The following is a 57,671-nucleotide window of genomic DNA, read 5'->3' as shown; positions in this document are numbered from 1 at the left end:
GACCTTCTCTTGATCAATTAACTTTACAAGCCTGTCAAAGTGCCCGTCGCTGACTATTTTCGTATAGTTCCGCTTCCATTTTGAGTCTTCTCCGACAAACTTTTTAATGTTTTGAATTAAAAGCTTTAAAAACTTTCTACGCCTAGATTCATGAATAAGAATATAATCAGGGGCAACGCACGTTTGCCCAGCGTTCATAAATTTCCCCCACACGATTCGCTTAGCGGCAAGCTTCAGATTAGCATCCTCTGCAATAATTGTCGGATTCTTTCCGCCCAATTCGAGCGTTAAAGGGGTTAAATGCTTGGACGCCTGCGCCATTACCTCACGCCCAATGCTCTTGCTTCCCGTGAAGAAAATGTAGTCGACCTTCTCATTTAAGAGAGCTTTCGAAACCTCTGCGTTCCCTTCTACAACTGCAATATATTCCTCGGGGAAAGTAGATGCAATAATATCTCTTATGACCATGCTCGTATTAGGTGTTAGTTCAGAAGGTTTAATAATAGCTGTATTCCCAGCAGCAATAGCACCGATGAGTGGTGCCATCGTCAACTGGAATGGATAATTCCATGGGCTGATTATAAGCGTAACCCCATACGGCTCTTTATACACAAAACTTTTGCTTCCTAAATGTGTTAATGGAGACTTCTGTTTTTGAGGTGAAGCCCAGTAGTCCATATTTTTTTGCATATCTTTTAATTCGGAAAAAAAGAAGCCAATTTCCGTCAAATATGCTTCAAATTCTCCTTTATTTAAATCCTTTTTTAAGGCATCTTTAATTTCTTGCTCTCGTTTTTGAACAGCGGCTTTTAATAAGTTAAGTTGCTTTTTACGGAATGATATCTTTCGTGTTTCGCCACTGTAATAATAGTTTTTTTGTTTTTTAATGAGCGCCTTCACTAAATCCTGCATATGACCACGTCCCTTACTTTCGATATGTCTATTGTAGCAGTGCTTACGCAAATACTAAAGGATAACCCTCCATTCTACTGTTAAATGGAGGGTTAGATAATTATTCTAGTGGACCTTTGGCTTTACCATACTTAACTAAATCAATTAGCGCTTTCCCATCACTCGGTTGATCCTCAGCAAATTGCACTGGCAACAATGCAAAAACGACGAAATAGACCGAGAAGTATGCAAACTGAAAGAAAAAGAGGGTCGGCTCAAGGATTCCATTATGAATAAGAGAATTTAATATAAATACCGGAATCAAATTAAAAATAGAACCACTGGCATAAACGACAGCGTGGCTCCACTTATTATTTACGTTAAGAGACTCTAATTGAGTCCAAGAATCCAGGAAATACATACGCCTGATCTCAAAATCGCCTCGCTTAAATAGTAGTTTACCTCGTCCGAGCGTAAATTTCATCTTACCACCGAATAGCCATGTTGTTGTGAAATGACCAAGTTCATGAATAAATGCAACTAATGGGAAAACTACCCCAAAAGCAAGGATTAGCTGTGGTATGTCACTCCAACCAAACACGTAGAAACCCTCCTATAATATTAGATTTGACGGAGTACCACTTCCCATTTACTGTTACTCATAAACAATTTTTGCTACTCTTCTTTGAATAATACCTAAACGCACATATAAGAAGGTTGCACAGACGGCTAATCCAGCAATTAGACCAACCCAATATCCGTAAGGCCCAAGTTGAGTATATGTTGCTAATACATATCCTAATGGAAGTCCGATTATCCAGAAGGATACAAGAGCCATGATAAATGGAACATTTACATCTTTGTATCCTCGAAGCACACCTTGAATTGGTGTATTGATTGCATCAGATAGCTGGAAGAAGATCGCGTATAAAAGGAACTGTTGAATCAGGTACGCAACCGATGGATCATTCGTATACAAGGTGGCTACGGGACCCCTCGTTACATAAATAATGACACAGGCAATTAACCCTGTTGCTATAGATAAAAGGATACCAATGTTCGTATACTGCTTAGCATCAACCATCCGCTTCGCTCCAACCTCGTAACCAACAGCAATCGTAAGTGTAAAGGCAAAACTAATTGGTACCATATATAAAAGTGAAGCAAAATTAATAGCAGCTTGATGCGCTGCAATTATTTCTGTACTAAATTGGCTCATGAGTAGAGTGACCGCTGAAAAGATGCTTGTTTCAAAGAAGATAGTAAGACCAATAGGAGTTCCAAGTAATAAAATCTCCTTCCAAGCTCCAAACGATATACGAATTTTTTCACGAAAAACGCGATAGATCGAAAAAGGCGGCACGCGATGAATCACTAATATAGTGACGATAAAAATAAACCAGTATGTGATCGCTGTCGCATACCCAGCGCCAATTCCACCTAGTTCAGGAAAACCAAATGCCCCAAAAATGAGTAAGTAGTTAAACAAGGCATTTACAGGGAGTGCTAATAAGGTAATAAACATGTTGGTTTTTGTTTGACCGAGGGAATCAATAAATCCTCTTAGTACGTTGTAAACAAAGAGTGGGATCATCCCTACAGCAAGTCCAATTAAATAGTGCTTCGCAATGTAAGCAACATTCTCTTCAAGACTCATAAATGCTAGAATAGGCTCTAAAAATAAGAGTCCTGCTATAAAAACAAGTGCCGAGATAAAGAGCGCTAACGTCATCCCTTGCATTAAATAAAAGGATATATCTTCTGTTTTTTGAGCACCTATTTTTTGCGCTAAGATCGGTGTTAGTGCAAGTAAAATACCTGTAATACCTGTTAGTATTGGAACCCAAAGACTCGAGCCTATTGCAACGCCTGCCAAGTCTTCGGCACCAGCCTGACCAGACATAGTCGTATCAATAAAATTCATCATATATAACCCTACTTGAGTGACTAAGATCGGCCACATCACTATAGCAAATAGCTTTAGTTTCTCCAGTTTTGAAGATGTTTCGAACATACCGTTTCCTCCTCTAGCAGCAACCAGTTGCATCTGTAAATTCTGTGTGATAAAGTTAGTATAAACTAACGAACGGTAGTTAGCAACATAATTTGGAGGGATTAGAATGAATACTGCAGATTCTATCTTACAAACTGCATTAAGTGAATTTGCTGAGAGAGGATACAGCGGGACGTCTCTTAACACGATTGCAAATGAAGTCGGAATTAAAAAACCATCTATCTATAATCACTTTAAAAATAAAGAAGCTCTATTTGAAGCAGTTGTAAAAAAAGTGTATGTAGATTATATGCAAACATTAAAGATAGAAATCGATAAAGCCCCCTCAGCCGAAGCAGGATTAAAGTCTATTTTATGGGGACTTGCAAACTATTTAAGTGATGCTGAAGAAGGCAAATTTTATATGCGCTATATTCTTTTTCCTCCTGAGGCGTTAGCTGATGTGGTGAATCGAACATTTATGCAGTTTGAAGAAGATTGTAATAAATTATTTCTTCCTGTTATTAATCGATTAGAGCTTTCTCCAGACGTGACGGATGAAGAAGCCCTAGACGCACTTTATTGCTTATTAGATGGATGGACTGTGCAAACTCTTTACTATAGTCATGATATTGTTTTACGTAAACGAGAGGCCTCTTGGAAGGTGTTTATGGAGGGTGTCAGTAGAAAGGAGAGTAAGGGATCATGATTGAACTAATCTGGCAATATATCTTAATTTTTGCTATGGCAGCTACTCCATGGTTAGAAATTTTAATTGTAATCCCAGTAGGAATCGGTATGGGATTAGACCCTATACTTGTCGGAATTGTATCATTTCTTGGTAATTTTGTTCCGATCCTACTCATCGTTTATCTATTACAATGGTTCCAACGAACAGCGTGGTACCTCCGATATAGAGAAAAACGTGAACAAAGAAAGCAGGAGAAAGGAAAAAGTAAATCACGTGGCACCAAGGGCACAGCCTTATTTAACAAGTATGGCCTGCCTGGCCTTGCTCTCTTAGGCCCAGCGGTAACAGGCATTCATTTAGCTGCTATTATCGCTTTGTCATTAAAAGCAGATAAACATAAAACCACTCTGTGGATGGGTGGTAGCTTAGTGGCGTGGACGGTCTTTTTATGTATTGCGAGTGTATATAGTATCGATTGGATTACAGGATTATTTAATTAACATAAAACAGGCTAAAAGGAGGACTCATCCACCTTTTAGCCTGTTTTTGGATCTTCTTATTTTAAAGGATATTTTGTTACATTGGCTAATTTATATAATAGTCTAGGTAGCGGATCGATTCTTTGTAATAAGTGATTGCTTCTTCCAAGTTACCTGAAGACTCAACCACATTCGCCATGACCTGATAATAATGCGACACAGTTGTCCAATGAGATATGCTGATAAAAAACGGCAAAATCTCATTTAAAATAACATCGACAGTTTTTGCTGTGTCATAGCCCCCATAATATGTCTCATAGAATAAGAAAATCTTTTCGTATTTCTTCTCGTAATTAATTAGCTCTCTAGTAGACTGCAGCTTCTCAAGTGTTTCTTTTCCATGCTCCACCCAGCTTAATATATCCTGAGCTGCATCCATCAACTCAAACTCTTTTAAGATGGATTCAATCGTAACAAGTCTTGCTCTTCCTGTTCGTAGCCTGTAGCTTAACTGATAAAATTGAATAGCATCCATCTTAGCCCCTTGCTTCGACGATAGATCACCTTTCATCTGTAGCACCTGTGCTTTTAACTTTTGAGACTTAATTTGACTCGCGATACTCTCCGCTAAGTCTAACTCTAGAGAAGCTCTTTCATAATTTTTTAACTGGCAATACGCATTTGCCAGTATGACTCTGCATCTACCACTGTTTTCTAATCGATAAGAACGATCGTATGATTTTAGTGCTTTTGTAGCAAAATCAATTGCTAAGGTATAAGCACCTGTCTCTAACGTCGAAATCGCAGCTTTCATCAGTAAATCGGAAAGCTCGTAGTCTGGCAAAACAAGTGATTCTGTTAGTTCTATCGCGGTACAGGCTTGTTCTCTTGCTTGTTGATAGTCTTCTAGGTACATATAATAGCAAACAGAGATTTTATTGTAATAAAACTCTACTTCTTGACTAGAATCTTTTTGAAGTAATTCCCTAGCTTCAAGAAAATTATTTTTAGCGCTCCGTCCATTATCTGTTAATATTGCTAATCGCGAGCTAAATAATAAAAATAGAATGCGTAAGTCTTGGCTCTGAAAAAAATCGAGCTCATCTCGTATTTCTAGCTTTTGCTTCTCTGCATCTCGTATATTATCCGACATAATAGCATAGTGCCATTTGTGCAGCTTTTCTTTCATTTCTCCATAGTCTAAGTTATCAATATCAGATCTGCTTAAATTGAGTCGTTGTAATAACTGATCAATGACATCATCTGCAGGATTAATTTTATTATTCTCAATCTTACTGTAGTAAGAAACAGAACAAATTCCGTGACTTACTTCATCTTGCTTCTTCCTTTGTTTAATTCGATTGTATTTCAACACTTTCCCTAACACATCATCACCCCACCATGCGACCTTATGATTTCTCTTTACGAACGCTTTTTCATAACCAAGAGTCTTTGGGTAAATGAAAATAACTCTCAACTATTTTACATTTTTTTACTCATAAGGTAGCTCTAAGTATCTATATGTAGCATAGCGGTGAAAACTCAATTTTAAAAGACATGGAAAATTTTCATGAGCTAAAAATTCATACTTAATAACTGTCAATAATAGTTGTGAAAAAGTCCTAAAATCGCTGCTATAGAGGCATTTTGTATATTAACCTTATAGGATGATAACTGTCGATTAATGTCGTATTATTTCTGCAAATTATTTCACTCTTTTTAAGACAATACTCCTCTTATCATTTGCCTGACTCGATATTAATGGAGATTTTCTCATAATTTACATAGGAAATTACCCTAATAAACTGCTAACCTAAGAAGAATAACAAGAGAAGAGCATCTTTAGAGGAGGAATTTCATGTTTTCGTCAACACAAATTGGAATCGATTTAGGAACTGCAAACTTACTTGTATATACAAAAAATAAAGGTATGATAATAAATGAACCCTCTGTGGTAGCAATTGATGTAAATACAAAGCAAGTATTGGCAGTAGGAGAAGAAGCAAAAAATATGGTTGGTAAGACACCTGAGAATATTATCGCCATTCGTCCACTAAAGGATGGAGTAATCGCAGACTATCAGGTGACGACTGATATGCTCAAACATGTCATGAAAAAGGCTGCTAAAATAATGGGTACATCTATGCGAAAGCCAAGCGTTGTGGTGTGTACACCATCAGGTTCAACGTCTGTTGAGAGGCGTGCCATTCAAGATGCGGTGAGACAGTGCGGAGCAAAGGATGTGCAGTTAATCGAAGAGCCTGTTGCTGCCGCAATTGGTGCTGACTTGCCTGTAGAAGAGCCTATCGCAAATGTTGTAGTAGACATTGGCGGTGGTACAACCGAAGTTGCTATTATCTCATTTGGTGGCGTTGTATCCTGCCATTCTATAAGAGTTGGTGGAGATCAACTCGATGAGGATATTACGCAATTTATCCGTAAAAAATATAATCTTATGATCGGTGCGCGGACTGCTGAGAACATCAAAATGGAGGTTGGCTATGCTCTCATTGATCATGAAGAGTTGACCATGCCGATCAGAGGTCGCGATTTAGTGACTGGCCTTCCCAAAACGATTGATGTTTCATCGACTGAGATACAAGGCGCTATTCGCGAGTCACTTATGTCGATATTAGAAGCTATTCGCGCAACATTAGAGGATTGTCCTCCTGAGTTGAGTGGAGATATCGTTGATCGTGGCGTTATCCTCTCAGGCGGTGGAGCATTACTTAAAGGTATTCAAGATTGGCTATCTGAGGAGATTGTTGTTCCCGTTCATTTAGCGCCAAGTCCATTAGAGTCTGTTGCAATCGGAACTGGCCGTTCTCTTTCCATGATGAAAAAACTACAAAAAGCAAAATAATGATATATAATAAGCGGAAGCGTAAAGGATTTTTTCATCCATTTTAACGCTTCCGCTTTTTTAACTCTTATTATAGATTAACCCACTCTAACTCCCCGGACTCTAAATGAAATAAGGACCCAAGTATCTCAACAGATCTAGATGCTTCCTTTAAAACTTGATGATTTTGCAAGGCGTTCATTTGAGATTTGATGTTCGTAAGCTCTATCTCTCTCGCATTTTCGCTATTTTTTACAGAAGAAATGCTAGATGCAACATGTTTGAGCCATGGGTTTAAATGTTCTTTATCTATTCCCTTGGTAGCTGCCTCTACGCCTCCACAATACGTATGTCCTAAAACTAAAATGTAGTCAACTTCTAAAACCTCTACTGCATAGTATAGGCTAGCTGTAAAGCTATCATCTCCTGCTACGACTTGATTAGCTATATTACGATGTATAAACAGTTCACCTAAAGGTAACCCCGTAATAGTCGACGGACATGTCCGTGAATCACAGCACGATAAAACAAAAAAGCTTGGTTTTTGACCTTCTTTTAATTTATCAAAGTACGTTCCATCACTTTCTATTTGCAGTTCACGGAACCTTTTTTGCGCTTGCTCTAATTCTTGAATGTTCACGATATTACTCCCCTTCCCAAAATGAGTGCACCAATGACTCTATGTATAGAGTGTATAATAATTCATTATATCATTTCATAAGTGAATCGTGAATCGTAGTTGATTTGAATCGTTTTATACTTAAAAGAAGTTGCATAAGAATTTTTACCTATCTGACAAAAATTGAAAGACATCAGTTTACATCACTGATGCCTCGATAATCTTATTTAGCTCGTTTTTTATAGAGGTCTTTTCGTTATCGTCGGATCATCCGAACGATAAAGACAACCAATGCAACAACTAACAAGATGTGAATAAGTCCTCCAGCAATCTCCAAGAAGAGACCTACAATCCAGATTAATAGTAAAATAGAAATAATAGTCCAAAGCATGAAAAAAACCTCCTCTCTCTATATCATATCTTTCCTTTAAACAACAGTGTTTAAACGTTTTTTCACATTACTTTCGTCTTATTCACTTGAATTGGTGATAAACGGAATATGCCGTTCTTTTAACGAGATATGAAGAGGTGTTTTTCCAATTAGCTCTCCGTCCATATCTACATCCATTTCATCATCTGTTTCAATCACTATTTCCTTGCCTCTATAATGTTCAACACCGTCAGATTCTACTTCTAGCTCACGAGAGCGTTGATACCACTCCATAAATAGTTGCATTCCAGTAGCTTTTACGACCATAACATCTAGAATTCCATCGTCCATTTTTAGCTCATTAAATGGTAGTTCTCTCGTGCCTACAAATCTGCCGTTGCACACGATTACCATAAATGCTTCTCCACTTATTTTTTCACCATCGACAGTAAGCGAGTAAGTAAATTGTTTGGCTTCCTTCATTGTTCTCCAAGCACTAGCAAAATAACTAAGTGGTCCGAATAGTTCTTTTCCGTCTGGATTTATATTTGTAGAAGTTTCTGCAATTAGACCTATACCTGCAAAGTTTTGAAAGGAACGATCGCGAAGTAGCCCCAAATCAAAATATCGAATCTCACCGTTTAAGGAAGATTCTACAGCGAGATCCATTTGCATCGGAATATTTAAGCTTCGAGCTATATCATTACACGTTCCTCCTGGAAGTATACCAATAGGTGGAATTTGCTCTTTATCTCTAAGCGCCTGCACACATTCGTGCACGGTTCCATCTCCTCCTAATATCCACAACGTCTCAACAGTGGAATCGAGTTGCTCTATATAATTGTTTAGATCTCCAGGCTTACTACTTTTCTTTATAATGAGCTCCTCTACTCGTTGAGACAGGAGTGGCACAATGGTTGCTAAATCTTCCCCGCCCTTTCCTGCGGCTCCTTGATAAAGTAATACACCCTTTTTAAGCACTAAATACTCCTCCTCTCTACATTCTCTCCTTCTTTTATTCCACTTAACTATCTATTCTAACCATTTCATTCGTAGATCAAGATAGTAAGTGGTAAACTAAGTCAAAAGGAGGCGAGTCCTTTGATATTTATAAGTATTATTGTTTTCGTAATTGCTACAATAGTGTGTATCCAGTGGTTTATCGGCATCCGAAAAATACCTATTTTAAATCAAATAACTGGTAATACACTTACTAAAACCACTTCTACTGTTAGTATGATCGTTGCAGCACGTAACGAAGAAAAACACATCTATGAGGCTGTCTCCACTATGCTGGATCAAGTTTATCCACATGTTGAAGTAATTGTAGTAGATGACCGCTCTGAAGATGACACGTTTCGTTTACTTAACGAACTAAAAGCTACTCATAAAAATCGCAAGAGACTACGTATTGTTCAGGTAACATCGTTACCGAATGGCTGGCTAGGTAAAAATCATGCTCTTTATCAAGGCTATTTAGCTTCAAAAAGCGATTACTTACTTTTTACCGATGCCGACATTACGTTTCATCACAGAACATTACAAAAAGTGATGGCTTACACAGATAACATGAACATTGATCACCTTGCACTTATTCCTCAAAATTTAAAAGGAACTTTATTTTATCGCGGATTCCTAAGCTATTGGAGTATATTAGGTGTATGGAACTTTATTCAACTTCGTCATGCTGGGGTAGGGGCATTTAATTTAATTAATCGGCGCGTGTATGAAGACATTGGGACACATATAGAGGTTGCAATGGCACCAGATGATGATCTAAAGCTAGGGAAACAAGTAGTGAAAAAAGGATATCGTCAACAGCTCGGTTTTGGTAACGGCCTCGTTTTTGTTCAATGGTATGAGAACATCCCCCAAGTGATTAATGGTCTTGAAAAAAACCTGTTTGCTTTCATGCGTTATAATCTCGGACTAGCTGGCTTTTTCTCAATTGCTATTATTCTCTTGCATACAAGTCCTTTTATAGCGATTTTTTACACAGAAGGTTTTACCCAGTTATTTTTACTTGCAGCCCTTTTAATCTATTTATTTATGTATGTGTTTAACCAACCTTATTCAAATGATTCGTGGCTCTTCTTTTTGCTCATGCCAATTAATGGTATACTATTCACCTACTGTTTACTTAGATCCGCGTACAAAACGCTTCGCCAAGGTGGAGTGAAATGGAGAGGTACCACATATTCAATGAAGGATTTACGTAAATAGTATAGAATGTAATGGATTAGTAGTAATTACAAACACAGTTTAAACATGCTTACTCTTCACTCTGGTTTATTGATGCTACATAGCCTCTCTTCATTTCCAGCTGTGTCCAAAGCACCTTGTACTGTATAGATAGGAGGGCAAAGCCTTGACGAAGGATCACGGCTTAATGGTAGGTAGATTTATTTTAGTTGTAGCGAGCAGTATAGCGATCACATGGCTTATAGGTTGGTTCTTTCAGCTTTCTTATCCTTTTTGGATAGCCGCGCTACTCGTTTGGATGTTTTATCCTTTCATTCGCTTCTTACGAAACAAAGCAAGATTTCCGAATACATTAGCGGTTATCGTAGCTTTGCTACTTGGGATAGGAACACTAATTGGAGGCATCACAGGTATTATCTTTTTAATTATTTTTGGAGTTCGCAAGCTTTCTGATTTTGTTCCGAATTGGATAGAAGTTACTTCTATTGAGGTACAACGCTTTTTTAACGAACAAATCCTCCCAATTTGGCGCGATATAACGGGCGCTGTTGATAACTTAACACCTGGTCAACAATCAGCCGTATCAGATGGAATTTCAACTCTTGGAGCTCGTGCTGCGGATACATTAGCGGCAGCTGGTGAATCTCTCACTGAAGGCCTCACAAGACTTTTAATTATCGTACCAACATCTATTGTGGTCATTCTATTTGTGTTTATATCCTTTTATTTTATCGGAAAGGATTGGGAACGTATTTTTACCGCGTTCCGCAAGCATACACCCAATATTGTTGTTCAAAAATCAGTTGAGTTTAAAAAAATGTTCCAATATCGCGTACTTGGTTTTCTGCAAGCACAAGTCATTTTAATGGTTATTGCCTCCATCGTTGTTTTAATTGGCTTATTAATCCTTCGAGTAGAAAACGCATTAACGATCGCAATGATAGTAGGTATTGCTGAAATACTACCTTATTTAGGATCAGGCACTATATTAATTCCTTGGTTCATCTATATGTTATTGACAGGTAATATTGGTTTTGCTATTGGTCTTGCTATTGTTTATGCAGTTACCGTTTTAATCAGACAAGCGATCGAGCCGAAGGTTCTATCTTCAAGTATGAATTTAAATACGTTAGCAGTACTAATTGCTCTTTTTGTTGGCTTCCAACTCTTTGGGGTAATAGGTGTCTTTTTGGGTCCACTACTATTAGTAGTGTTGGTAATTTTTAAAGACATCGGAGTATTAGGAGGGCTTCTAGACTTCATCAAGAATGGATTTAAGGACGGCGTGCCTACACCTAAGGTACAAGTAAAAAAGAAATAAAAAAAAGATTGTCCACAAGTATTAATGGTGGGCAATCTTTTTTCATTTCTTGCTCTTGGCCGAAAACATGACTGACATCTCATCCTTTAAAACAAATTTTGTTCAAACTCTGCCTACAATAGATGATTCCTCACCTGAGACTGACCTTTCTTCTTCTGCAATGCGAAATTCTTCGATAAAAGTGTATACAATTCTTAATTCGGATTCAGATAGATCATCTATCAAATGAAGGACATCTTGTTTGCTAATATTCATGGATGCTCCCTCCTTTGGAAACCTTGATTTAGTGTTGCTATACCCGCTTTCTTAAAGGGTTACACCTCAATTTTAATTAAGGCTTTCAAGCGAATAATTAAATAAATAGTTACTGCTATTAATACACCTGCAACAATTGCAGCGGTCAAGCTTATACTTGGATAAGTTCCCATTCTTTCGATAGCTATTCCTATATATGCCCAAATAAATACAAGAGAATACACTGCATCCTTTAAATAATAGGAAATACCTGCTGCTAAGACTGCTCCAATAGGTAATAAGATAATTGTCCATGCAACGTTTGAGAGAATAATGCCATTACCATCACTGATGGAATTAAAGAATATGCCAATATTAACAATTGTCGCAACAGATACCCACCCCATATATACAGAGAAGGGAAGTCTCGTCCAGATGGATGCTCCAACTTGCTTGATCCGGTAATATATAACAATTATTGTTAATAACAAGGCAACCATTGGCACAATTGTGAAGGTAAATAGTTCATAGTGGAAAGAAAATAGCCAAGCCACGTTAAATATACCGTTAAATACGAACAAATATCCGATAGATAAGATAGCTCGTTCGTCCGTCCCCTGCTTAGTAAAGAAAGAACGCACTACCCATATGGCTAATAGAAGGTAAATAAGCCCCCAAATACTGAACACATATCCCGCAGGCGTAAATAACACGTTAACGGTATCTGATAGTTCGCCAGTCGTTCGATTATTTAAAGGTAATCCGTTAGCTAGTCCATTCATTGCGACGACGAATGCCAAAGTTATAGCATTTATTATTGCAAAAAGTCTTACGTTATTTGTCATAGTCAGACCTCCTTATATTTCTCTTACCCGTTGCTTTTCATTCTTAGACAACTATTAAGCAAATAGGTGCGTGTTTATTATTTCCATATAATTTGTCGTCTTTACTATGCTCATTAAATGGATCTTCTATTTACTATGCTTAGACAAGAATATCTATAACATGTAAAAAGCTTTTTGTGCCATCAAGACTTTTGACACTCCATGTAAGAGCAATTTAATCGCTTTTATTCCAGTACTTATCTAATGTACCAGCGTAAACAATCACCAGCTTGAGAGAACAAAATCGAGAGCGTCAAGCGAAGCTTCTAGTCCGAAACGGTGTAGCTTCTTATGAGATGCCACCTTTTTTGTTGGTGTTGAGGTAGGGCTTATAGCTATGAGGCATTTAAAGCAATAAATAAGATGGTACTATTCGTTGCTTGTATGTCCGAACTACATCTAGAAGGGAGCTGCATCACTTCTACCTTCGTGTACACCCTTCCACCTGCTTTACATCAAGCGTCTCTTAGGTCCTCGTTTGCGTTCGACAGCTTTCTTTGCAGTCGAGTCTATCTTGCCCTTCGTTTACGTTCATTAACTTTATTTTTTTATTTGTTAATCAAACCTGTTATCCATTAGCAAGCTAAACAACAAAAAAAAGAAAAGACAACACAAGGTCGTCTCTTCCCAAATAGCTTTATTGCGAAACACGAAAGAGTCTACTCTAAGCCCTCTACTAGCTCTGAAAGCTCTTCCCATCGTTCCATTTTTGTTACAAGCGTTGATTCTGTCTGTTCTTTTTCTTCGTAAAGCTCTCGCGCCTTATCAAAGTCACTCCCTGATTCAGCAATCTGCTCATCAAGTGCTTCTATTTTTGCTTCTAGTTTGCCGATTTCCTCTTCAATCGTATTCCATTCTTGCTGATCTTTATAGGAAAGTTTTTTACGTGTTTTAGGCTTAGGTGGTTCAACAGGAGGTTCATCCATTACAGTTGGTGCAAGCTCTATCTCTCGCTCGTCCTCAAGCCATTCGCTATACGTCCCATAGTAACGGTCTATTTGCGCGTTCCCTTTAAAAACAAGCAACTGTGATACTACTCTATCTAAGAAATAACGATCGTGGGATACCGTTATGACAACGCCTGGGAATTGCTCTAAGTAATCCTCTAATACGGACAGCGTCTCCGTATCAAGATCGTTTGTCGGTTCATCTAAAAATAGGACGTTAGGTTCTTCCATAAGCACTTTAAGGAGATAAAGCCGCTTCCGCTCCCCACCGGACAAACGTCTTATATGCGTAAACTGGTGTGCTCGCGAAAACATGAAGCGTTCTAACATCTGTTCGGCTGTGATCGTCACACCGTCAATCGTTTGAACGACTTCTGCCGTCTTCTTAATATAATCGATCATTCGAAGATTTTCGTCCATTTCTTCATGATTCTGCGAATAGTATCCGATCTTAACCGTTTCCCCGACGTGGACGGTTCCAGCGTCAGCATGGACTTTTCCCGCGATAATGTTTAGTAGTGTAGACTTCCCAATTCCGTTAGCTCCAATAATACCAAGACGATCATGACGATTAATCAAATAATCAAGCGACTCTATCAACTGTTTGCCTTCGATTGCTTTTGACACACCAATAAGCTCAATGACGTCTTTCCCTAAACGAGTGGAGCCGATAGCAAAATCAAGATCCTCTTTTTTTCGAGTCATCTTGCGTTCCTGCATATCTTCTACACGATGAATACGAGCCTTTTGCTTCGTAGTACGGGCTTTTGCCCCGCGCTTCAGCCATTCGAGCTCACGTCTGAGCACATTTTTATGTTTCGCATCCGCAGCTAAGCCTTGTCGCTCTCTCTCTGCTTTCTCCGTCAAATAATATTCATAGTTGCCTTCAAATGTGTATAACTCTCCCTCTGCAAGCTCCATGATCTTCGTAGTCACGCGATCTAAGAAGTAGCGATCGTGCGTAATGAGCATCACCGTCCCCTTATAGGACTGTAAGTGCCCTTCTAACCACTCGACAGACACGTTGTCTAAGTGGTTTGTCGGCTCATCTAACAGGAGCAAATCCGCAGGCTGTATAAGCGCCTTCGCTAAGGAAACTCGGCGAACTTGACCACCTGAAAGCGTGTTAACCTTTTTATTAAAGGTTTCAATGCCAAGCTTTGTTAAAATGGTCTTTGCCTGCGTGTTCGCTTCCCATGCATCTTCGCTATCCATCTCATTTTGAGCTCGCTCATAGGCTTGCTGGTAAGCTCCCTTACTACTATCCTTCTCGAGATTCCTCATAGCAAGCTCATAGTTCTTCATAGCTCGCATGATAGGTGCGTCCCCGTCAAAAACGGTCTCTAAAACGGTTTTCTCTCCGTCTAGCTCTGGATTTTGAGGCAAATATTCGATACGAAAATCGTTCGCATGTAGCAGCTTCCCAGACTCTGCGCCTTCTATTCCTGCTAGCGCTTTTAATAAAGATGATTTTCCTGTTCCATTTATACCAACTAGCCCGATTCGTTCACGGCTGCCTATTGTAAAGGAAATCTGGTTAAAAAGCACCTTTTCTCCATATGTTTTGTGAAGCTTTTCAATTTGCATCATATACCTTCATCCTCTCTCTTGTTACATTGTAGCGAAGTTTTCATCTCTATCCAATGTTTTTGAAACATTCCTAAGCTTTATTCCGTAAAGAGTAATGGACATATTGAAGGGGGAACAACCATGCTTGCTATGATTATTATTATTTTATTAACTGCCCTTCTTTTCTTACCACTTGAGCTAAATTGGTGGAAAAGAAAGCAGTTTCGTATTTGGATCCCGTTACGCTACGTACTTGGGATTATGTACGGGGTATTTTTATTCTACTTAGGTCTACTCGACCAAAGCATCACACTTATCATCACAGCGTATTTACCGATTGTTGCAATTTGGCTCATAATTGATAACACTCTCGTATTTACGCTAGTAAAATCCTTTAAAAAGCGCACGGCTACTATCGGTGCTTCTTTAGGACTCCTTCTTTTAGTTGGATTCGCTGGGTTTTGGGTGCTTCAACCACTTTTCCTCGCTGATGCAAAATTTGACATGGCGAACGGACAAGAAGTAACGGTTGAGGAATTAAATCCTGTCAGTGAGCAAAGTATGCCTGTCGTGCCACGAAGCTATGCGAGATATCGCGCAGATATTATGATGGGACAGCTTGATAATCCTGCCTTTTATAATTTAGGAGAGACTCGCATTCAGCGCGTGAATGATTCCTTACAGTGGGTAACACCAATTGAATACGACGGAATATTCCGCTGGGTTCGCAGTAATGCTGCTCCTGGGTATATCATAGTCAGTGCAGATAATCCACGTGAGGAGCCAACGCTTGAGTTAGTCGATATGACATACGTGCCATCTGCTTTCTTCCACGAAAACTTGGAGAGACACGTACGTACTCAATTCCCAGATCTCCTTATGCTTGATACAACGTTTGAAATTGACGGCGAAGGAAACCCTTATTACATCATAAGCTACGGACATTATACCGAATTCCGCCGTGTAGCTGATGTAGATGGCGTTATTATAGTGGATCCTCAAACAGGGGAAACGGAGCAATTTGCTAGAGATGAAGCTCCTGAGTGGGTAAATAGAATTTATCCACCACATATTGCGGAAGAACGAAATCAATGGTTTGGTATATATAAATCTGGTATCGTAAACCGCTTCTTTGGTCGCGAAGGGTTAACAGAGCCTACAAGATGGGGCGCTGACGATACGGTAACTGGTGTTGTCGATCAAGACCTTCAGCTTAACTGGTTTAGTGATCACATGCGCTTACAAACAGAAGGTCAAGAAGCTAGTCGTTCGATGGTTGGCTTTACGATGTTTGATACACGTACAGGTGAGTTGAGCTACTATCGTGATGCAAGTGGCTCATTGAATGGCCGTACTGCGATGGACCTTGCTGAGCGAACATTTAGACGTGATGATTATGTTGCTGGAACACCATCCCTCTATAATATTTACGGACAGTACACATGGCTTGTACCACTTATGGACCGTAACTCTGTATTACGTGAAATTATGCTTGTAAGTGCCCGCGATGAAAACATTTACGGCTATGGCGATACGAAGCGAGATGCCTTTAATGCCTATCAACTCGAGCTTACTTCGTCCTCCGATGATGATGCAGTTCCTGGCGATTTCACTGATGCTGCGGAGCTCACTGGCACCATTGAGCGCGTCTACAAGTGGGACCGCGAGGATAACGTAACCGTACGCTTCTTAATCGAAGGAGATGATCGTATCTTTACGATTAATGCATCCTCTTCCCCTTACTCGCTCTTCATGGAGCCTGGAGATGAGATTACCATTTCCTTTGTCGAAAATAACGAAGAGATACAGCCCGTTGAAGAAATCTCGATACCTGGAATAAACGATTAATCAAAAAAGCCTGCTTGAGGGAGGATTACCTCGCCAAGCAGGCTTTTTTCTATATGTCTAATAGTTCGCGTATTTCTTCTTTCCCTAAGGACGTTACCATCGTTTCGCCCGGCTGAATAACACGATCTAATAGGTCACGCTTTTTATCCTGAAGCTGATGAATCTTCTCCTCTATCGTGCCTGTCGTGATAAGCTTTGTCACGTGTACGACTCTCTTTTGCCCAAAGCGATACACACGATCGGCCGCCTGATCTTCAATCGCTGGATTCCACCAAGAGTCAAATAGGATGACGGTATCTCCACCTGTTAAGTTAAGCCCTGTTCCACCCGCTTTTAACGAAACAAGGAATAAATCCTTTTCACCCGCATTAAATTGATCGGCCTTCTGAACGCGTTCTTCTGAAGGCGTCTTTCCGTCCAGATAAAAGTAATCCCAGTCTCTCTTCGCCAACTGCTCACGAATGATTGCAAGCATCGTTGTAAACTGGCTAAAGACGACTACACGACGTCCTGCAGCCTTCGCTTCCTCCAGGTAGTCTAAAAGCCTGTCAAGCTTCTCTGATCCTCCCTCATAGGAGTCAACGAACATTCCAGGGTGACAGCAAATTTGTCTTAGTCGGGTTAAGCCTGCAAGAATCTGCATGCGTTTATCCTGCCACTCATTTCGTTCTATTGCAGAGCTCGCCTCTTGACGTAGCATCGCAAGCTGCCCTAGGTAGAGTGTTTTTTGAGCCTGAGTCATATCCATATATTCGACAGCCTCAATTTTTTCAGGAAGCTCTTGTAAGACTTCTTTTTTCTGCCTGCGAAGGACAAATGCACGTATCCTTCTTGCAATTTGTGTTTCTGTCAGCTTATTAAACGCTTCTCTTCGTGGTAACACTCCCGGGAGGACAATCGCAAAGATCGAGTAAAGCTCCTCGAGCGAGTTCTCAATTGGCGTACCGCTCAAGGCAAAGCTCGTTTGACGCTTTATTTTGCGCACAGCTCTAGCCGTTTTCGTTCCAGCATTTTTAACATTTTGCGCCTCATCTAAGATAAGGACATCAAATTGCTTTTGCTCATAAATATCAACGTCGCGACGTAACACAGGATACGATGTAATGACAATATCGTAATCATCAGCAGTTGCTAAAAGCTCCTGTCTCTCTTCTGCACTCCCATTTACTACCAACACGGTCATGGATGGCGCAAATCGCTGAATTTCTTTTTTCCAGTTATACACAACACTTGATGGAGACACGATTAATGCCGAGACATCCTTTCGCTCTTTTTTACCAAGTAAAAACGTGATTGTTTGGAGCGTTTTACCAAGACCCATATCATCTGCTAAAATCCCACCAAAACCATAGTAGTCAAGTGCAGTCATCCACTGATAGCCTCGCTTTTGATACTCTCTTAAATCAGCATCAATTGCAGGCAGTGGGAAATCTTCCTCTACAGGCTCTGTTAATCGTGTAATAAGTTTTTGGAAAGCCTCGCTCTTCTTTACGTAAAGGCCACTGTCCTCCACTTGTAAAGCTCGATAAAGTGGTACTTGCATCGACTGCTCTAGCTCGTTTTTATTGAATTGAAGCTCATCAAAAAGTTGCTTCATTGGATCAAATACCTCATCGTGAAGTGGTACATACGATCCACTCGATAGTTTAAAATAGCGATCTCGAGCTAAAATAGCACGCATCATCGCATCAATATCATCATCCGTAATTCCACTCACATCAAAGTGCACATCCATCCAGCCTCCTGATGTGGATACAGATAGTTTAGGCTCTTCATATGGTTCAAAGATTAAGTCCTGAATAGACTTTGGCGCATAGATATCAAACCATTCATCTAACTGCGGCATATCAAATGAAACAAAATCTAAAATGTCAGGTAAGGAATCTAAAAATAGCTCTTTCCCGTTAAATCGGAAGGGCAGATCTTCAATCTTACCTAAGAGCTTATACTCAAGTTCCATGTCTCTTACAAGCACGTTCTCTCTCGTATGTGTTTCGCGTAAAAATGGACGTATTTCTTCACTGCCATATTGAAAAATGACATCGGCAGTCAATCGTTCACCTTCATAGCTAATCATAAGCTTAGGCTTAAGTGGCGGCATAGAAATCATCTCTTCAATGTCTCCATCCATCGATAGCTCCCCGATTTCTTTTAACTTTGGTAAAAGAATCGAGGCAAACGTATCGAGCTGGCTTCGATCTAGTAAGAGTTGTTGCTTATCTTCAAGCGCCACATGAAAATACAGTGATTCAATGAGGTCCTGCTGACCTTTCGTAACCTTATAGCAAATGCCGTTAAAGAATAGGTAAGGAAGCATTCTTCCTAAGTAAATCACTTTCTCCGCCTGATCCCACTTAAATTCATACGTGTCCAATGTGTCCTTTAGTGGCGCCAATCGGAAAGAAAAGATCGGCTTAAGATCCTCTATGACAAGTCCTTCATACTCGTGTAAAGAATCGTTTACCGATGTTCGTCTTTCAGCTAAAACGTTCAATAACTTTTCCGCGTAAGTAGGAGGGATACAGAATGTCCGCTCCTCATCGTTTTGATTACGTATATAGGAGGATTGCTTGACATCAATAACTTCTTTCATGAGTGAAAATACGTGCATATCCTCCTCTTTAATTACATAGTCCGAGGCATGAAACGTAAACAGTTTAGAAAAACGAATCGATTCACCATTCGATAAAGAGCGTAAGAATGCATGAATATCCTTTACCACGTAAGTTCGCTTCGGTCCTACTTTGAGCTCAAGTTCAAAACCCCCTTGAATTCGCTCGTTGTAGGATGGATACAAGGATAGTAAGAATTCTACTTCAAGAGGCTGCCTTTCTTTCGTTGATTCTTGCTCCTGCACGTAGAGCGATTCTAATGATCGAAGTAATCTAGCTGTTCGGCTTCGTTCTTCTGCGGGTAGTCTATATGGTTCAGCCTTGCCGTATCCGTCTTTCTTAGCTAACCATTTACCTACTTTATACTCTGCCATCTTAAATAAAACAGCTCCAACATGCTCACACTGTTCTTTTTTACACGTGCAACTTGTATGAATGATCTCAAGCTCGTTGCTCGGCTCCACTTCCACCGTTTGCCTTTCGTCATCGTCAACAAACACTTTAAACCTTGCCAGCTCTTTATCCCAAAGCATTTCTTTCACTCGCTCATTCTCATACAATGCCTTTGCCTTGTTTTCTGTTTCGCTTTCAGAGAAATGACGCTCTATTTCCACCGAAGTTAGTTCATCTAATCGCATTCGTTCACCTCATTCCATTCGTAAAACACCATTCCTTAATCATATCAAACTTTTCATTACAATGCTCTTTTTAGGCAGAATAAACTGTTTACTTCTTCGGATTTGGTTTGCATCAAATAATGAAAAAGTATTCACAGAAAAAGAGTTTTTATAATTTCCCAAGGAACAAAAAAGCTTAGATTACCTTGCACATGGCAAGATAGTCTAAGCTAATGTAGCACGATTTTTACCGCTTCTCTTTGATTCGTATAGTGCTCTGTCTGCTTCTTTAATCAAATCATTTATTGACTTATTAGTTATGTTGGAATTATTCCACTCTGCTACTCCCATACTTATTGTTACTGTATGGGAAGTGCTAGACATACAGTGAGGGATATTTAATCGATAAACTACCTCTACAAGTAACTTAGCAAAATCATACGCATCTGTCCCCTTGAATTTCGGTAATAAAATTCCGAATTCCTCTCCACCGTAACGAGCAAATACAGCTTGTTCAGGCAAAGCGTCTGATATTGTCTTCGTAATACTTTTTAAACAATCATCCCCTGCTTGATGCCCATATTGATCGTTATATTTTTTAAATTCATCGAGATCAAACATAATGATAGAGAGAGGAGTGTGACGCTTGTTTGAATCCTTCAATAACTTAGGTAACCTCTCGTCAAAGTAACGGCGATTAGCAACCCCTGTTAATCCATCACGTTCAGACAATTGCTTTAATAGTGTGTTGGCTTTTGTAAGTTCTAATTCCAACATTTTTTTTGATGTGATATCGACCATGGAAAATAGTCCAGCTGTCATATTCCCATAGCTATCTAAAATTGGAGATCCATTAATGGATAAAATCTTTGACTCTCCACTAGACGTCTCTATGGTATGAATATAGTCTCGAATAACATTTCCTGTTTTTTTCATAATAGAGAAAGGCAAGTCCTCTGATTTGATAGGATCTCCATCAGGAGTTGTTATGTTTAAATTTGGCGAATTAAATGTAAGGTTATCTATATGGGAGGCTCGAAGCTCCAATATTTCCTCGGCCATCTTGTTTGCAAAAGTAAGCTTTCCGTTCATATCTATTAATGTAATTCCACTCGGAGCCGTCTCTATCATTTTGGCTAAGTGACGCTTATCAAAATGCTCCACCTTATACATTTCTGCGTCTATATTTTTTAAATCTAATTGAAAAATATAGAAGACATCATTGTTTTCTTCACCTTTTGTTACCGTGACCTCCGATGTGAGCTCTTGGCCATTGCTACCCTTTAAATGCATGATTTTATTAAGGTGTGACTCCTCACTATCAAGCTTTTTAATCTCTTCTCTACACGCAAAAAAATTCTCTTTAGTCATTAGCTGATCAAACGTTAAATCGATTAGCTCTTCGCGTTCATAGCCAATCACGTTAGCTGCTGGAGTGTTCACGAATGTAATTTTAAGATCACTCTTTATGATAAATATGCCAAGAGGAGAATGTTCAAAAGTTGTCTTAAATAGATCTAAACTAGTTTGCTCATAAAGCATGCTGTCACCGCCTCTATTGTTCACCTAAGTACCTATTCCCTAATTTATCAATCACAACCTAGGACTTTTATGTTAACCTGTAAAAAAAGTGGCTATTTAAATAAAGGATAATCCTTTACTAAATAGCCACTTTTGAGGAACTACTAAACTCGATGTTCCCTTACCTATCAACATGTATCATCCAATTCAACTTACCATTGTAAGTGCTAAATGCGTATTTATTTCGGCCTTTCCAGGGAGAACTGCTTACCAAGCTTTGCGTATGACGTTCCTCCTAGTCGAGAGACTGGTTTTAAGTTTCCTGTGTCGACAACGTTATTGTCAATCAGCAACTTCTCTTCCACATGGTAGGCAACAATTTTGCCAATGATTAAATCTGTAGTCGCGTCTTCCCCTTCGATCACGTGATGAGCGTATAGCTCACATTCCATTCTCACAGGGCTTTCACGAATACCAGGTACATCGATAAAGTGACTTAAAACAGGTTCAAGCTCCGCTCGTTCAGCCTCACTCTCATCAGGAGCTAAGTTTGCCGCACTTTCATTAGCCTTCTCCACGTTTTCTTCCGTAGTTACATGCACGACGAATTGCTTTTTTCCTACGATATTTCGAGCTGTATCCTTTTGCTCTGTTCCCTTTCTCCCAATAGAGACTGACACGAGCGGTGGATCTGCCGAAATAATCGAAAAGTAGCTGAACGGTGCTACGTTTAGCACTCCTTCTTCGGATAACGATGATACAAATGCAATTGGTCTAGGAGTAATAATGGATGTCATCAGCTTGTAATGATCACGTTTCGTTAATGATTTTGACTCAATGACTGTCATTTACTTATCCTTATTAGCATCGTAAAAACGACGTGCTTCGTCAATTTCATCACGAGTTAGCTGGTGACCCATATTAGCCCAATATAGTTCAACGGGTGCGCCAGCCCCCTTTAAGTGCTCATGTAGCTCTTTTGTTTCCTCAGGTGGACAGATTGGATCATTGCTACCTGCTCCGATAAACACAGGTAGTCCGGACATATCAGGTAGATCAAGACCTCGTCTTGGTACCATTGGGTGCAATAGGATCGCATGTTTGAATGGACGCTCGTAATGGTATAGCAGACTGCCTGCAATATTAGCTCCATTTGAATATCCGATGGCTGTCATGTTCGAGCGATCGAATCCGTGCTCGCTCGCTGCTTCATCAATAAACTCGTGGAGTTCTTTTGTGCGGAAAATAAGGTCCTCTTCATCAAATACGCCTTCTGCTAAACGTCTAAAAAAGCGGTTCATGCCGTTTTCGTCTACGTTCCCGCGGACTCCAATAACGTTCGCATCTGGGTCAATCATTTGTGCGATTGGCAAAAGATCCTCTTCATTCCCACCAGTTCCGTGAAGTAATAGTAGTGTATGGTCACTCGTTCCTTTTTTAAAAATATGCTTCATTGTTTGTTCCTCCTTATTTTTTCTCTGGAATCGTTATAGGTGCAATAATTGATTCGATCTTTTCGCGTTGCTCTTCAAGCCATGGTGGCAATTTCAGGTCTTTACCTAGCTCTTCTTGATCCTCGTCCCATAAAAATCCTGGTGGATCGGTTGCAACTTCATACAAAATGGAGCCAGGCTCTCTAAAGTAAATCGCGTTAAAATATTGGCGGTCCTTTACTTCTGTTGTGCGGATATCCTTGCTATGCAAGTAAGACATAATATCCTGCTGGTGCTCGTCATCGTTTGCTCTAAAAGCAATGTGGTGAACCGTTCCAACACCCATAGAGCCTGGCTCTGTCTTAGATGTATCAATATCAATTATGTTCCCTAAATCACCAGGAGCCTCGAAGCGGATAAAGTCGCCCGCAGTTGCAACATGCGTCATGCGGAAGTGCTCCACTAAAAGCTTTGAGGTCGCTTCCGGGTCTGAGGAATAGAGAACTGTTCCACCAAAGCCTTTAATAGCTTCGTTTGTTGTGATCGTATCGAATTCCCATTCGCTATTTGGTCCCTTGCCTCTCGCGACTATTTCAAGCTGCAATCCGTCTGGATCTAGGAATTGGAGGTACTCTTCATTAAAACGAGTTGCAAGCTCTGCCTTCACACCTTTATCCCGAAGTCGCTCCTCCCAGAAGGATAATGCTCCATCAGGCACGACAAATGTCGTCGTTCCAACCTGACCAGTGCCAATTTTGCCCTTCCTAGCACCATCCCAAGGGAAAAATGTAATAATCGTTCCAGGTGATCCTTGCTCATTCCCAAAATAAAAATGGTACGTAGCAGGATCATCAAAATTTACTGTCTTTTTAACAAATTTTAATCCTAGTACGTCAGCGTAAAAATCCATATTTCTCTGCGGATTGCCAACGATCGCTGTAATATGATGAATACCTGCAATTGTAGGTGCTGTCATCTCATAACCTCCAAATAGTATATTAACTATATTAAAGTAAGCATATCATCCTTACCTTCCTAACGTCTACTACAACGTATTCCCAAAACACTTCTTTCTTAGTCGCTAAATCTTTACCTCCTATTTTCTAAATTAACCTCAGAGTCGATCACTATATCTTTGGACAAAAATCAGGTAGGATACGCAATTGATCAGTATAGAGCAAGCAAACTAGTATCTCTGATTGTCTCTTTCCTCTAACTCTTGTAAACTAAAGAGACTAGGTTTTAGGGGGATATAGCATGTTAGATCAAGCACAGTTAAAGCTTCAACAGCATTATGGATACGATGCTTTCCGACCTGGACAGCATCGTATTTTAGAGTTTGTTTTTAAAGGACACCCTACGATGGGGATTATGCCCACGGGTGGAGGAAAGTCGATTTGCTATCAGATTCCTTCGTTACTTTTACCAGGTATTACGCTCGTTATCTCCCCACTTATTTCCCTTATGAAGGATCAGGTCGATGAACTTGCCGAAGCAGGCATTGACGCGACATTTATAAACTCAAGCTTATCAGCTAGCGAAGTCTCTGCTAGATTAGATGAGGTTAATTTAGGTCTACAAAAGCTTATTTATATTGCTCCAGAGCGCCTTGAATCACCCTCATTCATGCGTATGCTACAAAAGCTACCAATCTCCTTAGTAGCGGTTGATGAGGCTCACTGTCTGTCTCAGTGGGGACACGATTTTAGACCAAGCTACTTACGTATTCCTGAGCTTTTAAATACGCTACCAAAAGTACCGCCAGTATTAGCCCTCACTGCAACCGCAACCCCTGAGGTGACGCAGGACGTGTGCCGAGCGTTATCAATCGATCCAGACCACGTCGTTCAGACCGGCTTCAGCCGTGAAAATTTGGCGTTTCATGTGGTTAAAGGGGTAGACCGTGACGAATACATGAAGAGCTACATTACTCAGTCTGGAGAGTCCGGGATTATTTATTGTGCGACTAGAAAAGAAGTGGAACGCATTCATGATTATTTAAAGAAGGCTAATGTTTCTGTAGGTAAGTATCATGGAGGGATGTCTCAAGAGGATCGGCAAAAGATGCAAGAGTTGTTCGTCTATGATGTGACCAAAGTGATGGTTGCTACAAACGCCTTTGGTATGGGGATTAATAAATCGAACGTTCGCTTTGTCTTTCATAGGCAAATGCCACGCAATATGGAGAGCTTTTATCAAGAGGCTGGACGTGCAGGAAGAGACGGCGCTCCTAGTGAGTGTATGCTCTTATTTTCGCCTCAAGACATTCGAATCCAGCAGTTTTTAATTGATCAATCAATGATGGACGAGCGACGCAAGGAGCAGGAATATCGGAAGCTCCAGGCTATGACGAGCTTTGCACACACAGAGGATTGTCTACAAAACTATATTCTTCAATATTTCGGAGAATCGCCGGCAGAACCTTGTGGTAGGTGCTCGGAATGCGTCGATGATCGAACCTCTGTGGATATAACGCGAGAAGCACAGATGATTTTCTCTTGTGTAAGACGGATGGGTGAACGATTCGGGAAGACGATGGTCGCTCAAGTATTGACTGGATCTAATAATAAGAAGGTGAAGGATTTAAAGCTTGATACACTTCCAACCTTCGGACTGATGAAGAATCGCTCTCAAAAAGAGGTTGCTCAGTTGATTGACTTTCTTGCTGCATCTGACTATTTAGCTTTAACTGGCGGCAACTATCCAGTGCTGCAACTGACTGATTTAGCAGTGCCTGTGCTAAAGGGACAGGAGTCGGTTGCGAAGAAGGAGGAGAAGCATCAGGTACGTGTCACCCAGGATCATCCGTTATTTGAGACACTCCGTGGAGTGCGAACCGAACTCGCGCGTGAGCACGCTGTTGCACCATACATGGTCTTCTCTGATCAGACGCTTCATGAGCTATGCAGGCAGCTCCCGACCGATGAACATGCGATGCTCCAAGTCAAGGGTGTCGGACAAATGAAGATAGAGACTTACGGACAGCCATTCCTAGATGCGATCCTTGTATATGTAGAGGAAAACGAGATGGCAAAGCCTCAACAAGAAATTTTATCAAATGATAAAAAGCAGAAGAGCTATATGGTAACAGCGGAATTATATGTAGATGGCACACCAGTCGAAGAGATTATGAAGCTTCGGGATATTAAAGAGGTAACTGTGAAAAGTCATCTTTTAGAGGCATATGAAGATGGTGTCTCTATTGAGCTCTCTCCTCTATTTGAGGCTAAGCATGTAGATTTAATTAAACGAGCTATTAATGATGTAGGTCTTGAAGAGGGGATGAAGCCTGTAAAGGAGGCTCTCCCTGAAGAGGTGGATTACTTTACGATTAAACTCGTTGCCAATGGGTATGTGTGAGGTTGGTGAGATATTGAAGTAACTCCACTCACTTAGGGTAAATATGGTATAATTACCTTAAATGAGGTGGTTAGAGTGGATAGGTTTCAAGCAGGAGTAGCATGTGTACTTGCTGGTGTGTTACTTTTGGTCATTGTGAATAATTGGAGTAATTCTCCATTCATGTGGGGACTCGCTTATATTGGGAGCTTACTATGCAGCGTTATTGGAGTAGGGATGTTAGTCTCTCTTTTGCGTATTAGCTGGAGATGAATGTAAAAAAGCAGGTGGACGAGGCTAGTAGCTCGTTTACCTGCTTTTTTGGTGGGGGTTTGATGAAATATTACCTTTTGACGCACAAGGTAGCCATCTCCTACTCTTTCATCTTCCCTGACTCATCATATAGCTTGTCTTGATAGAAGAAGTTCGGCGACTTCTCCTCGTTTTTAAAGCCTTGGTGGAAAATGTGTGTTGCCGCAGGTGATACAGGTGGAATTAACCACGTCCAGTCCCCTGTTACCTCTCTCTCAGCGCGTTCCTCTCGTTGCTGGAACTTACGGAATTGCTCAGCGGCTGTATGATGATCGACGATACTCACCCGATTTTCTTGGAAGGAATGTAAGACTGCTCGGTTTAGCTCGACAAGTGCACGGTCTTTCCAGAGAGCGGATGTTTTACTCGTGTCTAAATGAAATACCTCAGCAACTTCTTTCAATTTATCGTAGCGGAAGCTGTCCGCTAAGTTGCGTGCCCCAATTTCTGTACCCATGTACCACCCGTTAAATGGCGCGGTTGGATAGGTGATTCCGCCAATTTCTAGTTGCATGTCAGAAATTGCAGGAACAGCGTACCATTTTAAGTCAAGCTCTTTAAATGATGGCTCTTCCGGATGCTCAAATGGGACCTCTAGAACGATGTCAGACTCAAACTCTTGCAATACTAATGTAGAATCAAGCTTAATCACGATTGGTAAAAGATCAAAAGCAGATCCTTTTCCCTGCCAACCTAAGTCCTGACATAGCTTTGTAAACGCAATCGAGTCTGGATCTCCGATTACGGTTCCGTCAGGATGCTCGTATCCTGCATAGCGCGCAAGCTGATGGTTTATGACTCGAACCGGTGCTTTCCCATCCTTTTCTGGAGCAAACACCGTAATTGTCGGACGGATTCGCCCCTCATTTGTTGCAAAGGTCATATGATTCTTCAAGGTATTAAAAACCTCTGATTCCTCTTTAACTTCGCGAGCATCAAATACGTTCATCGTCTCCCAAAAAAGTCTGCCAATACATTTATTGGAGTTACGCCATGCCATTTTGGCACCATGAACGAGCTCTTCATACGTATGTGTATACGTTCCGGTCTCTTCTATCTCTACTTTCACTTGCTGTAAACGGTCACCCAGTGTCGTCGCATCTATTCCTAATTCCTGATAGCAGGTCGAAATAAATGATGCTGCTTGCTCCTGTAAGCTCATCTCCTGTTGCTCCTTTTTGAATCTTTTGTCAGCTAGTTTCACTTATGTTAGTATAAATTAAACGCATAAAAAAAGTAAGTAATCCACTAGGGGTGCCCTCGGGCTGAGATAGGTTTCCTAATCCCTTTGAACCTGATCTGGTTAACACCAGCGTAGGAAAGTGGCTACTGTTTTTGTATACACAGTGAGCTATTTCCTTCGTGGAATAGCTTTTTTTGTGCGAAAAAAAGGAGGACTGTTTCATGCAATCAACACTAGGCACAGCACTTACTTCGCTTCGCGCAACAAAACCCTTGATCCACAATATCACGAATGTGGTGGTAACTAATTTCACAGCTAATGGCATGTATGCTATTGGAGCTAGTCCTGTTATGGCTTATGCCAAAGAAGAAGTAGCGGATATGGCAAGCATCGCACAAGGTCTAATGATTAATATCGGAACACTAACTGCGCCAACTGTAGAAGCAATGTTTATCGCAGGAGAGGCTGCAAACCAAGGAAAAACGCCAATCGTATTTGATCCAGTTGGATCCGGCGCGACCCCATATCGAACAAACACGGCTAAAAAACTACTTACAGAGCTGTCTATCCAGGTTGTTCGTGGTAATGCCTCAGAAATTGCGAGTTTAATAGACGATTCCGTTACGACAAAGGGAGTCGATTCTGATACAGCGCTTGAAAATGCACAAGAGGTAGCTATCAAAGTAGCAAAGGAATACAACACGATTGTGGCTATGACTGGCGAGGTTGATATCGTCACAGATGGAAGCCGAGTCTTAACAGTCTCTAACGGTCACCCTTTGCAAACAACGATAACAGGTGCAGGCTGTCTACTGTCCTCCTTAGTCGCTGCTTTTATTGCTAGTAACGATGTCTCTCTCGACTCGATAGTCGCTGCGCTAGCCACTTATGGGGTTGCGGCAGAAATTGCTTATAAAGAAACTCCCGTTAAAGCTCCTGGAAGCTTTCAGCAGTATTTTCTGAACGCGTTGTACGAAATAACGGAAGAAGATGTGAATGATCGAAGTAAAGTCGAAGAGGTGACGTCATGACGATAAAAGCGATGACGATTGCAGGCTCTGATAGTGGCGGCGGCGCAGGAATTCAGGCAGACCTCAAAACATTCCAGGAGCTTGGCGTTTTTGGTACATCCGTAATTACAGCTATCACAGCGCAAAACACGTTAGGGGTAACCGATGTCCATCCCATCCCCGTGCTTACGATTGAGGAGCAGTTTAAAGCAGTGATTACTGATATCGGTGCAGACGCTGTGAAGACTGGTATGCTGTATGACAAAGAGCGAATTGAGGCTATTGCAGATTTGGTGAGTAGGCATCAAGTAACGAATCTGATCGTCGATCCCGTGATGGTGACTACAACAGGGTCTCCGCTCTTAAAAGAGGACGCGCAGGATACGTTAATTAAAAAGCTCTTCCCATTAGCAATTCTCGTGACGCCCAATATTCCTGAGGCAGAAGCCATCTTGAGTAAAAAGCGCGAGGATTTTGATAAGCTTGAAGATATGGCGAAGGCACTTTATCACGCTTGTGGTGGTGTTCCAGTTTTACTTAAAGGCGGTCATGAGGCACGTGCAGAGTTTATGACTGACGTGCTTTTCACCGGTCAAACAAGTGTCTTGTATACCTCTCCGCGCATTGACACGACGCACACTCACGGCACAGGCTGTACGTATGCTGCCGCGATTACAGCCTTTATTGCCCAAGGGGTAAAACTGGAGAGTGCTATCTTTAAAGCGAAAGAGTTTTTACATGTCGCAATTGAGCAGGCAAAGCCTGTTGGAGAAGGCGCCGGACCAGTGCACCACAGTGCCCACCGTGAGTCTTCTATTTCAGATGTAAATATGGAGGTATTAACTTGAACGTAAAAGAAGCTCTCTCCGTATACTTTATTTGTGGAACGCAGGATGTGGTGAGACCACTAGATGAGATACTAACAGAAGCTTTAGAGGCTGGTATTACAATGTTTCAGCTCAGAGAAAAGGGTGAAGGAAGTATTCAGGATAAGGAAGAGCGCTATGCTTTAGCGAGGCGTTTGAAGCAACTGTGTAGCTCGTATCACGTTCCATTTGTTGTGAATGACGACGTGGAGCTCGCTTTGGAAGTAGAGGCTGATGGTCTGCACATCGGACAAGACGATGGTGATGCCAGTAAGATTAAAGGGCGCCTTCCTTCTTCTATGCTGTTTGGGATCTCTGCATATACAGTCGAAGAGGCAGAGCAAGCTATTCGTGATGGGGCAGATTACATTGGCGTTGGACCTATGTATGCTACGCGGTCAAAAGCGGATGCCAAATCAGCGGTTGGTCCTGAGCGAATTCGATTGATGCGTGATCAGGGTGTTGATTTACCAATTGTTGCGATTGGCGGTATAACAACGAGTCATGTGAAGGAAATAAAGAAAGCTGGCGCAGACGGCGTCTCTATTATCTCTGCGATAGCTAGAGCGAGTTCGATTGAAAAGGCTGTTCGGTTATTTAAAGGGTGAACGAATAGCTGCCGGGTTGGGACAAAAGCGAGGAACCTGTCTCACCCTTTTTGGTGCGAAGAAACGCGGCTCGGTTATCCGGGTCTGGCCTTCGGTTATCCGGATACGGGGTTCAATTAACCGATTGTGCCGTTCAATTTAACGATCTTAACTTCCAATTATCCAAAAGCGCCTATCAAACTTTCCTTCACACTAAAAGCTACCGTCCTCTCTATATGAGGATCCGGTAGCTTTTTTAATACTAAAGCTTATTTGAAATAGAACTTAACTGTCCTTGTAGATCATCTGTCATTGCTTTTAACTCAGCTGCTACTGTGAAAAGGTCATTAATTTGACTAACTTGCTCATCCGTTTGAGCAGATATTTCTTCGGCTGATGCGCTTTGTTGCTCCGTCATTGCGCTAATCTCTTCAATGGCGCGTCTAACCGTCTGCAAAGAGTCACGAATTGTATTGGCTAAGCGATTTGATTCTGATGTTTCCCGGGAAATAATCGTCATATCCTGCACGATCGTGTCGAATATTTCACCTGTCTTACGCATGTCTGCCTTGCCTTGTAGCGCGCGTTCCTTCCCTTCGCTAGTAGCTTTCACTACCAATAATACGTCGGCTCGTAGATTTTCAAGAGCGGCTTTTATTTCTGCTGCATAGGAGCCAGACTGATCGGCTAGCTTTCGGACTTCTTCTGCTACAACGGCAAAGCCTCGACCGTGCTCTCCTGCCCTCGCCGCTTCAATTGCTGCATTTAAAGCAAGTAAGTTTGTTTGATCGGAGATTTCTGTAATAAAGTTTAATTTACCACCAATACTCTCTGAACGCTCCTGTAAACTTTTTGCAAATTCATCAATTTCCTCAACGGTCAACGCTAGCTCCGTCATCGACTTTTCAGACGACTTCATTGTGTCAAGACCACTAGAGGCTACTTTCGCCGTTTGTTCTGTGACGGAAACAGATGCCTCTGTTTGTTTCACGATACTTGTAACATTACCATCTACTTGTTGTGTTAACTCAAGCCCTTTTTGCACTTCACTCACTTGAAATTCAGCTGCCTGTGCTAGTTCGGATAATGAATCATGAATAGCCTCAGACCCTGTGTAAAAGGAGTTAGTTTCATTCTCTATTTGCGCCACACTAGCCTGTACACGATCTGATGCAGAATGAATAGAGGATAATAGCGTTTGAATAACATTGTTTTGAGAGTTCTCTCGCTCTGTCACTTCCGCCAAATGTAACTGCCTAGACCTAATTTGGAAAATAATAACGACGGCTGTAAAAATTAAGAATACAGCGTGAATAAGGAGTAATCCGAACGGATAATTGGATGTGCCACATATCAGTTCTGGAAAGAATGTATACCCGCCTAGATGTTGAACAGCAAAAATGACCGTACTTATGACAATTAATTTTATTTGCTCAAAGTAAGCGAGACTCGCGAGCACCATGAAAATAGAGAAGTGATACTCTACCATTCCATCTCCACCAGCTATAATCGAGATACTCCCAAATGTTAGCGTTAGCATAATTACTAACGGAATATAGCGGTGTGTGCGGTCTTTTATAAACAAAATAACCGCAACGATGAATAAGACAATTGGAATAAGCATAATCAGAGTTAAAATTAGTGGATTCACATTTTCGGTACCTTCATACACATATGACAATAATAAATACGAGTCCATCCAACCTACACTACGATGAAGAAAATGAATCAAAACAGATAATAAGACAACAAATAAACTAAAATAAAGCATTAATTGATTTCTTCTAGTTTGCAAAAGTGACACTCCTCTTGATGAAACATCATCTATTTTACTACGAAATATTCCCTATACTTTTCGACATTAAACGATAATTTTCTCATTAAATATACAACTATACTCACCGATATAGTTTAATAATGGTAATTATATAATTATTTATTACCGGTCAACGTGTCAATAAGCCACTCTTATTTGATTGACATGCTAGAGGTCCTACATGTCTATAGTAGATACCCATTACTGTATAAGAGAAAACACTATATTATTAAAATTTTAGGTTTATTTGTAAGGTGAGGTAAACTAGACAGCTACTAGTTATAGAAAGTCCTCAAGTACTAGTTATAAGGTGAGTCCTTTGGATTTTTTTACAATTTAATGGAGCATAAAACAGAAATAGACTATCACTATATTTGCCCCAAAAAAAATCTCCCCTACGCACGAAGGTAGGAGAGCATGTATCGAGTATTTAATTTGCAACAATCTCGATATGCTTGCCAAGTGACATATCGAAGTAACCTAAATCCGTTAGCTTAAGGTTTGGAATAACCGGTAAACACATAAAGGATAAGGCAGAGAAAGGATTGAAGTTACCATCAAAACCAAGCGTCTGAAGATGGCCATCAACTGCCTCTAAATCACGAAGTGTCTCTTCAGCGTCCACTGTGGACATGAGGCCTGCAAGATTTAATGGAAGCTTCGCTAAAACCTCCCCTTTATCCACAATAACAAGTCCTCCCTGCATGTCACGAAGCGCAAGGGTTGCAACGAGCATATCCGCTGAGTCATAGCCTGCAACGACCAAATTATGAGAATCATGTGCCACTGTTAACGCGATAGCGCCTCTATCTAAGTGTAAGCCTCGTATAAAGCCGAGTCCGATATTTCCAGTTAGTTTATGACGTTCAATCACAGCGAGCTTCATAATATCTTGCTCGTGATCGGATTGAAAAACGCCATTTTTAACTGGTAAAGATGCTGTAGATTTTGATGTTACTAAGCTGTTTGCCGCGTAATCAATCACGTGCACTTTCTCGCCCGTAGCTTGCACATCGAATGTCGCTTCTGTGATCTCAGGTAGCTTTACACTTTCTACTAGCGGCGCCGGAATCTCTGCGACGCGCTCTTGTGCCACCTTCATTTTTCCGTTCTCGGCTACAACTTCGCCGTTTTTCATAACGTGTGTGATGGCAAAGTCCGTTAAATTATTGACAAATAAGATATCCGCATCATACGATGGTGCGATTGCCCCTTTCTTAGATAACCCGAAGCATTCCGCTGCGTTAATTGTCGCGAGCTGAATCGCAACTAGTGGGTCAACGCCATGATCCTGAACAGCCATGCGCACGCATGCATCAATGCTACCTTCTTTCATTAACTCATCTAAATGCTTATCGTCGGTACAGAAAAGAAAGCGTCTGCTGTTTGTTTCGCTTACAAGTGGAATGAGAGCGTTTAGGTCTTTGGCAGCGGAGCCTTCTCGGATAATCACATATAAGCCTCTTCGCAATCTGTCCTTCGCTTCCTCCGCTGTTGTACACTCGTGATCCGTTGTAATCCCTGCGGCTCTAAATACGTTCATCGCTTTGGCATCTAATCCAGCTCCGTGACCATCAATCTGTCCACGTAATTCACTAGCATCTAGGAGCTTCTGCATCATGTCTTCTGACGTGCTAGCTACAGATGGGTAATCCATGACTTCTGCAAGTCCTAACACTCGTGGATGATCATAAAAGGAGCGTAAATCTTCTGCGCTTAAAGCTGCCCCTGTATTTTCGAAAGGAGTGGCTGGAACGCAGGATGGGAGCATAAAATACGCATCTAAAGGAATGCCTTCGGAGTCATCGAGCATAAAGGTAAGTCCTTCTTTACCTGCAACGTTTGCGATTTCGTGAGGATCTGTGATAACAGAAGTAACTCCGTGAGGAACGACAACATCCACAAAACGGCTCGGTGTCACCATGGAGGATTCAATATGCACGTGTCCGTCGATGAAGCCCGGCATTAAGTACTTTCCATCCGCATCAATTTCTCGATGTCCCTCATAGGATGGTCCAATCCCTGCAATTTTGCCATCAATGATCGCAATGTCTGCTTCCTCTACCTCGCGAGTAAAGACGTTTACTACTTTTCCGTTTTTAATGACCACGTCTGCCTTTTCTTTCCCATTCGCAACGTGAATACGTTTTTTAAGCTGTTCCATCATACTCAAGCACCTCTTCTCAGAAATAACAATTTGGTTCATTATACTGAGTTTTTGGTTAGGCGTCCATGTCTTCTGTCATATAACCTTATAGACGGAACAATCAGAACTTTTTGATGAGGGGCGGATGGGGTGGTTGGTGGTTCAACTTGCGCGATTTTTTTCTCTTTACGCAGTTCGACCTCTTTTTCGCGCGATTCGCCCTTACTTTCGCGCGATCCTACCTTCAACTTGCGCGGTTCGACCTTCGACTTGCGCGATTTTTTTCTCTTTACGCAGTTCGACCTCTTTTTCGCGCGATTCGCCCCGACTTTCGCGCGATCCCTCCTTCAACTCGCGCGGTTCGACCTCCAACTTGCGCGATTTTTTTCTCTTTACGCAGTTCGACCTCTTTTTCGCGCGATTCGCCCTGACTTTCGCGCGATCCTACCTTCAACTTGCGCATTCCCACCTCCAACTTGCGCGGTTCACGGTTCTACTAGCTCCATGCACGATTCAACTTCACCAAGGCGCCCACCTTCACCTAACCAATTCAAAAAGGCTGGATGTCTAATTCCCATCCAGCCTCTCATCTTTCTATTACGTAGCCAATAACTTTTTCTTCTGACTTTCATAGAGATCCGCATAGAAGCCATCTGCTTCTAGTAGTTCATCGTGATTGCCTCTCTCGATGATGGAGCCCTTATCTAAAACGAGAATTTGATCTGCTTCACGGATCGTATTTAGCCTGTGGGCAATGACAATACTCGTGCGATCCTTCATCAGTCTTCGCAGAGCCTGCTGAATTTTAACCTCCGTAATCGTATCAATCGAACTTGTTGCTTCGTCTAAAATTAAAATATCTGGATCAGCAAGTAGCGCTCGTGCGATGGACAACAGTTGCTTCTGTCCTTGACTGATGCCTCCCCCATCCGAATCGATCAACGTATCGTAGCCTTTCGCAAAATGGGAGATAAAGCTATGAGCATTTGCAAGTTTCGCTGCTTCTTCTACTTCCTCATCCGTTGCTGACAGCTTGCCGTAACGAATATTCTCCCTGATCGTTCCTTCAAACAAGAACGAGTCTTGAAGAACGAATGCCATATGGCGACGTAAACCCTCTTTTCTGACCGAAGTAATATCCTTGCCATCGACCGTAATTACGCCTGAGGTAGGATCATAAAACCTAGATAAAAGACTAATAATAGTCGTTTTACCTGCGCCAGTTGGACCGACGAACGCGAGCGTTTGACCCGGCTTTGCTCGGAAGGACACATCTGCGATCGTTGTCTCGTCCTCGTAGCCGAAGGTCACATTCGTAAACGCCACCTCACCCTTCACATGATCGAGACGGTCTAGTCCATGTTTATCTGAGAATTCATCCTCCTCGTCCATGATAGCAAAGACGCGCTCTGCACCAGCAATTGCTGAGAGTAACACGTTAAACTGGTTTGCAAGGTCATTTAGTGGACGAGTGAATTGCCTAGCGTACTCGGCAAAAATAACGATTACACCAATCGTTACTTGGCCATTTAGTGCAAGTACCCCACCGACACCGGCAATGACTGCAAAGCTTGCATTATTGAGCATGTTCATGAGCTTCGGAATAAAACCGGAGATCGTTTGTGCCCAAAAACCTGTCAGACGGAGCCGCTGGTTCTTTTCCTCAAAAGTACGAATCACGCGATCCTCCTGAGAGAAGGCCTTAATGATCCGTTGCCCTGACATCGTCTCCTGGAGGTAGCCGTTCACGTCGCCTAGATGCTCCTGCTGCGCCTTAAATAGCTTGCCTGTCCGCTTCGTGATCCACTTCATCCCAATAACCATAAGGGGGATGATCGTAAGTGTCACGAGCGTTAGTAAAGGGCTCAAATAGAGCATCACTACAATGACACCCACGAGCGTCAGGACACTTTGGAAAATTTGAATGACGGAGCTATTTAATGTGTTACTAATATTTTCGATATCGTTTGTAAGACGCGACATTAGGTCGCCGTGCTGCCTCTTATCGAAGAAAGGAATTGGTAGCTTATGCAGATGATCGAATAGTTGCGTCCGAATGGTGTACACGGTTTTTTGCGAGATACTGACCATCCAAAAGTGTTGTAAGAATACAGACACCGAATGAAGCACATAGATGATACCTAGTCCAACTAATGCGACAAGTAGCATATCGACGTCGCCGTTTACGATAAACGTATCAATCGACATACCAACAACAAATGGCCCTAGTAAGGCAAAGGCAGAGCTCAAGACGATCATAAGGATGACTAACGAGAGTCTCCCCTTCCGCTCCATCAGGTAAGACCAAATTCGCGATAAGGTTCCTTGCCAATTATCTGCACGTTTTTTTGACTTTGTCTCAATACTCGACAAATCAAGTCGGTCATGTTTAAACGGCTCTGTGATTCGTTTAGCGAGCATCTGCCTCACCTCCAAACTGCGACTCGTATATTTGCTGATAGATTGGAGAAGTTTCTAAAAGGTGATCGTGCGTTCCTTCGGCGAGTAATTCCCCGTGATCGAAGAGTAAAATCCGATCGGCACTCATCGTCGTACTGAGTTTTTGTGTAATCATAAAGGTTGTGCAAGAATAATGGCGAAGCGCATCTAATAATCGCGCTTCCGTTTTGACGTCGAGCGCACTTGTACTATCATCTAAAAGTAAGATAGAAGGATTTCGGATCAACGCTCGTGCAATCGAAATACGTTGCTTTTGTCCCCCAGACAAATTAACTCCACGTTGTCCGACACGCGTATACATGCCGTCCGGAAGCTCCTCGACTTTATCGTAAATTTGCGCACTCGTGAGAGCGTCAATAAGCTCCTCTTCTGTCGCGTGCTCCTTTCCCCACCTTAGATTATCCGCAATAGTCCCTGTAAAGAGCATCGCTTCTTGAGGAACATAGCCGATTTGACTGCGCAGCTCCTTGGCCTGTAGAGATTCTACAGGCTGTCCATCAATAGCGACAGATCCCTTCGAAGCATCAAATAGACGTGGTATAAGCTGGAATAAAGACGTTTTCCCTGATCCCGTAGCACCTAAAACGGCAATTGTTTCACCAGCTTTGATGCGGAAGGAGATGTTTTTTAACACGTCCTTATTGGTACCAGGATAGCGGAAGGACACGTCGTTAAAGGCAATCTCCCCTTGGAGCTTCATGCTCGTCTCCCCATCTTCCATGTACTCTTCGGCTTCAAGCACATCTCCGATTCGATCTGCAGAGGCTTTTGCTCGTGAAAAGATAATAATGATCATAGAGAAAATAGATAATGCCCCCGTCATACGAGTCACGTAGTTTACAATCGCGACCACTTCCCCGACAGATGCTCCTCCAGTCTGCACACCTGTTGTATCAAACCATAAAACGGCCATAATACTAACGTTCATGATGAGCAGAATGATTGGCATTGTTGCTTCTACTATTCGAAGCGTCGTAATGGTTTTATTTTGCAACTCTTCTGATGCCCCATGGAAACGAGTCGATTCGTAGTCTCTTCTCGTAAATGATTTAATTAATCGAATCGCTGTTAAATTCTCTTGAACGACGTTATTGACTCGATCGACACGAGCCTGCACAGCCTTAAAGAGGCGTCCCGCTTTTTTCATAATATAAAGTAAAATCACGAGTAGTAGCGGTATTGTGACGACGAGAATTAAAGCCAGCTGCCAGTTCACAAAAAGGGCTAAAATCACGGAACCAAGTACGAGTAATGGTGCGCGCAGCATGATGCGTAAACTCATAAATATTGTATTTTGTAGTTGTGTAACATCGTTTGTCGCTCTCGTTAATAGAGAGGAAGTTGGGAACTGCTGAAAGTTTGCAAAGGAGAACTGCTGTATTTTTTTGTACAGTGCGACTCGCATATCGTAGCCTGCATGCTGACTCGCGTGGGCCGCATAAAAGGAATTCGTAATTCCGGCTGCAAACGCAATGAGTGAGAGCAGTACCATGACTCCTCCCCATACGAGTACGACGCTCAAATCTTCTTGCAAAATTCCTTCGTCAATTATTCGTGATATGAGGAGCGGTTGAATAAGCTCCACACTAAGCTCTAATAGGGTTAAGCTGAGGGCAATGTACACAGCCACTCTGTATGTAGATAAAAAGGACCAAACTGTTTTCATAGGCACACGCTTCTTTCGTTAAATAGGGCAAAGCTAGGCAACAGCTATTGCCTAGCTTCAACTATTTTCATTCTATCAGAAAATTTTGAACTACTTCTACTTTACCACAAACTATTTCGGATTTAGAAAGGATTTATGCAAAACGATAGTAAATTAATACAATAAGAGAAAGTGTAAAGATAAAATTTAGTCCGATAAAAATGATTTTTTCAATCCGTGTATCGTGCCACGCAACTGGTGGTTTATAAAACGAAGTTCCTTCGATAATAAACGTTAGTAGAATGGCATGGATGATAAAGTGACCGATAATTTCTGTTATACCAAATAAGAACGTGGTAGAGATAAAAATCATGGTGAGCACAAGCGCCAACACGCGATTTAAAATCCCTACTACTAGTAAATAACCAACGATAAATTCAATAAAGCCTGCGAGCATTAAGAAGGTAACAGGATCAAACCCAAACGTTGGTACTCCGTGCGAAACAATGACGTCTTGTCCCATCGAAGGATAAACCCATTTTTCTGTAGCGACCCAGCAGAGGGATAATCCTGTCGCTAAGTAAAGTAGCGGAAAGCTGAAGCGCTCAAAAGATGTGCCGTGAAAGATCAGCATGAAGATGATGGCTGGATAGAAGGCATAATCAAGCATATGAAAAGTGCCATACTCCATCGTTGTCACAATAAAGAGGATTAGCACAATGATAGCACCTGTGCGGTCCGTAAATTTTGTTGGGATCAGTAAAAGAACAACTGCAAGCCAAGGTAATAGTGCCCAAATCCCCATCGGAGTCAACAACTCTGGAGCGAATAACCCTCCAGTAAATATTTGAATGGCGATCCCAATCGCTGTACCATACTTTATAATCGCATATGTATAAGGTCGAAGACTTTTAACTATATGCTCAAACTTAATAAATGCCTTCGTTTGTCTCATTCTAGGCGAGACCTCTGGAAGCGTAGCTAAAAGAAATGCGGAAAGGAGCGCCACAATGATAAATTCTGGAGATAGGATTTGCTCAATAGGTGCTCGAACGGCCTCTTCATCGGTAAACCACTTGACGTGACCGTATGCAATACTTGGAATTAACAGACTGATAAAAACAAATAAAATAAATCGTTTCATTGTACCCCTCCTTTATCCTGCTTATAGTATGGACTTTCCCTCTCAAAATCATGTCTCAAACTAAATTAATGGATTAATTTCTCACAAACGCCTTTACGAACGATGCTCGATTCGATATCATTAATTAAGTAGCTTATAAAAGCGGATTCATAATTGAATATTCGGCAATCGCCTCTTTTTTTTATTTTGTGAGGAAATCGGTTGCACAAATTGTATAGACAGGAGTGCTTCACATGCGCACATGGTGGAAAGAAGCCGTTGGTTATCAAGTATATCCAAGAAGCTTTCAAGATAGTAATGGGGATGGATTTGGCGATCTTCAAGGAATGATCAGCCGTTTAGATTATTTACAAGAGCTAGGCATTGATTTTATTTGGATTTGTCCGATGTATAAGTCGCCACTAGATGATAATGGCTACGACATCTCTGACTACAAGGATATTTTAGAGGACTTCGGTACGATGGAAGACTTTAATCAGCTGTTAGACGAGGTGCACAATCGTGGGATGAAGCTCATTATTGACCTTGTGTTAAATCACACGAGCGATGAGCATCCTTGGTTTATCGAATCAAAGTCTTCTAAGGATAATCCGAAGCGTGACTGGTATATTTGGAAGGACGCAAAGAATGGTAAAGAGCCAAATAACTGGGAAAGTATTTTTGGTGGATCTGCGTGGAAATACGATGAGACAACTGATCAGTACTTCCTCCACGTCTTTTCAGAGAGACAGCCAGATCTTAACTGGGAGAACAAAGAGGTTCGTGAAGAGCTCTATGATACGGTAAATTGGTGGTTAGATAAAGGTGTCGATGGTTTTAGAATCGATGCAATTAGCCATATCAAAAAGCGTCCTGGCTTCCCAGATATGCCGAATCCTAAAAAGGAGCGCTACGTTTCCTCTTTCGATATGCATATGAACCAAGAAGGCATCCATGAATTCTTGGGTGAATTTGCCGAAAAGACGTATCAAAAGTACCCGCACGCAATGAGTGTTGGAGAAGCAAACGGAGTCGGTGTGGATGAAGCGCACCTATGGGTTGGCGAGCAAGGTAAAATGGATATGGTCTTTCAGTTTGAACACTTAGATTTATGGGATCACAAGTCTGGAGAAGGTGTGGACGTGGTTAACCTTAAGAAGGTGCTATCCCGTTGGCAAAACGCTTTAGATAAAGATGGATGGAATGCCCTCTTCATCGAAAATCACGATAAAGCACGCGTCGTGTCTTCTTGGGGAGATGACGAAGACTATTGGCGTGAAAGCGCGACGTCACTTGCTGCAATGTACTTCCTCATGAAGGGGACTCCTTATATTTATCAAGGTCAGGAAATTGGAATGACGAATATTTATTTTGATAAAATTGATGACTATAACGATGTAGCAGCGAAGAATTTATATCGCGAAACGACAAGTAACGGAGGTTCTGCTACTGCTGTTCTTGAAGACTTAGCACAAACTTCTCGTGACAATAGCCGTACTCCAATGCAGTGGTCAGATGAGCCTCAGGCTGGTTTTACCTCAGGCACACCTTGGCTTAAAGTGAATCCAAACTATAAGGAGCTTAACGTCGAAGCGCAGCAGCAGGATCCTGATTCTATTTTAGCGTTTTATAAAGAGCTGATTCGCCTTCGTAAAGCTGAAGATGTCTTCGTTTATGGAACGTATGACGTACTGATGGAAGAAGATCCACAGGTTTACAGCTATACGCGAGAACTGGATGGTACTAAGGCCGTTATTATCACGAATTTAACCTCAAGACCAGCGACTTGGGTAACAGAAAAACATATTCAGCTCGAATCAGAGAATTTAATTTTATCTAACTATGATGTGGCTGATCATGATCATTTAACAACGTTTGAGCTTCGTCCATTTGAAGCAAGAGTGTATCTAGTGAAGTAAGTTAGGAATTTGTTTAAGAAGGCTAGGGTTTAATTGAACCCTGGTCTTTTTTTGTTTGGTGGAATTAATTGAGGGGGGAGTTATGCTTTGGGTTTTGGAGTTATGGACTTCTTACACCGTTTCCTCAAAGTTATGTCCCTCAACTAATATGTATCAACAATCATCTTCTACCTCAACAAAAAAACCAGCCTACCTTACCCAGACTGGTCGCACCTTGCCTATTCTAAATCATGTTTAAATATAGTATAACCTGCTTTTGATGATCGCTTCATGTGATACATCGCGCGATCTGCTTTACTTAATAATGCTTCGAGCTCTTCCCCATGATCAGGATAAAGAACTGCTCCTATGGAAGCTCCTACTAATATATGTCTGTCCTCTACTTCTAAAGGAACATTGAAGGCTCGGATCAGCCGATGAAGCATGTTCTCTAAGTTACATTCATTCTCAATATTTTCTAAAACAACAAGGAACTCATCCCCAGCCATGCGGAAGACTTTGTCCGTTTGTCCGACAGTAGTCTTAAGAATGGTTGCTACGCGTCTTAAAAGCTGATCACCGCACTCATGACCAAAGCGGTCATTAACCGTTTTAAAGTCATCTAAATCTAAATATAAAATACCAATTTTACGTTTGATCAGATCTTTATCCTGGCGCAACTCCGCTAAGTGCTTCTCTAAGAAGCGCCTGTTCGGAAGGGATGTAAGTGGATCTTGATTAGCCATCGTTTCCATACGCTTCGCAAGATTTCGATACCGCTTTTCACTCTCTTGAAGCGCGAGCTCTTGTTTCTTCTCGACCGTGATGTCATGTAAATATCCGCTCCAAACGATATCTCCGTTCTCTAACCTCACTGGAGATGAGTTAGCTCGAACCCACTTGACCTCTCCTTGAAAGCTAATAAATCGACAGCTCTCCTGGAAGGTTGTCATCGTCTTCTCTGAATGGTGAAGTGCATGGCAAATGTGCTCGATATCCTCAGGATGAATATAGTCAGTTAAAGATAATTTTTGTATCTCCTGATGAGAGAGCTCCTTGCCCAATAATTCACTAATTCCACCCGTTGCAGTGTGAAAATAATAGCCTTTTTCCTCTGTGTATCTAAACTGATAAAGAACACCCGGCACACGCCGCGAAATTTCATGAATGTAATGCTCTTGCTCGGCAATCTCTGATTCTTTCATTTTTAGCTCTGTAATATCATATACATATCCGTAATAACGTAACGTTCCATCCTGTAATTTGCTCGGCTTTGCATTACCTCTAACCCAACGAACTCCTTTTGTAGGATGATAAATACGTAGCTCTTCTGTCCAGATTGTTCCGTTCATAGCTGATTCATTCATTGTAACAGAAACCCTGTTAGCATCATTTTTATGGACTCTTTCAAAAACTTTCTTCACTTCATACTTCGCTTCCCAAGGAGTTACTTGAATAAGATCCCAAATGCCATTCGATGCTAAACTAAAACAGCTTGAACCGTCAGGCTCTAAGTCATATTGAAATAGCATTCCAGGAGCCTGCGAGAATAAGCCGCGAATTTTTTCCTCATGTTCTCTTAACTGAAGCTCCTGCTTTTTTTCCTCTGTGACATCATAAATATGACCATCCCAAACAATACTGTTATCCTTTAACAAAGAAGGCTTAGAGCGTCCTCGCACCCACCGTAGCTCTCCATCGGCAGCATAGATTCGAAATTCTAATCGCCAAATTTCCATCGTAATAGCAGATCGTTTTACCGATTCGAATACCATCGCTAGGTCGTCCGGATATATTTTAGTGAAAAAGATAGTAGGATCGTTGTCTATCTCCTCGCTTGTTACATGAAAGAAAGTAAGAAAGCCCTCTGAGTGAAAAGGAATGGTTATCGTACCATCTTCAAAGCGCCGAAGCTGATAAATACCTCCAGGTACTTGAGACACAATATCTTTAACAAAGGCTTCTTTCCTACTAATTTCCGCCTCAAGAAGTATTCGTTGAGTGACATCAACACCAGAGCAGTAGTAAAGCTCACCGTCAAAGGAAGACTGCCATTCAATATACTGGTATTCACCATCCTTGGAACGAATACGATTAATAAAATTACGATACTCCCCTGTTTCCTTGAGTAAACTAATAGAACTTATGGTTTTCTCGATGTCTTCTGGATGAATATGATTATGGATACGACTACCAACGAGCTCCGTCTGTGAGAGTCCCAACGTTTTTTGCCACCTTGGATTTACTGCTTTAATAAATCCTTTGTCATCAAGCACACTAAACAAGTTAATATGTTGAGAAAAAAATGACTCAATATTTCTTTCTGTTAGCATCTCTCGATAATCAAGTGACTCTTTATCCATATCATTCACCCCCCGTCCCTGAGTAGGAAATTATACTTAATACTATCATACCTAAATAGTGCTAATTTTCCCAATCATTTTTTTCAGCTTTCTTGCTTATTTTCCCACCTCATATCAACGTGTGGAATATCATCCTCTAAATATTCGTCTGTAAAGCCAATAAACCCCAGTGCCTCATAGAATTTTTTTGCATAAGATTGCGCTTGGATTCGGATTGACGATACTCCCCACTCATCGCTCATCTCTTTCATAGATGCTTTCATAAGCTCTTTCCCTAAACCTGTACCTCTAATAGACTGATCTACCAACACTCGTCCAATAGAGGGCTCATCATATGCAACACCAGATGGAAGTAGTCGTGTGTACCCAATCAACTCTCCAACAGAATTTGTCATCATGACGTGATGACTATGTATATCTTTATTATCCACTTCTTGATACGCGCACTCCTGTTCTACAACAAATACTCGGACTCGTGCTTCTAAAATGCTATAAAGCTCTCTTGGTGTTAATTCATCAAAGGCTTTTATTTTAATCTCCATATACATCCCCCTAACAAAACTTCATTCTCTGTCCCTCTACTATAGCAAATTGTAGAAGTGTTAAACATACCTTTGTATAACGAGATGATAAAAGAACGCCATGACGATAAGTATCATGGCGTTTGATTACTACTATAGTTTTTTCGCGTGATCTAAAAGTTCTTCTGCTGTCACCGAAACCTGCTCTGAGGCAGCAGAAACCTCTGCAATTACTTTCGTAAACTGCGTTAAATCCTGCTCGATCGATTGGTTTCGGTCTACAGCACGAGTCATATTCGATAAAATTTGCTCAAATGCCTGACGTACTTGATGTACATATTCGTTTCCTTCTTCAATTCCAGAAGAGATTTCCTTAGATAGTCGAGTGTTTTCAGAGACGCCCTGACTCGTTTTATTCGTAAGGTCACGTACTTTTACGACAGAGTTCTTTGTTTGTTCGGAGAGCTTGCGTACTTCATCCGCAACGATCGCAAACCCTTTTCCATGCTCTCCTGCTCGCGCTGCCTCAATTGCAGCATTAAGTGCTAACAGGTTCGTCTCGTCCGCTATGCCCTGTACAATTCCAACAATATCTTGAATCTCTTTCGAAAATCCAGAGAGCTCTGTCATCTTACGATCAATTTGGTTTACTCGAGTCGTTGTTCCCTCCATCACTTTTTCAAGTGACTGCATACGCTCTTGTCCGTCCTTCGCAGAGGATTCTGACTCCTTAGCAACAATGGTCCCTTTCTCTGCGTTAGAGGTAATAGATTCAGCTTGCTTTGCCATTTCTTCCATCGAGGCATTCGTTTCTTGCGCTATAGCGCCTAATTCTTCAGACTTTCCAGTAATATATGTGTCTAACGTATCTCGAATTTCTTTTTCACGAACTCGGTTTGACTCGATTTCCATTTCAAATGCTTCTAAAACGAGCTGTTGTTCAAAACTAATCATCGTTGCGATTGCCCGACATTGGTCTATTGTCTCCGCAACTCGCTCAAACATTTTATCTTGAAGCGCAGAGTATGCTGCTAAATACCATTTTGGTTGCAGGCCAATAGAGGCATGTATATGCGCAATTTTCACTCTTTTTTGGATAAATGCATCGTCAATTGTCCCTTCAAACATTTCAATAATATGTTTATGTAATGTTTGTTTTAATCGGTCAATTGTACTATGTTGCTCGATCATTGCAAGTAATTCAGGTGCATGATCCATCGAAGCATAAAAGGAGTCAACTAGCTCGTCTATATGTGTTTCTACATTTGCTTGTAAACTAGCCAAATTTCTTAATGTTTGTTCATTTAAGTGAATCATTTTAGACTGTCTATAAAAATCTGTATCCTGATCAATACTTATTGAAACTTTCACTTCTTCACGTTCCAAAACAGCGACGTCCCCCGACTTTTTACTACGATTAAACCATGCCATTTCTATATCCCCCTCTAAAATTACCTAGATATAACCTAATTAACAGTATAAAGGAACCATGATAAAACGTACAGGGTATTTTCTCTATTTTCTATGATAGAAAATAGGTAATTAGTTCATTAATCTTTGATAGTTAGCTATAATATAGGTAACTTGGGAGGTAGATTATGTTTGATAGGAAAATAAGAGCCGTGAAGAAGAAAGCAAGGCGTTACAAGCGGTCATTTGAGAAGATTGATGTCTTTCCTAGACCTTGGATAGAACACGATAAGAGCTATTATCTTGTTGATTATGTACGACTTAGAAAGCCTATTGGATCTGCATTATTTTCGGATGAAGAAGAGGTAGTAGTTGAAGCAAAAGCTGCTTATAAGGGACTTTACCTTTTTAATCGTCTAGCTGAAAAAATACAGCAGGACGGTCACATGCGCGCGCAGATTGATGTGACGTATTTTAGAGCCCCATTAAAAATGATCGACAAGCATCCACACGAGGATTTAGCAGAGGGGAGAGCGCTAATTGAGTCATTGCTTGCATATCAGCTTAAATATCGAGAAACGTATCGGACGTTTTTCGCTTCTTTGAAAGAGCGCGCTGAAGCGAAAAAGCCAATCTCGGAGAAAGATATCGAAGAGGCCGTTCATACAGCAGCTCTTTTAGACGTACTCCAATATGTCATGATAAAAGAAATTGCCGATAATACGAAGAAGATCGAACGATTCATCGAGCAAATGAAAAAGCATGAGCTCTGGGAGTCGATAACAAAAGGGCAGCGTGTGTTTTATACGCAGTTAATTGAAAACGAGACTATAATGAAAGAAGAGCTCTCGAACATGCAGATTGTAAAGCACGAGAATCACGAGAAAATGCTTAAGCTTAATAAAGAAAAGCTTCAATATTATAAGCAAAAAGAATGTAAGCATGCCGAAAAAGCCTTGCGGTATCAACTATGATCCGCAAGGCTTTTTCTCTCGTATCTATTCGATAATTTCTTTTACACGTCCGACAGTACCATCGGTTAATTTCACTTTAATTCCGTGTGGGTGCGTCGCAGAGTTTGTTAAAAGTCGATCTACGACTCCTTCTGTTAAATTCCCCGACCGTTGATCCTGCTTTTGGACAACACGCACGCGCTTTCCTGGTACAATATTCTTTCGCTCCGTTCCTGTCATTGCTCTATCTCTCCTTCCATTGTCCGCTTAAGTAACATTCCTCAAATCTAGTCATTATGTGCTATGATAACGACAAATAGAATTGCTGGAGGTACTCCCTTTGAAATTACATTATACATCAAAATCGTCCTTAGATTCCGCAGATCTAATGGCTATTTACTCGTTACTTGAGCAATGCGAAAAAAAGGATAAAGCGGAACTAGAACTTTTATTTAATCTACCCATGCTCGAAAATCGAACAGGTGAGCACACATTTGACTTTCTTTGCTACGATAAAAAACGTTTAGTCGGCTACCTTGCCGCTTTTGACATCATAGATGACAAACACTTAGAAGTAACCGCTGTTGTGCACCCCCGCTACCGAAAGAATCGTATTTTTAGTGGCTTGTTAAAGCAAGCACAGCATGAATTTGATCGAAAAGGAGTAAAAGAGATCTTAATTGTGATCCCAACTAATTCGAAAGCAGGTCGAAAAATTGTTGCTGCCATGGAAATAAATCTGAGTCACTCGGAATTTACGCTTGAGCATGATAAGCGCTCTTTTTTAAGCGAGAAGACGCCATTTACGCTCACACCACTCGAGCATGAGGACTTACCAATAATTAGCCCAATCGTTGCTGACGCATTCTCTGATCCATTGGATGAATCCGAGCAATTTTTAGCCAAAACAATTGATAGCAAGCCATATCACCCGTTTAAAGTGATAGATGCATCTGGCGAGATCATTGGTACAATTACTGTTTATTTAGATGGTAGACAAGGCTTTATCTCCGGATTCGTTGTCGACAGACGTCTTCAGGGGCAAGGACTTGGGAAAAAAATATTACGCCAAACGGTCGGAATGCTTCAGGCCGATAATATTTATGATATTTTGTTAGACGTGGAAGTGACAAACGCAAATGCCTTGCGACTATATGAGGAATGCGGGTTTCGATCTATTGCAGGATATGACTACTATAAGTATCGCTAGCGTAGAGTAATTGAGTCAGCTCTCATATTACTTTAAGTGTTAGTTCAACAAACTTGACGAATAGAAGCCCCTTCGATACGATTTGTATACTTTATCTATCAAAAGGAGGGCGCTACGATGGCATCGAAAGAATACTACCTAAACTCCTTTGAGATGATTCCTCATCCTGAAGGTGGATACTACAAAGAAATCGAACGAAGCACAGACATACTTACACTCGAAGATGGTCGTGTACGTCCTGCTTACACGAGCATACATTTCCTATTGACGAAAGAGTCCCCATCTAAGCTACATCGCTTAAAATCCGATGAAGTTTGGTACTTTCACGATGGTTCACCACTTACTGTTCATATGATTACTCCAGACGGAGATTATGTAAAAGAAACGTTGCAGTCAGACGGACGACTTCAGCTCACAGTTCCGAAGGGCACGATCTTTGGATCAAGCGTCGAAACGGACTTTGCCTTTGTCAGTTGCATGGTATCACCTGGCTTTGACTTTGAGGATTTTGAGTTGTTTACGAAGGCAGATTTGTTACCAATATTCCCAGAGCATGAGGAAGTAATCAAAAAGCTTACGTAGTACATCCAGCGCTTTTTCCTTGTATAAATTGCCCATCAATTGATTCAACGTAAGCATTTTTGCTACACTTATAAGTAGAGAAAGGTCGTGGTCAGCATAGACATTTTACTCGCAGCGATTATTATCGTGATACTTATAAGCATTAATGTGCTCGTGAATCAAAAACAACCAAAAACAAAGGTACTAACAGGACTTGCTATGGTGCTAGTCCTTGCTCCTATCGTCTTCTTTTCCGCCCAAGCACTATTGCTACCGCTTGATGCGTTCGGCGCGAGAGTAGTAACAACCATTTTAACAACTGCAGTTGTGTTAAATGGAATGACGTTAATTGTCTTCACCCTTTTCCGCCAGAGGTAACCGTACCTCTGGTTTTTTTATGCTGCTTTTTTTTGGACAACTTTCTCCTCAGTCCCGCCGAATTTAAACACAACGATCCCTGCAACGATGATTAATACCCCTACTAACTGTTGCCATGTAAACGGAATCCGTTCTACTCCAAATAGCCCTAACGAATCCCAAAGGAGTGCAAATCCAAGCTGGCTCGTCATGATAATCGCTATAGCAAAGGTTGGACCTAATGCTTTTACCCCTTGTACAACGCAGGTAACAACACCGATTCCTAATAAGCCACTAAACCAATGCCACGTCTCGATCCCTTCTAGGCGAAACATAGAGCCCCCTTGAGTCACAAGCCCAACAGCAAACGACGCAACAAATCCAAGGGCTAACACTAATGTCGTTGTTGCGAGCTGTCCTGCCTTCTCATTGACCCGACTATTAAAGATGTTTTGGATAGCTACAAACCCTCCTGCGACTATTGCCAACGCTAATCCAAGTCCCATATTACGCCTCCTCCCATTCGTAGCTCGCTTCGTCCGAGCGTTCTCTCAGGCCATTAAGTCCTGTAATCTTGATCCCTTGCTTTGTCCGTTTTACGAGTCCATCCTCTTCAAACTGTTGAATAACTCGATTTAAATGCCGATAGCTCGTCCCAATCAAATTCGCTGTATCATGAAGTGTCCCAGTTGGGATGAGATCAGATCCTGCTGTTGCGTGAGAAACTAAATAACTCGCAAGCCTCACATTAACAGGGTAAAGCTGCGCTGTGTTTGACATCATCGAGCGAGAGTAAAATTTACCTGCTATAACATGTAGTAAAAAAGAGATAAATTCCACGTTCTCACGCATCTCTTTACGGAGGACATCATAGGATATTCCGAGCATTTCCACATCAGAAACTGCTTCAACTGTATTAATAAGAGGTACTTGTTGCACGAACTCTACATCTCCAATAACGCTTAGTGGTGTTTTAAATGTGAGTAACAATGTTTTACCTTCAGAAGAGGAGGTATATATTTTTATTTTCCCTTTTACTAAAAAGAGCATTGTTGTCGCTTCATCAGCCTGATCAAAAATGACATCTCCCTGTTTGAAGGTGTGAAGACGCATAGACGCCTGCACATGGGGAGGAAATAGTTTATCTAGTTCAAATTGATTAATATAGTTCTTCATTTAGTTATCCTTCCTATGATTGAAGCACGATAACGCCAACAATCATTAACCCTATTCCAATAAACTGAGGTAACCGCATCTTTTGCTTCGGAATGTCAAAGTAACCTCTGCTATCCACAAAAAATGTTACTACTAGTTGTGCGATCAATAACGCAGCAATCGTAAGTGTGACACCCAATAAATGGATTGCCGTAACATTCGTAAAAATAATAATTGATGCTAATGCGCCACTAATCAAATAAAGTGGCTTTACTTGTTTGAATTCTTTAAATCCTTTATCTCTCATCAGGAGTAGCACGACAAGAGCTACTAGGAATCCTGTTAACTGTGTAATTGTGGCGGCTTGCCAAGTGCCAATAGACAAACTAATACTCGCGTTCGCCACACCCTGTAATGTAATGAACATGCCTCCAAGTAAGGCAAATATAAGTCCTTTCAATGCAGTCACTCCTCTCTATCTTTCATCATAATAGGTTCTATCGTGTAATTGGAAGGACATATGTCCCTATTTAAAAGAGTTTATCAATGATACTTTTAAGGAATAAAAATACTAGAAATCTTTTCCTTCCAATACCATTATTTAGTTCCATTGACTCATTTCCACTATTGACCGTAACATTCCTGTAACATGACACGTCTAATAAGATATCACCATGAGCGCGTACATACTTAAGAATTCCTCGTGTCAAATACATGTAATTGTGCTTTTCATAATAGGCAATTGAAGGAGCAATGTTGTTGAAGAAACCATTACTGATCGTTCCGATATTACTAAGTGCGTGCGGTACAGCTACTGCCGATCAAACAACAGAAGAAATAGAAGGCATGATATCTTCTGTCACCGAGGACGAGATTTTATTAACAGCTATCGGACAAGGCGAGGCTCATGCGAGGCAACTTTCTATCCAAGATCATGAGTGGAGTGTCGGTACCCATGTTACCGCAATTGTTACCGATGGAGAACTGACAGAAATATCTCAGATGGAAGAATTTATGGATGGCGCTATCTCGTCGGTCCAAGACATACTTACCGCTGCAACTCAAGACATTACGGAAACATATTATGTAGATGATTTAGAGCTCACAGAAGGAGTATGGCATGTCTCACTAAAAGGCGTTTATGAACCAACAGAACAACCTGTATTAATTATGGACGAATTACCCGAACCTTTAAGCCAAGAAGAAGTGGAAAGGGAAAAGGAAGTAAGAAGAGTGGAAGCATTATCGATTGCGGATGCGCATATTCAAACCGTAGCCTCCCTTTATCCTGATAACAGCTCTTTTTACGGATACATCTCAGATGAAGAGCAGGAATTAATTTCTCTAACTTCAGGGATCCATGAGAGCATGCCCATGCTTTTAAAACTAATAGGTCCTCAAGCAACCGGACAGTTCAAAGACCTTGGCGACCTCCGTTTTAACCCTGAGCATCGCACAGTCGAGATTTATGTCAAAGAAGAGGACCCTCTGACTTCGGAGCTTAAGGAATATGTCATGGATAATCATCCTCTACCAGAACGGATTGTGTATAAGGATATCGAAAAATCGCTTGGAGAGCTCAAGGAGCTGGCTATCTCAATAGAAGATATCTCTATCCCATCTGATAGTTGGTACACGAATATTTCTACGGTGGATCAATACATTTCTATAGAGGTGACAGATTATTCTAAGGACGTTGAAAAAGCAATTTTACAACAAATACCTCCTGAGTCACATCCTTTTATAAAGGTGAAAGAAATAGAGGTAGATTTTACTGATGAACATATAGAAGAAGTAATAGAAGAGTAAAGACAGAGAGAAAGAGGGGAAATATAATGAAAAAATTTCTTTGGTTACTAGCCATTATTGCGGGGATTTTACTTATTCCAATAAGTGCAAGTGCCTCATCTGATCAATTGATTATAATAAATAAGAGCAACAACCAGTTAGCCTTCTTTGATAACGGGGAAATTGTCCGAACGTTTTCCGTTGGTACAGGTCGAACATCGACCCTGACGCCTGAAGGTGTATTTCCAATCGTAAACAAAATTAAAAACCGCCCTTATTATACAGATGGTATTGCCGGAGGAGACCCACGTAATCCGTTAGGCGATCGCTGGCTTGGATTAAATGCGCGTGGAACATACGGGACAACGTATGCTATTCACGGGAATAATAATGCTTCTTCCATCGGTGGATATGTAAGTGCAGGTTGCGTTCGCATGCATAACCAAGAGGTTCGTTGGCTTTATGATCGCGTGAAGGTTGGCACAAATGTCGTTATCCTGCGCTCAAGCAAATCATTTACTCAAATTGCACAAGACTATGGATATCAAATGCGACCACCTATTAAAGTTATTGTCGACGGCAAGCAACTCTCGCTGAGCGCTGATCCAATTGAGCAAAGCGGACGTGTATTAGTTCCTATGCGTAATATCTTTGATTCGCTAGGTGCAACAGTGAGATGGAATCAATCCGCTCAAACAATCACTGCCACTCATCGTGGAAAAGAAATTAAACTTACTGTAGGTTCAAAACGAGCAACTGTTGACGGTCGCGCCGTTACATTAGATGTAGCTCCAACTGTTCAGCGAGGTGTAACATTCGTTCCTACACGTTTTGTTGCGGAATCACTAAATGTTGGTCTCGGATGGAGTAATGCGACGCGAACGGTAACATTAACAAACCCTGTGGCTAAGCCTCCTGCACCAGCTGTTCCAGCGAAGACGAATATCGAGGTTCATGTAAACGGATCTCGAGTTGTTTCAAAATCTGACGGAATCGCATTTGTTCAATCTGGTGTTACGTATGTACCTATGAGAAACATTTTTGAATGGTTAGATGCAACTGTTGCCTATGATGGTGCTACATCTACTGCTACCGCTTATAAGGGCTCTACGGAGTTTTCGGTGACTGCAGGCACGAAATCGGCTACATTAAACGGGCAGCCTTACGCTATTTCGCACACACCGTTTATTTCGAAAGGGACACTACATGTACCGGTTCGTGCAGTAACGAATGTATTAGGCGGTTCTCTCTCTTGGGACCAGCAGCGTGGGATTTTATCTATAACAGCCAATTAATCATATCTGGTTGTTGGGGCCGCTGCGAATCCGGTTGAAACAATTGAATAATTTGAAATGATGCTGGGACAAATGCGATTAATTTGTCCCAGCTTTTTTTGTGTTGGATGTCGTGTTGGTGAGAGGGTGTGCTTTGATTAACTGAAGCGGGGCTTTGATTATCCGAGAATTGGCTTCGATTATCCGCTTTCGGCCCTCCATTATCCGAATATGCTTTACAAGCATCTCACTTGATAACTACCTTCCTCTATATTCTCAAAAAAAGAGGCCGAGACAAGTCAAACCACTTTGTCTCAGCCTCTATCCATATTCTACGCTTGCTTCTCTTTTAACAAATCTCCGAAATAAAATGCGATGACCGCAAATAAAATGAAGCTAATAACGAGAATAGTACCACCTACGATATAAAAAAGAAGAGAGAACAGATCAGGAGCCCATGCTGGTTGGAAGTAGTGCATCCACATACCAAAGGATAATCCGAAGCTACCAATTAGAGCTGTAATCACCTGCCATTTAGCTAATTTTGAGTTCTTTGGTATTGCAAAAACTGCATAAAAAATTCCGAATGCGAATAACGATAGCCAGCCTACGACTAAAATATGAGCGTGGATGGCTCTAAATAACATGGATCCATCACCGGCCATGTGACTACCTAAAAACGTTCCGATTAACGCATAAATGACGGAAAATTGCACGAGAATCTTTGTTTTATTCATTCCTACACCTCTGTTTGTATCATGATACTACTAATGTATCATAGAGCTAATTTAAATGGGTGTCCATTTCGTGACGAAGTTACGTAATCAAAACCCTTCTTTAAAAAGAAAACGTGTTGAGACAAATGTGACTAACAAACCAATAGATGGAGCTAAAGGCAAGAATGTATACCAGTGACTAAGTCCAGTTATATAAAGTAAGCCTACAATTGTGACGGTAGTACCTAAAAATAATAATAATTTTGAATGCCTTTGAAGAGCTGTAATCACAACAGCCAATCCACATATAAACACTACAAACATAGCGATTGTCATCCGTGCAACCTCCCTTACTTCTTACCTCTACGTTCTACCCTCTCTTTAAGTCTCACTAAACAATCAATAAATCATTATCTCTTTTTCTGCTTTTTTCGACAAAAAATGATCCTAAAAGACAATATATTCGTTTATATAGCAAAGAATACTTACTCATAAAGGACTGAATCTATGAACATATAATAACTAAATTGAACTTTACTAAGCTAATAAAGCCTGTCTAAAAGTATTTTTTTACACATTTAATAGTTCTAATTACACTTATTTTTGACGTATTTTACTGGTAACTTTCTAATTACATTAAAATACTTTTTTCGACAAAATAATCATTCATTTGACATATTCTATAAAAATTTATCATGAAAAAGGAGATGCATGAGCATGAAAAAACTTTTTGCACTTTTACTTATTAGTACGTTTGTTATTGGCTTATTTCCAGTATCGAGCTTTGCTGCTATCAACCTGCCTCAGGAAAGAGTGATTGTTACGTTTAAACAATCAGTTGATCGAGCTGCTATTACTAGCATTGGTGGACAACTAACAAGGCAATACCGGAATATTCCTGCTGTAGCAATGACGGTCCCTTCAGCTTCCATACAGAGACTAAAGAATAATCCGAATGTTTTATCTGTAGAGAAGGACCTTCCTGTAAGAGTTTCCTCACAAACAGAAGATTACGGTAATGTAAAAGTTCAGGCTCCAAAAGCACGCCAAGCTGGTTTCACAGGTAAAGGAGTGAAAGTTGCTGTTATTGATAGTGGTATTGCTCCTCACTCTGATTTGAAGATTGCCGGTGGCGCATCCTTTGTTTCTTATACGAATTCATTCGCTGATGATCATGGTCACGGCACACACGTCGCAGGTATTATCGCCGCTCAAAATAATACCATTGGTACACTAGGTGTCGCTCCTGATGTATCACTATATGGAGTGAAAGTATTGGATCAGCAAGGCTCCGGCTTTCAGTCTGGCTTAATTGCTGGTATTGATTGGGCTATCACAAATAAAATGGATATCGTGAATTTGAGCCTAGGATCAAGCACAGCTACTTCTGCATTAAAAACAGCTGTTGATAAAGCACAAAGCCAAGGTATCACGTTAGTTGCAGCTGCTGGCAACAAAGGTAATCCAAACGGGACCGGCGACACTGTAGACTTCCCAGCACGCTATGACTCTGTTATTGCTGTAGCAGCAACAGATATCCGCGATGCACGTGGATCCTTTTCTGCTACAGGTAACACAGTTGAAGTAGCAGCACCAGGAGTCTCCATTACAAGCACCGTTCTAAATAACGGATACGGTCGTAAAAGTGGAACCTCCATGGCCGCACCACACGTAGCTGGTGTTCTAGCACTATTAAAGCAAGCAAACCCACAGGCTTCCCCTAGTCAGTTACGAGCTGAGTTACAAAAGAGCTCCGTTGACCTAGGTGTAACAGGCAGGGATGCTCACTACGGATTTGGCTTAGTACAAGCGCCAACCGTTCGCGCCCAAGCACCAACTATAATGTCACCAGCTCCAGAGCCACCTGCTGTGACAGAAACATTTACATCTGTTTCGACCGACAAAGCAACCTATCGCGTCCCTAACCGAGTGCGAATGACTACAAAAGTTGTGACAGTAAACGAGGAGCCCATTGCAAGTGCTATGGTTCAAGTGAAAGTGACGGACCCAGCAGGTAAAGTGAGATCTTACCGAGGTCGTACAGGTAAAAATGGTTCCATTAGCTTTACGATGTCTACTACGCGTCAATTCCCACGAGGCACGTATACGGTTCAAAGTGATTCATCCCTAAAGGATCATGCTTCAAGCTCAGCTACGACGACCTTTGTATTTCGATAAAGCAGAAAATTGTTTGCAACTTAATAATTGTTAGTAAATCTCACACTTTTGTTCTCGCTTTTCTATACCCCAATCTGTATAATTAGTATAAAAGACTTACACAACCTAGAGAATCTGGCATAAATCACGGGACTTATCAAGTAGAAGGAGTAATGACTTATGGCACCACACACAATAACAAATAACGAATCCATGATGTTTCATACCATGGAGAAGCACGTTGCAATGATCCAATTTGACACGAATCGCACGGTTACTTACGTCAACGATCTATTCGCGACTGCAATGAAGTTTAGAAGGAAAGAAGAACTTATTGGTGTTCACCACAGAGAATTTTGTTTTGACGATTTTGTAAATAGTGGCGATTACAGAGTCTTTTGGGATGACCTTTTAAAAAAAGGAAGAAGCTTTCAAGATAAGATTTTGCGCAAGGATGCTGAAGGTAATAAAGTATGGTTAGAAGCGACTTACATGCCCATGTATCAAGAAGGAACAATCGTTGGAGTAATGAAGGTAGCAACAGATATCACTTCACGCCAACAAAATATCCGCGGAGTTGTAAACCGATTAGAGCAAACGTCATCTAAGCTTAAGGAGCAGGCTGTATTAGGCTTATCTCATCACGAAAGCCTTACATCAATGATGAATCAGATTGAAGAAGTTTCCTCCAGTAATACAGATGTGCTCGGTGCTCTGCATACGAAGGCCTCTGATATTGAGGGTATTGTCAAAACAATAAAAGCCATCGCCTCCCAAACAAATCTTTTAGCACTCAACGCAGCTATTGAAGCCGCTAGAGCTGGCGAGCATGGTCGTGGCTTTGAAGTCGTATCAAAAGAAGTCCGTAAGCTTGCAAATCAAGTGGATCGCGAAATTGCGGAAGTAAACGACCACATTAAAGAATTCAATCAAGAGATCGGTAATATGTCTACTGGAACGACTGCCATCCAAAAGGATTTACGTCTTTCGACTAAGCAGATCGAAGAGGCATCCGATATTTACGACGAAATTGTTGAGCTCGGTAAATCCCTGCAGCGCGAGGAAATGGAGCTAAACTGGATTATTTAATAAAAAAGACTTCCCTTCATTTAGTGAAAGGAAGTCTTTTTTTAAATTAGACAGTCGTTCCTTGCCATTCATTCATGCCACCGACCATATTCGTTGCATCAAAGCCCTGCTCTGTTAGATAGGCAGTTGCTCTTCCACTTCTTGCACCCGACCGACAAACAACAATATGAGGCTTCAATTTATCTAGCTCATGAAGTCTAAATTCTAATAGTCCAAGTGGAATGTGGGTACTTCCCTCAATTCTTCCTGCCTGGACCTCTTCCACCTCTCGCACATCTAAAATAACCGCATCTTTATGATCTAATACATTTTTTGGCATAATTGTTTTCATGTGAGTCACTCCTTTTTTTTAGAAACATTCTCTATGCATATACCCATACAGGTATATTACACAACAACATACTTTACTGTCAAGTTGATTTATTTTCAACAAAAAAAAGCCTTAACCTGTCATTTAGAGAGGTTAAGACCCAATCCGTTTCATTGGTTTCTTTTGAAGCAAATAATCGATATACGTTTTTTCTCCAGTAGCACCTGGAAAATCTTTGTTAAGCAACGTCGCTAATCCTTTCGCATCGTCTAATGCTCGGTGAGCGTTCGGCATTTCAATACGATGAGCCGCTAAAAGCTGTTGTAGCTTGCCATTTAAAAAGCCGTAA

At 41.1% G+C, this 57,671-nt stretch carries 53 protein-coding genes and 1 riboswitch (2 of these 54 running past the window's edge); of the genes, 20 read left to right on the top strand and 33 right to left on the bottom strand.

What is annotated here, in order from left to right; translation table 11 throughout:
* The 3 genes from FLK61_RS05975 to FLK61_RS05965 all read right to left on the bottom strand — a co-directional run.
* On the bottom strand, positions 1 to 912 hold the 5' portion of the coding sequence (locus tag FLK61_RS05975; RefSeq protein WP_176008597.1) for an aldehyde dehydrogenase. The gene continues 462 nt to the left of window position 1, outside the view; only the first 912 of its 1,374 coding nucleotides appear in the window; the start codon lies at positions 910 to 912; the stop codon falls past the left edge of the window.
* A gap of 100 nt (positions 913 to 1,012) precedes the next feature.
* The gene (locus tag FLK61_RS05970; RefSeq protein ID WP_176008596.1) at positions 1,013 to 1,492 is read right to left on the bottom strand and encodes a zinc metalloprotease; all 480 of its coding nucleotides are present in this window, start codon (positions 1,490 to 1,492) and stop codon (positions 1,013 to 1,015) included.
* Between the two features lie 54 nt (positions 1,493 to 1,546).
* Positions 1,547 to 2,905 (bottom strand): MATE family efflux transporter, encoded by a 1,359-nt coding sequence (locus FLK61_RS05965; RefSeq protein WP_176008595.1) that lies wholly within the window; start codon positions 2,903 to 2,905, stop codon positions 1,547 to 1,549.
* A gap of 106 nt (positions 2,906 to 3,011) precedes the next feature.
* On the opposite strand from FLK61_RS05965, the gene FLK61_RS05960 reads away from it, so the two are divergent.
* Both FLK61_RS05960 and FLK61_RS05955 read left to right on the top strand, forming a co-directional pair.
* Entirely contained in the window at positions 3,012 to 3,593 is a 582-nt protein-coding gene (locus tag FLK61_RS05960; RefSeq protein ID WP_176008594.1) for a TetR/AcrR family transcriptional regulator, read from the top strand.
* On the top strand, positions 3,590 to 4,075 hold the full coding sequence (locus tag FLK61_RS05955) for a small multi-drug export protein (protein WP_176008593.1): 486 nt from the start codon (positions 3,590 to 3,592) through the stop codon (positions 4,073 to 4,075). Before FLK61_RS05960 ends, FLK61_RS05955 begins: the two co-directional genes overlap by 4 nt.
* Before the next feature lie 85 nt (positions 4,076 to 4,160).
* Here FLK61_RS05955 and FLK61_RS05950 read toward each other — a convergent pair whose 3' ends face one another.
* Complete coding sequence (locus FLK61_RS05950) at positions 4,161 to 5,441, bottom strand: helix-turn-helix domain-containing protein (protein ID WP_176008592.1); 1,281 nt, start codon at positions 5,439 to 5,441, stop codon at positions 4,161 to 4,163.
* A 471-nt stretch (positions 5,442 to 5,912) separates the two neighbouring features.
* On the opposite strand from FLK61_RS05950, the gene mreBH reads away from it, so the two are divergent.
* Positions 5,913 to 6,917 (top strand): rod-share determining protein MreBH, encoded by a 1,005-nt coding sequence (gene mreBH / locus FLK61_RS05945; protein ID WP_176008591.1) that lies wholly within the window; start codon positions 5,913 to 5,915, stop codon positions 6,915 to 6,917.
* A gap of 70 nt (positions 6,918 to 6,987) precedes the next feature.
* Here the strand turns inward: mreBH and FLK61_RS05940 are convergent, their stop codons facing one another.
* From FLK61_RS05940 to FLK61_RS05930, 3 genes are all read right to left on the bottom strand, one after another.
* On the bottom strand, positions 6,988 to 7,536 hold the full coding sequence (locus FLK61_RS05940) for a carbonic anhydrase (protein ID WP_176008590.1): 549 nt from the start codon (positions 7,534 to 7,536) through the stop codon (positions 6,988 to 6,990).
* Between the two features lie 235 nt (positions 7,537 to 7,771).
* A complete protein-coding gene (locus FLK61_RS05935) occupies positions 7,772 to 7,906 on the bottom strand; it encodes a lmo0937 family membrane protein (RefSeq protein WP_176008589.1) in 135 nt (44 codons plus the stop codon).
* Between the two features lie 78 nt (positions 7,907 to 7,984).
* Positions 7,985 to 8,866, bottom strand: coding sequence for a diacylglycerol/lipid kinase family protein (locus FLK61_RS05930; RefSeq protein ID WP_176008588.1), 882 nt, complete (start codon positions 8,864 to 8,866; stop codon positions 7,985 to 7,987).
* Positions 8,867 to 8,986: 120 nt separating this feature from the next.
* Here FLK61_RS05930 and FLK61_RS05925 point away from each other — a divergent pair, with 120 nt between their 5' ends.
* Positions 8,987 to 10,108 (top strand): glycosyltransferase family 2 protein, encoded by a 1,122-nt coding sequence (locus FLK61_RS05925; RefSeq protein ID WP_176008587.1) that lies wholly within the window; start codon positions 8,987 to 8,989, stop codon positions 10,106 to 10,108.
* A gap of 145 nt (positions 10,109 to 10,253) precedes the next feature.
* Positions 10,254 to 11,408: a sporulation integral membrane protein YtvI gene (gene ytvI, locus FLK61_RS05920; RefSeq protein WP_249777687.1), complete on the top strand. Its 1,155-nt coding sequence runs from the start codon at positions 10,254 to 10,256 to the stop codon at positions 11,406 to 11,408.
* A 102-nt stretch (positions 11,409 to 11,510) separates the two neighbouring features.
* On the opposite strand, the gene FLK61_RS05915 is transcribed toward ytvI, so the two are convergent.
* From FLK61_RS05915 to FLK61_RS05905, 3 genes are all read right to left on the bottom strand, one after another.
* Positions 11,511 to 11,663: a hypothetical protein gene (locus FLK61_RS05915; RefSeq protein WP_176008586.1), complete on the bottom strand. Its 153-nt coding sequence runs from the start codon at positions 11,661 to 11,663 to the stop codon at positions 11,511 to 11,513.
* Positions 11,664 to 11,722: 59 nt separating this feature from the next.
* Positions 11,723 to 12,487, bottom strand: a complete 765-nt coding sequence (locus FLK61_RS05910) for a TspO/MBR family protein (RefSeq protein WP_176008585.1) — start codon at positions 12,485 to 12,487, stop codon at positions 11,723 to 11,725.
* A 698-nt stretch (positions 12,488 to 13,185) separates the two neighbouring features.
* Positions 13,186 to 15,063: an ABC-F family ATP-binding cassette domain-containing protein gene (locus tag FLK61_RS05905; protein WP_176008584.1), complete on the bottom strand. Its 1,878-nt coding sequence runs from the start codon at positions 15,061 to 15,063 to the stop codon at positions 13,186 to 13,188.
* Positions 15,064 to 15,183: 120 nt separating this feature from the next.
* Between FLK61_RS05905 and FLK61_RS05900 the strand changes: the two genes are divergently transcribed.
* Positions 15,184 to 16,890, top strand: a complete 1,707-nt coding sequence (locus FLK61_RS05900) for a hypothetical protein (protein ID WP_176008583.1) — start codon at positions 15,184 to 15,186, stop codon at positions 16,888 to 16,890.
* A 49-nt stretch (positions 16,891 to 16,939) separates the two neighbouring features.
* On the opposite strand, the gene FLK61_RS05895 is transcribed toward FLK61_RS05900, so the two are convergent.
* From FLK61_RS05895 to FLK61_RS05875, 5 genes are all read right to left on the bottom strand, one after another.
* A complete protein-coding gene (locus FLK61_RS05895; RefSeq protein ID WP_176008582.1) occupies positions 16,940 to 20,140 on the bottom strand; it encodes a DEAD/DEAH box helicase in 3,201 nt (1,066 codons plus the stop codon).
* Positions 20,141 to 20,344: 204 nt separating this feature from the next.
* Positions 20,345 to 21,661 carry a GGDEF domain-containing protein gene (locus tag FLK61_RS05890; protein WP_176008581.1) on the bottom strand — a complete coding sequence of 439 codons (1,317 nt, stop codon included), beginning with the start codon at positions 21,659 to 21,661 and terminating at the stop codon, positions 20,345 to 20,347.
* A gap of 218 nt (positions 21,662 to 21,879) precedes the next feature.
* On the bottom strand, positions 21,880 to 22,488 hold the full coding sequence (locus FLK61_RS05885) for a flavin reductase family protein (protein ID WP_176008580.1): 609 nt from the start codon (positions 22,486 to 22,488) through the stop codon (positions 21,880 to 21,882).
* Positions 22,489 to 23,094: an alpha/beta hydrolase gene (locus tag FLK61_RS05880; protein ID WP_176008579.1), complete on the bottom strand. Its 606-nt coding sequence runs from the start codon at positions 23,092 to 23,094 to the stop codon at positions 22,489 to 22,491.
* A gap of 13 nt (positions 23,095 to 23,107) precedes the next feature.
* Positions 23,108 to 24,049 carry a ring-cleaving dioxygenase gene (locus FLK61_RS05875; protein ID WP_176008578.1) on the bottom strand — a complete coding sequence of 314 codons (942 nt, stop codon included), beginning with the start codon at positions 24,047 to 24,049 and terminating at the stop codon, positions 23,108 to 23,110.
* Positions 24,050 to 24,330: 281 nt separating this feature from the next.
* Here FLK61_RS05875 and recQ point away from each other — a divergent pair, with 281 nt between their 5' ends.
* On the top strand, positions 24,331 to 26,433 hold the full coding sequence (gene recQ, locus FLK61_RS05870) for a DNA helicase RecQ (RefSeq protein WP_176008577.1): 2,103 nt from the start codon (positions 24,331 to 24,333) through the stop codon (positions 26,431 to 26,433).
* Between the two features lie 75 nt (positions 26,434 to 26,508).
* Positions 26,509 to 26,685, top strand: coding sequence for a hypothetical protein (locus tag FLK61_RS05865; protein WP_176008576.1), 177 nt, complete (start codon positions 26,509 to 26,511; stop codon positions 26,683 to 26,685).
* Between the two features lie 100 nt (positions 26,686 to 26,785).
* On the opposite strand, the gene FLK61_RS05860 is transcribed toward FLK61_RS05865, so the two are convergent.
* A complete protein-coding gene (locus tag FLK61_RS05860; RefSeq protein WP_176008575.1) occupies positions 26,786 to 27,886 on the bottom strand; it encodes a nitric oxide synthase oxygenase in 1,101 nt (366 codons plus the stop codon).
* A gap of 78 nt (positions 27,887 to 27,964) precedes the next feature.
* A riboswitch (TPP riboswitch) is annotated at positions 27,965 to 28,062 on the top strand.
* A gap of 66 nt (positions 28,063 to 28,128) precedes the next feature.
* Between FLK61_RS05860 and thiM the strand changes: the two genes are divergently transcribed.
* Genes thiM through thiE form a run of 3 tightly spaced genes read left to right on the top strand, consistent with a single transcriptional unit; the run spans position 28,129 to position 30,391 of the window.
* Positions 28,129 to 28,938 carry a hydroxyethylthiazole kinase gene (gene thiM, locus FLK61_RS05855; RefSeq protein WP_176008574.1) on the top strand — a complete coding sequence of 270 codons (810 nt, stop codon included), beginning with the start codon at positions 28,129 to 28,131 and terminating at the stop codon, positions 28,936 to 28,938.
* Positions 28,935 to 29,765, top strand: coding sequence for a bifunctional hydroxymethylpyrimidine kinase/phosphomethylpyrimidine kinase (gene thiD, locus FLK61_RS05850; protein WP_176008573.1), 831 nt, complete (start codon positions 28,935 to 28,937; stop codon positions 29,763 to 29,765). Before thiM ends, thiD begins: the two co-directional genes overlap by 4 nt.
* A complete protein-coding gene (gene thiE, locus FLK61_RS05845) occupies positions 29,762 to 30,391 on the top strand; it encodes a thiamine phosphate synthase (protein ID WP_249777686.1) in 630 nt (209 codons plus the stop codon). Before thiD ends, thiE begins: the two co-directional genes overlap by 4 nt.
* A gap of 241 nt (positions 30,392 to 30,632) precedes the next feature.
* Here the strand turns inward: thiE and FLK61_RS05840 are convergent, their stop codons facing one another.
* The 6 genes from FLK61_RS05840 to FLK61_RS05815 form a co-directional block, all read right to left on the bottom strand.
* Positions 30,633 to 32,165, bottom strand: a complete 1,533-nt coding sequence (locus FLK61_RS05840; protein ID WP_176008572.1) for a methyl-accepting chemotaxis protein — start codon at positions 32,163 to 32,165, stop codon at positions 30,633 to 30,635.
* 451 nt (positions 32,166 to 32,616) lie between these two features.
* Complete coding sequence (ade, locus tag FLK61_RS05835; RefSeq protein WP_176008571.1) at positions 32,617 to 34,353, bottom strand: adenine deaminase; 1,737 nt, start codon at positions 34,351 to 34,353, stop codon at positions 32,617 to 32,619.
* Positions 34,354 to 34,621: 268 nt separating this feature from the next.
* On the bottom strand, positions 34,622 to 34,795 hold the full coding sequence (locus tag FLK61_RS05830) for a hypothetical protein (RefSeq protein ID WP_176008570.1): 174 nt from the start codon (positions 34,793 to 34,795) through the stop codon (positions 34,622 to 34,624).
* A 134-nt stretch (positions 34,796 to 34,929) separates the two neighbouring features.
* Positions 34,930 to 36,753: an ABC transporter ATP-binding protein gene (locus tag FLK61_RS05825; RefSeq protein ID WP_176008569.1), complete on the bottom strand. Its 1,824-nt coding sequence runs from the start codon at positions 36,751 to 36,753 to the stop codon at positions 34,930 to 34,932.
* Positions 36,743 to 38,458: an ABC transporter ATP-binding protein gene (locus tag FLK61_RS05820; RefSeq protein WP_176008568.1), complete on the bottom strand. Its 1,716-nt coding sequence runs from the start codon at positions 38,456 to 38,458 to the stop codon at positions 36,743 to 36,745. The genes FLK61_RS05825 and FLK61_RS05820 overlap by 11 nt, the downstream gene beginning before the upstream one ends.
* A 133-nt stretch (positions 38,459 to 38,591) precedes the next feature.
* Complete coding sequence (locus tag FLK61_RS05815) at positions 38,592 to 39,581, bottom strand: DoxX family membrane protein (protein WP_176008567.1); 990 nt, start codon at positions 39,579 to 39,581, stop codon at positions 38,592 to 38,594.
* Between the two features lie 233 nt (positions 39,582 to 39,814).
* On the opposite strand from FLK61_RS05815, the gene FLK61_RS05810 reads away from it, so the two are divergent.
* Complete coding sequence (locus FLK61_RS05810) at positions 39,815 to 41,479, top strand: alpha-glucosidase (protein WP_176008566.1); 1,665 nt, start codon at positions 39,815 to 39,817, stop codon at positions 41,477 to 41,479.
* 218 nt (positions 41,480 to 41,697) lie between these two features.
* Here FLK61_RS05810 and FLK61_RS05805 read toward each other — a convergent pair whose 3' ends face one another.
* From FLK61_RS05805 to FLK61_RS05795, 3 genes are all read right to left on the bottom strand, one after another.
* Positions 41,698 to 43,821 carry a sensor domain-containing protein gene (locus FLK61_RS05805; protein ID WP_176008565.1) on the bottom strand — a complete coding sequence of 708 codons (2,124 nt, stop codon included), beginning with the start codon at positions 43,819 to 43,821 and terminating at the stop codon, positions 41,698 to 41,700.
* An 83-nt stretch (positions 43,822 to 43,904) separates the two neighbouring features.
* Entirely contained in the window at positions 43,905 to 44,363 is a 459-nt protein-coding gene (locus tag FLK61_RS05800) for a GNAT family N-acetyltransferase (RefSeq protein ID WP_176008564.1), read from the bottom strand.
* A 132-nt stretch (positions 44,364 to 44,495) separates the two neighbouring features.
* On the bottom strand, positions 44,496 to 45,773 hold the full coding sequence (locus FLK61_RS05795) for a globin-coupled sensor protein (RefSeq protein ID WP_176008563.1): 1,278 nt from the start codon (positions 45,771 to 45,773) through the stop codon (positions 44,496 to 44,498).
* Positions 45,774 to 45,940: 167 nt separating this feature from the next.
* Between FLK61_RS05795 and FLK61_RS05790 the strand changes: the two genes are divergently transcribed.
* Complete coding sequence (locus FLK61_RS05790) at positions 45,941 to 46,726, top strand: hypothetical protein (RefSeq protein ID WP_176008562.1); 786 nt, start codon at positions 45,941 to 45,943, stop codon at positions 46,724 to 46,726.
* A 24-nt stretch (positions 46,727 to 46,750) separates the two neighbouring features.
* On the opposite strand, the gene FLK61_RS05785 is transcribed toward FLK61_RS05790, so the two are convergent.
* Entirely contained in the window at positions 46,751 to 46,945 is a 195-nt protein-coding gene (locus FLK61_RS05785; RefSeq protein ID WP_176008561.1) for a YwbE family protein, read from the bottom strand.
* A 100-nt stretch (positions 46,946 to 47,045) separates the two neighbouring features.
* Between FLK61_RS05785 and FLK61_RS05780 the strand changes: the two genes are divergently transcribed.
* The 3 genes from FLK61_RS05780 (at position 47,046) to FLK61_RS05770 (ending at position 48,854) form a co-directional block, all read left to right on the top strand.
* Positions 47,046 to 47,915, top strand: coding sequence for a GNAT family N-acetyltransferase (locus FLK61_RS05780; protein WP_176008560.1), 870 nt, complete (start codon positions 47,046 to 47,048; stop codon positions 47,913 to 47,915).
* Positions 47,916 to 48,032: 117 nt separating this feature from the next.
* The gene (locus FLK61_RS05775) at positions 48,033 to 48,497 is read left to right on the top strand and encodes a cupin domain-containing protein (RefSeq protein WP_176008559.1); all 465 of its coding nucleotides are present in this window, start codon (positions 48,033 to 48,035) and stop codon (positions 48,495 to 48,497) included.
* 87 nt (positions 48,498 to 48,584) lie between these two features.
* Complete coding sequence (locus FLK61_RS05770; RefSeq protein WP_176008558.1) at positions 48,585 to 48,854, top strand: hypothetical protein; 270 nt, start codon at positions 48,585 to 48,587, stop codon at positions 48,852 to 48,854.
* A gap of 17 nt (positions 48,855 to 48,871) precedes the next feature.
* Here the strand turns inward: FLK61_RS05770 and FLK61_RS05765 are convergent, their stop codons facing one another.
* Genes FLK61_RS05765 through FLK61_RS05755 form a run of 3 tightly spaced genes read right to left on the bottom strand, consistent with a single transcriptional unit; the run spans position 48,872 to position 50,448 of the window.
* On the bottom strand, positions 48,872 to 49,339 hold the full coding sequence (locus FLK61_RS05765) for a DMT family transporter (RefSeq protein ID WP_176008557.1): 468 nt from the start codon (positions 49,337 to 49,339) through the stop codon (positions 48,872 to 48,874).
* Between the two features lies 1 nt (position 49,340).
* Entirely contained in the window at positions 49,341 to 50,009 is a 669-nt protein-coding gene (locus FLK61_RS05760; RefSeq protein WP_176008556.1) for a Crp/Fnr family transcriptional regulator, read from the bottom strand.
* 13 nt (positions 50,010 to 50,022) lie between these two features.
* On the bottom strand, positions 50,023 to 50,448 hold the full coding sequence (locus FLK61_RS05755) for a DMT family transporter (RefSeq protein ID WP_176008555.1): 426 nt from the start codon (positions 50,446 to 50,448) through the stop codon (positions 50,023 to 50,025).
* Between the two features lie 299 nt (positions 50,449 to 50,747).
* Here FLK61_RS05755 and FLK61_RS05750 point away from each other — a divergent pair, with 299 nt between their 5' ends.
* Both FLK61_RS05750 and FLK61_RS05745 read left to right on the top strand, forming a co-directional pair.
* Positions 50,748 to 51,797, top strand: a complete 1,050-nt coding sequence (locus FLK61_RS05750; protein WP_176008554.1) for a hypothetical protein — start codon at positions 50,748 to 50,750, stop codon at positions 51,795 to 51,797.
* 26 nt (positions 51,798 to 51,823) lie between these two features.
* On the top strand, positions 51,824 to 53,071 hold the full coding sequence (locus tag FLK61_RS05745; RefSeq protein WP_176008553.1) for a L,D-transpeptidase family protein: 1,248 nt from the start codon (positions 51,824 to 51,826) through the stop codon (positions 53,069 to 53,071).
* 311 nt (positions 53,072 to 53,382) lie between these two features.
* Here the strand turns inward: FLK61_RS05745 and FLK61_RS05740 are convergent, their stop codons facing one another.
* Positions 53,383 to 53,787: a hypothetical protein gene (locus FLK61_RS05740; RefSeq protein ID WP_176008552.1), complete on the bottom strand. Its 405-nt coding sequence runs from the start codon at positions 53,785 to 53,787 to the stop codon at positions 53,383 to 53,385.
* Positions 53,788 to 53,874: 87 nt separating this feature from the next.
* Positions 53,875 to 54,102, bottom strand: a complete 228-nt coding sequence (locus FLK61_RS05735) for a hypothetical protein (protein WP_176008551.1) — start codon at positions 54,100 to 54,102, stop codon at positions 53,875 to 53,877.
* Between the two features lie 381 nt (positions 54,103 to 54,483).
* Here FLK61_RS05735 and FLK61_RS05730 point away from each other — a divergent pair, with 381 nt between their 5' ends.
* Both FLK61_RS05730 and FLK61_RS20185 read left to right on the top strand, forming a co-directional pair.
* Positions 54,484 to 55,944 (top strand): S8 family serine peptidase, encoded by a 1,461-nt coding sequence (locus FLK61_RS05730; protein WP_176008550.1) that lies wholly within the window; start codon positions 54,484 to 54,486, stop codon positions 55,942 to 55,944.
* Between the two features lie 159 nt (positions 55,945 to 56,103).
* Entirely contained in the window at positions 56,104 to 57,012 is a 909-nt protein-coding gene (locus FLK61_RS20185) for a methyl-accepting chemotaxis protein (RefSeq protein WP_283811890.1), read from the top strand.
* Positions 57,013 to 57,058: 46 nt separating this feature from the next.
* Here the strand turns inward: FLK61_RS20185 and FLK61_RS05715 are convergent, their stop codons facing one another.
* On the bottom strand, positions 57,059 to 57,343 hold the full coding sequence (locus FLK61_RS05715) for a rhodanese-like domain-containing protein (protein WP_176008549.1): 285 nt from the start codon (positions 57,341 to 57,343) through the stop codon (positions 57,059 to 57,061).
* Positions 57,344 to 57,475: 132 nt separating this feature from the next.
* Positions 57,476 to 57,671: the 3' end of an exonuclease domain-containing protein gene (locus FLK61_RS05710; RefSeq protein WP_176008548.1), read on the bottom strand. It continues 365 nt past the right edge of the window; only the last 196 of its 561 coding nucleotides appear in the window; its start codon lies beyond the right edge, outside the window; the stop codon is at positions 57,476 to 57,478.

This window comes from Paenalkalicoccus suaedae (assembly GCF_006965545.2).
Taxonomy (GTDB): domain Bacteria; phylum Bacillota; class Bacilli; order Bacillales; family Salisediminibacteriaceae; genus Paenalkalicoccus; species Paenalkalicoccus suaedae.
Note: the sequence above shows the minus strand (reverse complement) of the source record. Positions and strands in the feature narration are given on the sequence as shown.

Bases quoted from the DNA above. Each gene is read 5' to 3' on its own strand.
- FLK61_RS05965 (WP_176008595.1), bottom strand. From the start codon at position 2,905: ATGTTCGAAACATCTTCAAAACTGGAGAAACTAAAGCTATTTGCTATA.
- FLK61_RS05960 (WP_176008594.1), top strand. From the start codon at position 3,012: ATGAATACTGCAGATTCTATCTTACAAACTGCATTAAGTGAATTTGCT.
- FLK61_RS05955 (WP_176008593.1), top strand. From the start codon at position 3,590: ATGATTGAACTAATCTGGCAATATATCTTAATTTTTGCTATGGCAGCT.
- mreBH (WP_176008591.1), top strand. From the start codon at position 5,913: ATGTTTTCGTCAACACAAATTGGAATCGATTTAGGAACTGCAAACTTA.
- FLK61_RS05935 (WP_176008589.1), bottom strand. From the start codon at position 7,906: ATGCTTTGGACTATTATTTCTATTTTACTATTAATCTGGATTGTAGGT.
- FLK61_RS05915 (WP_176008586.1), bottom strand. From the start codon at position 11,663: ATGAATATTAGCAAACAAGATGTCCTTCATTTGATAGATGATCTATCT.
- FLK61_RS05910 (WP_176008585.1), bottom strand. From the start codon at position 12,487: ATGACAAATAACGTAAGACTTTTTGCAATAATAAATGCTATAACTTTG.
- FLK61_RS05905 (WP_176008584.1), bottom strand. From the start codon at position 15,063: ATGATGCAAATTGAAAAGCTTCACAAAACATATGGAGAAAAGGTGCTT.
- FLK61_RS05900 (WP_176008583.1), top strand. From the start codon at position 15,184: ATGCTTGCTATGATTATTATTATTTTATTAACTGCCCTTCTTTTCTTA.
- FLK61_RS05895 (WP_176008582.1), bottom strand. From the start codon at position 20,140: ATGCGATTAGATGAACTAACTTCGGTGGAAATAGAGCGTCATTTCTCT.
- FLK61_RS05890 (WP_176008581.1), bottom strand. From the start codon at position 21,661: ATGCTTTATGAGCAAACTAGTTTAGATCTATTTAAGACAACTTTTGAA.
- FLK61_RS05885 (WP_176008580.1), bottom strand. From the start codon at position 22,488: ATGACAGTCATTGAGTCAAAATCATTAACGAAACGTGATCATTACAAG.
- FLK61_RS05880 (WP_176008579.1), bottom strand. From the start codon at position 23,094: ATGAAGCATATTTTTAAAAAAGGAACGAGTGACCATACACTACTATTA.
- FLK61_RS05875 (WP_176008578.1), bottom strand. From the start codon at position 24,049: ATGACAGCACCTACAATTGCAGGTATTCATCATATTACAGCGATCGTT.
- recQ (WP_176008577.1), top strand. From the start codon at position 24,331: ATGTTAGATCAAGCACAGTTAAAGCTTCAACAGCATTATGGATACGAT.
- FLK61_RS05860 (WP_176008575.1), bottom strand. From the start codon at position 27,886: ATGAGCTTACAGGAGCAAGCAGCATCATTTATTTCGACCTGCTATCAG.
- thiM (WP_176008574.1), top strand. From the start codon at position 28,129: ATGCAATCAACACTAGGCACAGCACTTACTTCGCTTCGCGCAACAAAA.
- thiD (WP_176008573.1), top strand. From the start codon at position 28,935: ATGACGATAAAAGCGATGACGATTGCAGGCTCTGATAGTGGCGGCGGC.
- ade (WP_176008571.1), bottom strand. From the start codon at position 34,353: ATGATGGAACAGCTTAAAAAACGTATTCACGTTGCGAATGGGAAAGAA.
- FLK61_RS05830 (WP_176008570.1), bottom strand. From the start codon at position 34,795: ATGCGCAAGTTGAAGGTAGGATCGCGCGAAAGTCAGGGCGAATCGCGC.
- FLK61_RS05825 (WP_176008569.1), bottom strand. From the start codon at position 36,753: ATGCTCGCTAAACGAATCACAGAGCCGTTTAAACATGACCGACTTGAT.
- FLK61_RS05820 (WP_176008568.1), bottom strand. From the start codon at position 38,458: ATGAAAACAGTTTGGTCCTTTTTATCTACATACAGAGTGGCTGTGTAC.
- FLK61_RS05815 (WP_176008567.1), bottom strand. From the start codon at position 39,581: ATGAAACGATTTATTTTATTTGTTTTTATCAGTCTGTTAATTCCAAGT.
- FLK61_RS05810 (WP_176008566.1), top strand. From the start codon at position 39,815: ATGCGCACATGGTGGAAAGAAGCCGTTGGTTATCAAGTATATCCAAGA.
- FLK61_RS05805 (WP_176008565.1), bottom strand. From the start codon at position 43,821: ATGGATAAAGAGTCACTTGATTATCGAGAGATGCTAACAGAAAGAAAT.
- FLK61_RS05800 (WP_176008564.1), bottom strand. From the start codon at position 44,363: ATGGAGATTAAAATAAAAGCCTTTGATGAATTAACACCAAGAGAGCTT.
- FLK61_RS05795 (WP_176008563.1), bottom strand. From the start codon at position 45,773: ATGGCATGGTTTAATCGTAGTAAAAAGTCGGGGGACGTCGCTGTTTTG.
- FLK61_RS05790 (WP_176008562.1), top strand. From the start codon at position 45,941: ATGTTTGATAGGAAAATAAGAGCCGTGAAGAAGAAAGCAAGGCGTTAC.
- FLK61_RS05785 (WP_176008561.1), bottom strand. From the start codon at position 46,945: ATGACAGGAACGGAGCGAAAGAATATTGTACCAGGAAAGCGCGTGCGT.
- FLK61_RS05775 (WP_176008559.1), top strand. From the start codon at position 48,033: ATGGCATCGAAAGAATACTACCTAAACTCCTTTGAGATGATTCCTCAT.
- FLK61_RS05765 (WP_176008557.1), bottom strand. From the start codon at position 49,339: ATGGGACTTGGATTAGCGTTGGCAATAGTCGCAGGAGGGTTTGTAGCT.
- FLK61_RS05760 (WP_176008556.1), bottom strand. From the start codon at position 50,009: ATGAAGAACTATATTAATCAATTTGAACTAGATAAACTATTTCCTCCC.
- FLK61_RS05745 (WP_176008553.1), top strand. From the start codon at position 51,824: ATGAAAAAATTTCTTTGGTTACTAGCCATTATTGCGGGGATTTTACTT.
- FLK61_RS05740 (WP_176008552.1), bottom strand. From the start codon at position 53,787: ATGAATAAAACAAAGATTCTCGTGCAATTTTCCGTCATTTATGCGTTA.
- FLK61_RS05735 (WP_176008551.1), bottom strand. From the start codon at position 54,102: ATGACAATCGCTATGTTTGTAGTGTTTATATGTGGATTGGCTGTTGTG.
- FLK61_RS05730 (WP_176008550.1), top strand. From the start codon at position 54,484: ATGAAAAAACTTTTTGCACTTTTACTTATTAGTACGTTTGTTATTGGC.
- FLK61_RS20185 (WP_283811890.1), top strand. From the start codon at position 56,104: ATGGCACCACACACAATAACAAATAACGAATCCATGATGTTTCATACC.
- FLK61_RS05715 (WP_176008549.1), bottom strand. From the start codon at position 57,343: ATGAAAACAATTATGCCAAAAAATGTATTAGATCATAAAGATGCGGTT.